Genomic DNA, 57,671 nt, shown 5'->3' on the forward strand with positions numbered 1-57,671 from the left:
TACTTCCGCTGTGATTTGACGCTCGGATCGCCGCAATCGAAAAGTCGAAACCTGCGGCAAGACAGGTTTCGTTAATTCCCGGTGACTCAGCGTTTTGACACGCTCTGGGCCATCTTCGGCCATTCGCTCGCACGCCGTGACGGACATTCGAACGTCGGTTCGACCGGGAGACCGGACCATCGCTGCGCCTAGTCCGCTTTTGCCCCACTCGGGGGCGCTGAGGCGCGCTCCGTACTTGGGTTAGGGCGGATTGCCGCCACCGTCCTGCGGATACCCACGGCCGCCGCACGGCTCAGCATGAGCCGACGGTGCGGAGAGGATCGCATAGGTGCCGACGGTGCCGCCAACCACTGTCAGCAGGGCAACGGCAAGCAGGAAACCCTTCATCACGTGTTTCATGGTTTCTCCCCGGGGAGGCAGGCATACTCGCCCTAAGTCTAGTTCGCTTTATGGCCAGGACAAGTACGAGAATGTATAGCAGATGTCCAAGTGGCGAAATGCTGCTGAGCGGCACGGGTCCGGCTGCGAAAAGTCAGCCTACACACGGGTGCAGCGCAACGAGCGTGCTGGCACGACTGTCGCCATCACGGGAGAGGCAATCGGCATTCCTCCGCCGCCATTTGTTGACGGTTTTGTTTGGATTTCTCGGAAAGTCGACGTCGACGCAGTCATCGTCGTCGAACATTGACCAATGCGCATGCGCGGCGGGTGTCTATGGTCGCCCGACGAGTCCGGTGGATAGGTGTTGCCGTGAAGCAATCCTGATGCGCGAGACGAGCCACGCCGCCAGCACGAACCACACCGCGGCGACGACGAACGCGGTAACGTAGGCGGGTCCGGCACCGGCAAACGCTTTGACCCATGACAGCATCCACCCGGTCGCGGCAGGGCCTAGGATCTGCGGCAGCACCATCGACACTTGCCAGATGCCCATGTCCTTGCCGCTGGACGCATCGTCTGGCAACACTTGCAGCGCGAGTGCCCAGTCGACGGCTTGATAGGTGCCGTAAGCGGCGCAGAAAACCAGCCCGACCGTGATCACCAGCAACTGGTTCGGATGCAACGCCAGGAGGACAAAGCCGGTTGCAGCCCCGGCCATGATCCAGCTTGTCAGGCGGACGACGGGAACGACGCCGTAATGGTCGGCGAGCCGTGCGCCCAGCAGGCTGGCCGGGATCGCCAGCACCACGCCGACACCAAGCAGCCCGTTCAGGAGACTGGTCGGATGACGAATGCCGATCACGTCCTGCAGGTAGTACAACATGAAGCTGAAGATTGACCAGATTCCCATGTTGGCGAACAGGCGGGTTACGAGCACCCAGTAGAAATTTCGGTGCAGGCGTGGATCGAGATAGAACGAGCGGACGAACGCGAAGAGCTCGAACCGGTCGCGGGATCGGGCAGGCCTCGGCTCGCGCGAGCCGCGAATCGTCAGCCAAAGGCAGAGCAACATGATTGCAATGAACGTGGCAACCGCGGGATACACGTGACGCGGAGAATAGAACGCAACGAGCACCACGTTACCGGTGATGGTGCCGAGCACGCTCATCACGTTGAGCCACGCGCTCGCGCGGTTGGCTTCCTGTTTCGGCACAACATCGGGCACCAGCCCGGCGTACGGACCCGCCGCCCAGTTCCACCAGAATTGGAGATGCACGAACGCGAGTGCATACAGCCATACGCTCCCCGCGCCGTTGAATGACGCAAGCCATACCAGTGCGACCGAGGTGCCGAACACGCCGACGACGAGAAACGGTCGCCGACGTCCATGTTTTGCAGAGCAGCGATCTGAAAGCGCTCCGGCCAGTGGCGCCACGACCATCGCAATGAATGCACCGGCCGCAATGACCGAGCCGGCCACGCCTTCCTTTAACGCGGCGTCGCGTCCGAGCATTTCGGCAACCTGTGCCGGCACGAGCACCGGAACGACCGTCATCCATTGGCTAAAGAGCGCAAACCACAGCGACGCGATCTGTATGTGGCTGAGCGTCGACAGGCGAGGGACCGGCGGTCTGGTCAACAGATTCCGGGCTGGACTGGATAGGGTCATGTCAGAAGTCCACGAGCGTCGCCATAGCACGAGTAAAAGCCGCGCTCTGAGGTCGAACTGAGCCGGTCACCACAGAGTACTCTGGAACGGATCGAGCGACTTCAGGGTAGGCTGCGCCGACGGAAATGACGATAGGATCACTTTATGACTCGATACGTGGCTTTCCTACGGGCCGTAAATGTTGGCGGCACCGGTAAGCTCCCTATGTCCGAGCTGCGAGCGATGTGCGAGTCCATTGGTTTTACCAACGTGCGCACCTATATCGCAAGTGGCAACGTCGTCTTCGAAAGCAAGCTCACGGAAGCCTCAGTGAAGGCTCGGCTGGAACGTTGCCTGGAGATATACGCGGGCAAGCCAGTAGGTGTTCTAGTCCGGACTGGCGCAGAGCTGGTCGCGGTTGTTGACGGGAATCCATTCGGGGCCGCCGCACCGAATCGGACCGTCGCAATATTCCTCGATGCACCACCTCCTGCCGACGCCCTGTCTCATGTGAGCGGCCAGCAGGATGAAGAAATCGCGCTCGGAACGCGTGAGGTGTACGTGCACTACAGCAACGGAATCGCACACTCAAAATTGAAAATTCCCGCTGTGAGGACCGGCACCGCCCGCAACATGAACACTGTGGCAAAACTCGCTGAGTGGGCGACAGACTAGTCCGAGGGTCCTCCGGCGTCTTGGATCGGGCCAGTTGCGGACGCTGGCTCGACGAGCCTTCGAGGGAACGCTGAAGGCGATTGATGCCAGCGCCGGAGTGAAGGACGCCTATGGGTCGACTACGGCCGACTGCCTGGTTCAGTAGTCGGCCATCTACGGCCGTTCAGGGGCTACTGTTGCTGGACGCTCAAACGTCCCTTCTGTCTCCGGGAACCGCCCTTTACCCGATAAAAAACGACGCAGCAAGGACGAGTCGAGCGCGGTCCTATACATGGAATTCACTCAGGCCTATGGAACCGGGAGGTCCCGAGCTGTGCGCCGGTCGCGATGGCGAGTTTCCGGAACCCGGCACGCCAATCGTCATCTTGTACCAGGGACTTTGTCATGGCCTGGCGGGCGGCTCTTCACATGATCGATGAAAACGCGCAGTTTCGGCATGATCTGCCGGCGGCTTGGATAGTAGAGAAACACGCCCGGTATCACCGGTGCGAACGGCTCCAGCACGTGCACCAGTTTTCCCGCTCTCAACCCTTCAACGGTCATCGGCTCAGGTAGCTGGGCAAGGCCTATGCCTTCGATTGCCGCGCCAAGCATGGTGGAAAAATCGCTCGCGATGAAGGGACCGGATACGGCGATCTCGATCACTTGGCCATTGTCGTTGAATGACCACAGCGCGAGCGCGCCGCTGGATCGCCGCCATCGCAAGCATGCGTGTTGGCGCAGATCGTCCGTGTTCCCAGGCAGGCTGCGTTCTGCGAAGTAGGCAGGGCTGCCGACGACGATGAGGCGAAACGGTGGCGTCAACGGTATCGCGACCATGTCGGCGTCGACGAACTGACCCAGCCGGATGCCGGCGTCGAACCCTTCCGCTGCAAGATCGATCAGCTCCTTGCTTGCGGCGATCTCCAGTTCGACCTCAGGATAAGCCTGGCAGAAGGATGCAATCAGTGGTTCCAGGAGGATTGGCACCACCGCGTGCGGCACTGAAAGACGCAACAATCCGGCGGGCCGCTGGCCAAGTCCGCGCGCAACCTCACTAGCGGCGACAAGCTCCTCGAAGGCAGGTTTTGCGTGCGAAAGAAACCGTTCGCCAGCTTCGGTCAGGCCGACACTACGCGTGGTGCGTATGAAGAGCGCGGCGCCAATGCGCGCTTCAAGTAAACGCACCGTCTGGCTGACGGCCGAAGGTGTCACCCCGAGATCCGCGGCTGCCCGGCGAAAACTACGATGCTGGGCGACGCTCAGGAACACCTCCACGCCATCGAGCGCGCCTTGCCTGACTGTGAAGTTCTGCTTCATAGCCCGTCAACATTGTGATGAATAGTCGCTCGCGAGGGGCCATGGTACACCTACGCTTGCGGATGAGGGGGCACGCCGATGTCGACTCGCAAGCCCTGAACAATCCGCTAAGACCGTGGAGGAACTCCGCAATGACTGATGCACTTGATGACGTGCGAGATCACTATCGCGCGACCGGCCTGACCGAGCGGCTGAAGATCGCGCTCACGGTCTTTGGGCCGGAGGATCAGCGGCTCACACCGCAGCAGCTGGGCGCCCTCGACCAGTTTCACACCCGTGGGCTTGCTGCCACCACGGAGCTTTCCAAATTGGCCGGGATCACCGCCGATATGTCGGTGCTGGACGTCGGTTCGGGCGTTGGCGGGCCGGCCCGTTTTCTGTCTGCAACCTATGGTTGCCGGGTGACGGGTATCGACCTCAGCGAACCATTCGTGGATGCCGCACGCTATCTCACCCGGCGCACAGGGCAGAGCGAACAGGTTTCGTTCCATACCGCCAGCGCGCTGGAACTTCCCTTCGACGGCAGCCGTTTCGACGCCGTATTGCTGCAGCACGTGGCGATGAATATCTCCGACCGCGCACGTCTTTACCGCGAGATCGAACGCGTGCTGAAGCCATGCGGCAGGTTTGCGACGTTCGACGTCGTCGCAAACGGCAGCGAACCGTACTACCCCGTTCCCTGGGCGCGAACGCCGACAACAAGCTTTCTCCTGACGGCCGATGCAACGCGCGAGGCGATCGAACAAGCAGGTTTCCGCACGCTGGCATGGCAAAACGACACCGAAGCCGCTAAGGCCTGGAGCACCCAACTGCGTGCGTCAGGCCCGCTGCCCTCGCCAAATCTCGGCGTGGTGATGGGGCCTGACTTCGCACAGCTCGCCGCAAACCTGGCGCGAAATCTCCTGGAAGGCCGACTCGGCATTCTCACCGCGGTGTTCGAGGCCGCATCCACAAAGTGCTGACCCCTGCTTTCGTGATGCCAGGCTCGATCCTGCTGCATGCGCTGTCGCTGCGCCAGTTGATCCGACGACACCCCGGCTGATCTCCTTCCTATTCTTCAATGCGCCAGACAACACCTGACAGGAGGCAACATGTCACCGGAGCTTCTCTTCCAATCGCATCTCGTTCTAGGCTATGTCGCCTGGCTGCTTTGCTTCCGCGTATACGTCTGGCCCAGGCTCAAGTCGATGGACCCATTCGAAGCGCAACGCGCCATGGCCACCTTGCACAGCTTCCGTTTTTTCGGGCTGGTCTTCATTCTGCCGGGCATCGTCAGTCCCGATCTGCCTGCCAGCTTCGCCGTGTTCGCCGCATACGGTGACTTCGCAACGGGAGTTCTGGCGATGCTGGCGCTACTCACAGCACGGATACGCCCACTCTTTTGGTCGTTCGTCGTAGCCTTTAATCTTGTGGGAGCGACCGACCTCATTCTCGACTACTACCACGCGATCCAGTCCGATCTTCCTGCGCGTGCGGGAGAGTTCGGCGCTACGTACGCGATTCCGATCATCTACGTGCCTGTGCTGATGATTACGCATGTTGCCGCCTTCTATCTCCTGCTGCGCCCTCAGTCCAAGGCGGCTCGGAGCTATTTATCGTTCCGTAAGTCATGACATTGCCAAAGCGTAGCCTGCTTCCAGCAGGAGGCAATGCGGCGGAAGGACTAGCACCCGCTAGATAATATTAATCAAAGAACCCCAGGTATTCGACGGTATCTTGTGGCTCCCGGTAAGCCGGGCCCGCTGCGCACCGATGGACGTCAGGGTGTTGCGGGTCGAGCTCCGGTTCGACACGAACGTCCACTGAGTGAGGGGACCGTCACCGATCCGATCGGACTTCGACTGTAGAAGCACATCGAGGAGTTGGTCGAGTCGTGGCCTATGAATCATGAATCCCTCGTTGGCCATTGCCGCGGTATTGATCTGCAAGGACGAGCAGAGGGCGGCCTTGCGTTGTGCGTCGGCAGCGGTTTCCTGACGCGATCGCACCATGAGCGCTCGGAGCTCCTCGCTTACCCATTGACCGGCGATAACCGCGAGACCGCCGACTAGTTCGATGACGATGGTCGCCCACGCCATGAAGTGCGGTGCCGGCACACCGAGCGCGTGCAAAATTCCGGCAAATGCATCTGGATGCTTCACAATTTTTGCGTAGCCGTGCGCCATGAACCCGTAACCGACGACCAGCCGCAATGGCAGAGGTGTCCATCGCGCGAGGCCCCAGCGGTCCGTCAGCCAGGCGGGATCGCCCGAAGCATGTGGAACGCCTGTTCGACGCCTTCTACACGACCAAGGCCAGCGGGATGGGCATGGGTCTACCGATCTCCCGTTCGATCATCGTCTACTCAGCATCCAAGACGGCTCTGAACGCTTTACCAGCGCAACAGCCGGGGGCCGAGCAGCGCCCCGATAACCGTCGGCACCAGCATCCCAAGCAGATACCACGCGCCCCAGAACGGGATGCCCATTTCGGGGCAATGCAGGCAATACGCGAGCGTCGCGGTCGAACCGGCCAGCAAGCCGCCCGCCGCACCGGACGCCGCGAGCCGGGTCGGCGCCAGTCCTTTGAGCGCCCAGAAGACGGCTATAAGGCCGGGAACCGACAGCATCGCGATATTGAACGGACAGACGCGCCAGGTTTTGCCGAGCACGAGTGCGAGCCGTGCGTCGTCCGGTGCAGCCATCAATACATACGCTCCGGCCAGACAAACCGCCGCGACCGGCGCAGCAATCAACCAGCCGCTACCACCCGCGCGTACGCCAGGCCGTGCGAGCCGCGTCGACATCCACAGCGAGCCGATCATCAGACACAAAGGCAACGCGATCTTGGCCCAAAAGATCGGCGTGGCTGCCACTTCGGCGAGGTCGCGCCGGATGCCGAGCACCATCGCCATGATCAGCGTCGCACCGGCCGCGCCCACCAGCACCGCAATGCTAAAGCGTTTCGTGAGCGCGTGACGGTCCACCGGTGAGACGCTGGTGGCAAGCAGGGAAATGAAGTCATCCGTTTTCATCGCGTTCCTCGAATCTTTGCAGCCAACGCCTTGAGTCCACGATGCACGCCAATCTTGACCGCGGACTCCGACAAGCCGGTCAATTTCGCGGTCTCCGTCACGGACAGCCCTTCGAGCTTCACGTGCATGATCGGCAGACGCTGGCGATCAGGTAACTGTTCGAGCAGTTTCCCGAGGTCGCGCTTTGCTTGCGCCGACTCGAGATCGGGCGCGGCGAGCAACTCGAACGCGTCGTCAAGCGGATCGTTCAGCGCGTCGTGTCGAGCGCGTGACCGAAAGTAATCCGTCAGCTTGTAGCGCGCGATAGCGTGAATCCATGCCGTCAGCGGTTCCTCGGCGCGATACGTATGCCGTCCGTTGTGAACTGCCAGCAGAATTTCCTGCACGAGATCCTCGACGTCGGACGCGCCATCATGAAACCGCCTTCGCAGGAAGCCTCGCAGGTGCGCGCCCAGTTCCGCCAGGAATTGGCGATACGCGGCGCTGTCGCCGTCCAGGCCCCTCAGGAACAGGGTTCGCAGATGCGCTTCTTTCGCCTGCGCTGCGGTGATATCGGTAGTTCGATTCATCTGAGGCGTCGGTTACAGGAAACAGGAGTTTATTCCATCGCCCCGCGTTGAAGTTCCCGACCGCGCTGCACGTCCCTCATTTGTCTGTTTCAGAAAAAAATTTCGCGCCCGCTGTAACCGCGTCGGGACACGGGGCGAACTACCTCACGGATGCGCGAGTACTACGCATCGGTAATTGCCGGAAAGCAGGTTCACCCGATACACACATGGGCCGTGCACGCCTCATCGGCCGCACCGACCCGATCAACAACATCCAAGGAGTTGCCATGAAAAGCATTGCAATCGCAGTATTCGCCGCAGCGTTGCTCGTCAGCGGTAGTTCAGCGTTCGCCCAGGCGAGCGGCGCCATGTCCGGTGATTCGATGTCGAAAGACGCGACAAGCAAAGACTCGACGGCCAAGAGTTCGATGTCCAAAGATTCAATGAGCAAGGACGGAATGGCCAAAGATTCGATGAGCAAGGACGGCAGCAAGATGAAACCGGACGCAATGAAGAAAGATGACACGATGAGCAAATAGGTACCCGAGTGGTTCCCGGCATGCCGGGAACGCACCGCCGAATCCCGAAAACCAGGCGACCGCTGAAATGCTGCAAGTCAGCGAACTCCCACCGTGTGCCCACTGAAGCAAACGAAGATTCGTCCCGCGCCGATGCCAAACCCGGAGATTCAACATGAATGCGATCCCTAAACCCAGCGCGTCGCACGACGCGGCGCGCACGATTCAATCCGCGTGGGTACGCGTCGCGCACTGGCTCAACGCGCTGGCAGCGGTGCTGATGATGCTGTCAGGCTGGCGAATCTACGACGCGTCACCGGTGTTTCAAGGGTTCAGGATTCCGCCCGGCGTCACGCTCGGCGGCTGGCTCGGTGGTGCATTGCAATGGCACTTCGCGGCGATGTGGCTGCTGTTCTTCAATGCGCTCTTCTATCTGGCGATGAACCTCGTCACCGGACGGTTCAGATCGAAGTTCTTCCCGCTGTCGCCCCGCGCGATCTTGCACGACCTCGGCGAAGCACTGAAAGGTCATTTGTCGCACGCGGACCCGAGCCGCTACAACGCGGTGCAGAAGTTCGCGTACTTGTTCGTGATGCTCGACATCGCCGTCTTGATCGTATCGGGGCTCGCGATCTGGAAGTCGGTGCAGTTTCCTTTGCTGCGCGATTTGATGGGCGGATATGACCGTGCGCGCGTCGTTCACTTCGGCGCGATGTCGCTGCTGGCCGGTTTTATCGTCGTCCATCTGACGATGGTCGCTCTTGTGCCGCGATCGTTGCTCACGATGATTCGTGGCCGCTAACCGAGGAGTACGATTGTGAAGCTATTCAAACCTTCCTCCTCGACCGTCGATCGCGAGTCGCTCAGTATCGACGTGCATCGTGAACTCGATATCCCGTCACGCCGCCTGTTCGGCAAGCGCATTATCACGCTCGGCGGCCTTGCGATGCTGACCGGATGCAGCCTGACGGACGAAAAATCGGTCGAGACGTTTTTATCGCGGGTGTCGAGAATGAACGACAGCGTGCAGGGCTGGCTATTCGACCCGAACCGTCTCGCGCCGACCTACACCGAAGCGCAGATCACACGCCCATTCCCATTCAATGCGTTCTATGGCATCGACGATGTACCGCACGTCGATGGAAGCGATTTCCGCCTGAAAGTGAGCGGTCTCGTGCAGGACAGGAAGGACTGGACTCTTGCCGACCTTTACGCGTTGCCGAAGGCCGAACAGATTACGCGGCATATCTGCGTCGAAGGCTGGAGCGCAATCGGCCGATGGGGCGGCACGCCATTCTCGGAATTTCTGAAGCGCGTCGGCGCGGACACATCGGCGAAATACGTCGGCTTCAAATGCGCTGACGATTACTACGAAAGCATCGATATGCCAACGGCGCTTCATTCGCAGACGCTGTTGACCTTTACGTATGACGGTCAGCAATTGCCTGCGAAGTACGGTTATCCGATGAAACTCAGAATTCCCACGAAACTCGGTTACAAAAATCCCAAGCACATCATGGAGATCTTCGTGACCAACACGTTTCCGGGCGGCTATTGGGTCGATCAGGGCTATAACTGGTTTGGTGGATCGTGAGTTGTAGACTAAAGACCAGCGCGTGCGGGATCAGCAAGATATCAGGAACGCTCGTGGTCGCACGACAATTAGCGATGCAAAAAGCCGCGTGACCGTCATATTTGGCTTGTTCTTGGCTAGAGCGCGGTGTCCGCAGTAACGACGGACTGATGCTCGTACAAAAGATGCACGGCCGCACCAGCGGCGTCCGCTTATCCAATTCCCGGTGATCGTCGTCGGACAGGGTTTGGCAATAGCGGAACTAAATCGACCTTTGTCTACGTGACCTACATCCGCACGACGCCGGAGAAGCTGTGGCCCGCTCTGACCGACGCGGAGTTCATGAAGCAGTACTGGTTCGGCATGCACTGCAAAAGCCAGGGGACGGCGGGATCCTCGTGGTGGAAGCTGGTGTCCACCTGGATCGTGCGGAAACCGGTGCGCGAATGCGTTCGGAATCGGAAGCGCGGTGTCTTGTTCCCCGCGCTACACGCTGTTGCGCTCCGCATGCAGTGGCTCGACATCTTATGCGGCGCTCCTTAGCGAAGTGCAGCCGCCACCGCCTCGTCAATCTGCAGCGCAAAGCGCGCTTCAACATCGGGCACCGTGTAGCCAATTGACAGTTCCAGATACGCGTCGCCTAGCACCAACTGAACAAATGTCGCTGCCCGCAATGCAGCAGTCGATTCGTCAAATCGCTTTCGCAGAATTTTGGCGGCGAAGGCACGCACGACCTTTGCCCCATTTTTGTAAAACACCTGGCCGAGTTCCGGAAGACGCTCGGCCTCAGCAACGATGGCCCGGTAAAGCCGCAGGTTATCCGGCGCGATAAGGATTTGTGCCAACACCCATCCCAACTCGCGCAACTCGACTTCGGGTGATCTATCGGATTGCTGGCCCTGAGCGCTGGCAAGAAGTCCACCCACCTGAGCGCACATCGAGCTCACCAGACCAACGAAGAGCGCCTCCTTCGACTTGAAGTGGCGGTAGACGGTCTGTTTGCCGACGCCAGCGACCGCGGCGACATCGTCCATCGTTGCCAGGCCGAAACCCTGGCTTAAAAAAACGGTTTTCGCGCCGTCGAGGATGGCGGACCGCTTACGGCGTTGAAGCGGGCTCAGGTCGGGGAGAGAGGACGTGTTCATGCCAGATAAATAACAGATCGTCGAGTAGTTGACAAGACTGATCAGTCTCGTTTAGATTCGTCGAAACGAGACCGATAAGTCTCGTTCATGGGACTTATCAACTTCGCAGGCAATCATCGAGGAGAACGCTATGGAACTATTTATTACAGGTGGTACGGGCTACATCGGGCAAGCGGTCGCGCGCAAGGCAATCAGCCTCGGCCATGAGGTGACGGCGCTGGTGCGCGAAAACAGGTCGGCGGCCGCGAGCGCGCTGGCACGTCTCGGCGTGAAACTGCATGGCGGCGACTTGCGTGAGCCACAGTCTTTCGCTGCGACTGCCGGTGCCGCTGATGGCGTGGTGCACATGGCGTCGACCAACGATGCTTCCGCCGCTGCTGTCGACGAGGCCGCGGCTGAGGCGATGCTTTCGCATTTGCATCCGGGCGCGGCGTTTGTCTATACGTCGGGCACTTGGGTCTACGGCAATACGGAGGGCGAGCCCGCGACTGAAGCATCGGCGCTGAACCCGACATCACTCGTCGCCTGGCGGCCCGCAGTGGAGCAGCACGTGCAGGCGCTGGCAGCACGCCGCTCGATTGCCGCGGTAATCCTCAGGCCGGCGATGGTGCACGGCTACGGCGGTGGCATCTTCGGCATGCTTGCCGGCATGGTCCGTCAGACCGGCAGTGTGAGAGTCGTCGGTGATGGTCGCAACCACTGGCCTGCCGTGCACGTCGATGATCTCGCCACGGCATATCTGAGCGCGGTGGAGCGGGTGGCAAGCGGGGACGGTCGAGTCACGGGACAGATCTTCAACGTGGTCGCGGAAGATGCCGTTGCCGTTGCCGAAATGGGCGAAGCGATTCGGGCCTCGGTCGGCGCCGACCGCGTCGAATTTTGGCCGCTCGACGATGCTCGCAAATCGCTTGGGCCATTTGCTGACGCACTGGCGCTCGACCAGACGGTAAGCGGCCAGCATGCCCGGCGAGTTCTTGCGTGGGAACCCCACGGCCCCGGCCTGATTGCGGACCTCTCTGTACAGAAGCACTTTCAGCAAAGCAACGGAGCATGACGATGGCGTTAAACACTGCATCTTTCGAATCGATTCTCGCGACGATCGTAGCGGTTCTGTTCGCGGTTGCTGGGGTGGTCAATCTCACAGGACGCGGCGCGGTGAAGCGCGACTTCGCACGCTGGGGTTACCCGGCATGGTTTCAGTTGCTCTGTGGCGCTCTCGAGCTACTCAGTGCAGCACTTCTTCTTGGACAACAAACCAGAGTTTTAGGCCTAACGCTGGCCGGTGGGATCATGATTGGCGCGCTCTTCACGTTGCTACGAAATCGGGAGCCGTTCCGGCATCTCGCCCCGGCGCTGATCTTCTCGGCTCTCATTGTTGTTACTGTGGCGGTCCGCGGTTGAGGCTTCCTCGCCACCAGGCGAGTGAGCCCGGGACGCTAACAGGCCGCGCGGGCAATCCGTGCTGCAGGTACTTGAAATGCGCACACGGATAGCGGTATTGGAGCAACTCCAGTTTGAGCACGTGCGTCATGCGTCCGCTTTTTGTAGCGATGGCTGGGCGCTCCAGGTCGCCTGCCGCAGATCACCGCTTTACGTGCCACGGGAAACAGTTCCTCATGCAGGGGGCAGCAGGCGGACAGGAGGAGTCATTCACCGATGCGGCTCTGCTTTCCGGAGACCCAAGTAAGCTTTGCTGAAGGATCGCGGGCCCCCGCCGCGGCGTTGATTGACTCCTTTTTCGAGCCTCAAACGTCTTAGCTACACCTGGACACCGGAGCAGAACTGATGAGCCTCAAAGATAAGAATGTAGTCGTCACTGGCGGAAGCCGTGGTCTTGGCCTGGGACTGGTCGAGGCTCTGGTCGCGCACGGCGCCAGGGTGACGGTCGTCGCCCGCGGCGCCGATGCGCTCGAGTCCGTCCGCGCCCGGCTGGGCGTCGCCACGATCTCCGCCGACGTGACGGACGAGACCGCCGCCCACCGCATCCTTGCCGAGGTCCGCCCGGACATCCTGGTGCTGAACGCCGGCGCGAAGCCGCGGATGGGTCGGTTGGACCAACTGAGCTGGGCGGATTTCACCGCGCCCTGGGAGCACGACGTCAAGGCCGGGCTCTATTGGCTGCAGGCGGCGCTCAACCTGCCGCTCGAGCCGGGAAGCCGCGTCCTGGTGGTATCGAGCGGCGCGGCCGTGAGCGGATCGCCGATGTCGGGCGGATATGGCGGCGCCAAGCGCATGCTCTGGTTCATGGCCAGGTACGCCAACGGCGTCTCGGAGCAGAAGGACCTCGGGATCCGCTTCCAGGCGATCGTGCCGCAGCAGATGGTCCGCGGCACCGGGGTCGGCGACGAGGGCGCCAACGCCTACGCGCGCGCCATGGGCATCAAGCCCGAAGAGTTCGTGGCCCGCTTCGGCGCGCCGATGCCGCCCCGGGAGTTCGGCGAGAAAGTTGTTTCCGTGCTGGACGACCCGAAATATGCCGAGGACTTCGCCTTCGGGCTCAAGGGCGACACGGGAGTCACCGTGCTCGAGGGAGAGACGCGTTGAGCGCAGGACCGCCCTCGCCGAAGGCGCGGCTCCTCGCCCTGGCCGACGAGCTGCGGCCCGAGCTGTACCGCTATTGCGCGCGTCTCATGGGATCGGTCATCGACGGCGAGGACGTCGTGCAGGACACGCTCGTCCGGGCTCTCATGGCGTTACAGGACCTGGAGGAGACGACGCCGCTTCGACCCTGGCTGTTCCGGATCGCCCACAACCGCGCCCTCGACCTGCTGCGCAGCCGAGCGGTGCGCATGGCCGAACCGATCGACGCGGCCTCGGACGTCGCCGACCCGGCCAGCCCTGACCCCGTGGAGATGTTGATGCGCCAGGAAGCGGTCAAGACCGCGGTGTCGCGCTTTGTGGAGCTCCCCATCCTCCAGCGGAGCGTCGTCATCCTGAAGGACGTGCTCGACGAGTCGCTGATAGAGATCGCCGCCCTCCTCGACCTCACGGTCGACGCCGTGAAGGGCCATCTGGCGCGGGGTCGCGCGCGTCTTCGGGAGATCAACGCGCAAGCCGGCCCGCTTCCGGACGCGCGGCCGGCGTCCGCTGCGGTGACGCGCTATGTCGCGCTCTTCAACCAGCGGGACTGGGACGGCCTGCGGGCGCTCCTGGCCGACGACGTGAAACTCAATCAGTCCACATACCCGCTTCGCGTCGGCCGTGCGGACGTCGGTTTGTTCTTCACCCTCTACGCCAGGATCGATGGCGTGTGGCTCGCCCCAGCCTGGCTCGAGGGCCGGGAGGTGATCGCAGTCTTCGAAGACCGCGCCGATCCGAAGCCCAGCTACATGATGTGGCTCGAGTGGCGCGACGGCCGGATCAGTTTCATCCGCGACTACCGCTATGTCCGCTATGTCGCCGCCGAGGCAGAGCTAGCGCTGGCGCCAGACGCCAGGCCCGCGGCCGACGGCGCCACGCACTGACAGCGCCCGCCGTGGCGCTCCGAGCAAGCCTGACCGCAACGGGAGGGCATCTTTACTTCGAGGAGATTGTTGCTGACGTTCAGCCCGGCGGGACGAGCGGCAGCTTCCGACTGCATTGCGGCCACCCGAGGTCGGGCTTTGAATGACGACTCAGGGTCGATCAATGGACCGTTCGACCGTGCACTAATAGGCGCTCACGCCGCTGCCTGCACTGCACAGGAAAGCGATTCGGCAGTGTAATCGCTCGGTGGGCAAGAATTGGTGCGCATCGAGACGTGAGGAGCTAGAGCATGTCACACTTTCCCTACCTCCGACGGTTGCGGCCGGCGGGTGTGCGATCGGTCCGGCTGACTACCGGACTGGTGGTGTTCACCTATGTAGGCACGCATCTCCTGAATCACGCGCTGGGGAATATCTCGCTCGCATGGCTGGAGCGTGATCTGCTTGTGCAGAAGTACGTCTGGCAGGGATGGCTTGGAACGGTCGTGCTGTACAGCGCGCTCGTGACGCATTTCTTCCTGGGTCTGTGGGCTCTGTACGAACGGCGCTCGTTGCACTGGACTCCGGGTGAGGTTGCGCAACTCGTTCTGGGCTTGTGCATACCGCCGCTGCTAGCCAACCATCTTGCGAATACGCGCGTCGCCTTTGCCGAGTTCGGCCTGAACAAGGGCTACGCGCAGGAACTGTACTCGTTCTGGATCGATTCACCGCTCTCTGGCATCGTGCAGTTGATGCTGTTGGTGGTCGCGTGGCTGCATGGGTGTTACGGCATCTGGTTTTGGTTGCGATTGAAACCATGGTTCGGAGCGTGGCGGAGCTTGCTGCTGAGCGCTGCCGTCCTGCTCCCGGTGCTCGCGCTGCTAGGCTTCTTACAGGGCGGACGGGAAGTGATCGCGCTCGCGCGAGATCCTATCTGGCGCGCCGCGGCGACCCGGCCGATGATCACCGGAACGGGAGTCCAAAAACTTTGGCTCGCCGAGCTGCGCAACGACTTTTTGCTCTTCGATGGCGGTGCGCTGCTGCTGGTGCTTGCCGCGCGGCTGGTGCGCACGGTGCGGGAACGTCAGGTCGGGCGGCTCTGCGTTTTGTATCCAGACGGGCGAAAAATATTCGTGCCGCGCGGATTTTCGGTGCTCGAGGCTAGCCGCATGGCCGGCGTTCCGCATGCCAGTATCTGCGGTGGGCGCGCCCGATGCACGTTGTGCCGGGTACGCGTGCACAGCGATGTTCCGCTGCCCGCGCCTGCCGAAGCGGAGCGTCGCGTTCTGGAGCGACTGGGGGCTGATTCGCAGACAGTGCGCCTCGCCTGCCAATTGCGACCGACCCATGATCTCTCCGTGTGGCCACTGGTGCCTCCGGGAGCATCAACTGCCTTCTTGCAACGGCGCCAGCGGGACGTTGTGCCGCAAGAGCAATTCGCGGCGTTCATGTTTGTGGATATGCGGGATTCCACAAGGCTTGCGGCGGCACAATTACCGTTCGACACCATATTCTTGGCCAGCCGCTTCCTGAGTGCGGTCAGCTCTGCGGTAGTCCAGGCGGGCGGTCTGCCGAATCAGTTCATGGGGGACGGAGTGCTCGCGATATTTGGCTTAAGCAGCGAGCCGTCGACCGCCTGTCGTCAGGCTCTCAGCGCGGTGCCGCTGGTGGCAGCCAATATTGACGAGCTCAACGCTGTGCTCGAGCAGCAGCTGCAAACGAAAATTCGGTTTGGAATTGGATTGCATTGCGGCCGGGCGGTAATGGGTGAGATTGGTTTTCGCGAGCACCTCACATTTACTGCAATTGGTGACCCATTGAACGTGGCCTCGAGACTTGAGCAGTTGACAAAGGAGATCGCTTGCGAGGCGATCGTCTCAGAACAGGTCTTCCAGCATGCCGGCGTTCCCGCAGCAGGCCTGCCGCAGCTTGCCGTACGCCTGAGAGGCCGCGATGATCCGGTGTCCGTCCGTGTGCTGTCCAAGGCGGCGCAGATGCCTCGGGCCTAACTACGCCCGCGGCGCCACGCTCACAGACCGCGTAGTGTCGCTTGACACGTCCGAGCCAAAGGTCCCGTATTGGCGCGAAAGCGGCCCTTTGCAGCAATCCCCTGGCCGACGGCAACGGGTCGCCTACGGAAGTTCGCCGTGGCACCGCGTCGGTTTCCGCGTCGTCGGCCGAAACAGTGAAATCAACTGTAGGCAGTCATTTGTCGAATGCATGCGCGAACGGCGGCAACAGCCGAAAGATCCCTTGACCCGGCCCAACGCGACCGTCCGACTTATCGCGACGATGTTCTGATGGGTTTGCTGCGTCTGCGGGAAAAGGAGTGACGCCTTTCGCCGCGGGGCGCGTCCTGGGACTATTGACTGTTGACTGTTGATCCAAAAAAGACGAGCTTTACATCTGGCACTAGGTTCGCTCTTGTCTCGATCAAACTGTTTGTCCGAGGTAATGATGTGGATCTATCGCGTCGATGAGCCGCGTCTCGGAGTCATTCGCATTCGCGAATGGCGACGCCGCGCGCGCTATACAGTCGGCCTTCTTGTTCTGCTGCTGGGCGGCTCCGCCACCGGGCTGGTCCTGCTTGATCAGTCCGATACCTCTTTCTCCAACAAGGTGTTCACGGCGCTTTGGGACGGGGTCAATCTCGTCACGACACTCGGTGACTTTGCCGAATTCAATCAGCGTCAGAAGATGTTCATGCTGCTGGCAATGTTCACCACGCTGCTGATCGGCGGATTCGCGGTTTCGAGGCTTACGGGCATGCTTTCGGGCGACGATGTGATGGCTTATCGGGAGAACAGGATCATGGAACTCAAGCTCGAACATCTCGCCAATCATGTCGTAGTGGTTGGATTTCATACGCTCGGTGAACTCGTTGCAAACCGCTTGAGCGACGCGGGGCAGACGGTGCTCGTCCTCGTCGGCGATCAGGCTCAGGCGGAGCGCGCGGCGGATCGCGGCCATATGGTCGTGCTCGGTTCGCCGGGCGTGTTCGACGACGTGCTCAGGCGTGCGCGGCTTGACAGCGCCAAGGCGCTGGTCGTGACGACGCCCGACAGTAATAACAATCTGGCCATCACCTTGCTGGCGCGTACGCTGAATGCCTCGCTCGCGATTGTCGTGCCCGGCGAAAACCCGTTGAGAAAGCGGCTGTTCGAGAGCGCGGGGGCATCCGACGTTGTCATTGCCGATGAGATCGTTGCGGATGCGCTGATCGGCAAGCTCACAACCCAGATGGAGCCAACGCCATGAAACCCCCGGTTTCGACGCATTCTCATCTGCATCGCATGCCCTTCCTGCAGGGGCTTCTGCCCGTCAATCCCGCGCAACTGCCGCACGACATCATCGCCGGGATCACGCTGGCGGCCCTTGGCATCCCCGAGGTAATGGGGTACACGAAGATTTCCGGCACGCCCACCGTCACCGGCCTCTATACGATCTTGCTGCCGCTGATCGCGTTTGCGGTCTTTGGTGCGTCGCGTCAACTGGTGGTCGCAGCAGACTCCGCGACGGCTGCCATCCTCGCTGGCACGCTGACGGCCGTCGCCGCATTGGGCAGCAAGGAGTATGTCGGCCTCACGAGTACAGTGGCGCTGACAGTCGCCGTGATGCTCGTGATTGCACGGATCTTTCGCCTCGGCTTTCTCGCCGACTTTCTCTCTCGCAGCGCATTGATCGGCTTTCTGACAGGCGTGGGCGTGCAGGTCGCGGCGGGCGAACTCGCCGGGCTTGTCGGTCTCGCGAAGCAGGGGCATGGGCCAATCACGCAACTGGTATCGGTGCTGCAACGCGTCACCGATGCGAACACGTCGACGACCGCGCTTTCGATTGCCGTGCTCGTGGTGATCGTCGGTTGCAAGCGACTGGTGCCGCGTGCGCCGGGCGCGCTGATTGCGGTGGTCGGCTCCATTGTGGCGAGCGCAGTTTTCAACTTCGCTGCGCATGGCATTGCGGTAACAGGTGAAGTGCCCGGCGGGCTTCCGTCGCTGTATCTCCCCCCGTTGCATATGAACGAGATCAACCAGGTGCTGGCAACGGCCGCCTCGTGCTTCATCGTCATCATCGCGCAGAGCGCAGCGACAGCGCGCGCGTACGCCAACCGCTATAACGAGAAGGGCGACGACAATGCCGACATCATCGGCCTCGCGGCCGCGAATGCAGCGGCCGCGTTGACGGGCACCTTCGTCGTAAACGGCAGTCCGACCAAGACCGAGATGGTCGATGATGCGGGTGGCCGTACCCAGGTTGCCCATCTGACCACGGCCGTCATCGTGCTGCTGGTGCTGCTGTTCCTCACAAGGCCGCTCAGTCTTCTGCCTGCCCCCGTCCTGTCGGCCATCGTATTCATGATCGGCGTGAAGCTGATCGATGTGAAGGGCATGAAGGAACTCTATCGCATACAGAAGGACGAATTCGTCGTCGCGTTGCTCGCGGCGTGCGTAGTCGTGTTTGTCGACGTGATGCACGGCATTCTCGCTGCCGTCGTGCTGTCGCTGATTGCGCATGCGCGGCACAGTTACCACCTGCGCACGCGCGTGTTGACGCGCAGCCCCGCCGGCCGTTGGGTCGCGCAGCCTGTCGCGCCGAATGTGCTCGCGGCGCCTGGTATCGTCGTCTACCGGTTCGAAGCGGACTTGTTCTATGCGAACGCTGGCCGCTTTACGGACGAAATACTCAAACTCGTCAACGAGGCAAGTTCGCCGTTGCGCTGGGTGGTGATCGACGCATCCGAGATCAACAATATCGACTACACGGCGGGCAAGACATTGATCCAGTTGGGTGGCGAGCTCGACAAGCGTGGCGTGGGCGTAGCAGCGGTCGCGCTTCCGACGGGTGTGTGGCATGAGATCGAACGGTACAAGGTACTTCGTGTGAGCGGCGTCCATCGTGAGATCTTTGCGACCGTGGATGCCGCGATTGACGTACTGCGCGATCTTTCGCCGTCAGCATCCGCGCCTTCACCTGATGCAAAACCGGAATGAAGCACACGGACTGAAGCAAAGCCCCTGGGACTTCGAATCCAGAAAGGGAGTGACACGTGTCTGAACCCGCTGCCACAAGGCGCAACGAACCTGCTGCGCAACGCTCTGATCCGAAAACACCGGTGGCGCAAGGAGACCCGTCCACGCTGTTTGCGGGGCGTGGCTCGTCGGCGGCGCGCAGCGAGCAGGGCAGGGCGGCGCGCGCAAAGGCACCGCGCGCGAAGCTGGCGGACTGCAAGATCGGGGATCGGGATCCCATCGCGCTGCTCGACGCGTCCAACGTGGGCAGGGTGACGGAACTGATACCCATTCGCTACGGGCGCATGGTCGCGAGTCCGTTCGCGTTCTATCGCGGTGCCGCGCCACTGATGGCATACGACCTGTCGAAACTGCCGCATTCGGACGTGATCGTGCAACTGGGCGGAGACGCACATCTGGCAAATTTCGGACTGTTCGCGAGCCCGGAGCGGCGCGTTCTTTTCGGACCCAACGACTTCGACGAAACGCTGCCCGGCCCATTTGACTGGGATGTGCGCAGGCTGGCTGCATCGTTCGTGATTGCGGCGCGCGAACGTGGATTTGCGACGCGTGACCAGCGCAGCGTGGTGCGCCGGCTGTGTGAGACGTTCCGCCAACGGGTCGCTGACTTCAGCCGGATGGACACACTCGACGTCTGGTACTACCAGTTCAAGGCGGCGGGCATGCTGGCCATTGCCGATTCGATGGAGGAAAGAAGGAAAGAACGGGCCGTGATCGAGAAGGCGAGACAGCAGTCGTCGCGTTCCCTGATGACTCACAAAACCGAACTGGTCAACGGCAAGCTGCGCATCAAGGACGTGCCGCCGCTTGTGTATCACGTGCCGTTGGAGAGCCCCCACGATCGCAAACAGTACGACGCGCTGGTTCGTCGCTTCTTCGCCGACTACCGATTGACGCTTCCTGATGACCGGCGCGCACTGTTCGATCGTTATGAGCTGGTGGATGTTGCGATTCGCGTCGTGGGCATCGGGTCGGTGGGGACACGCTGCTACGAGGCGCTTTTCATGTCCGATGGACAGTGCCCACTGTTCTTGCAACTCAAGGAGGCCCGGGCTTCCGTACTGGAGGGTTATCTGCCGCCCAGCCGTTTTCCCAATCATGGCCAGCGCGTGGTGAACGGGCAGCGTCTGCTGCAATCGGCCAGCGACATCTTTCTGGGATGGTCAAGGATGCACCATACAGGCAATGATTTCTATGTTCGACAGTTGCGCGACATGAAGGGTGCATTCGACTTCACCACTTTCGACGTTGAAGATCTCGGCGAATATGCGGTTTCCTGCGCTCACGCGCTGGCCCATTCGATGGCGAAAGCGGGTGATCCGGCGCTGATCAGCGGATATGTTGGTAAATCAAGTGCGTTCGACGAGCCCATCGAACAATTCGCACTGGCTTATGCGGAACAAAATGAGGCGGACTGGACGGTTTTGAAAGCGGCAGCCAAAGCGGGACGCATCCAGGCCATTCGTCAATGAGTTTGGAGAAAGCCCTCTCCACGTAGCATCGGTCTAGTGGGTCTTGTGAGACATTCAGACGACTTATATTTGGGCGAGTCTATGGAGTAATTTTCATGTTGTGCGTTTTGAGGTTCGGGTGCGAAAACCACAGTTTTCGATACTGGGTAACTCATGGACGCTTACATTCGAGGCGCGCGCCCGACCGCAGCGTTGTCGACGACGCGAGCGTCTTCGCGGGCCCGATTTTTGCCAGTCACCTCTTTATGGCGTCACGGAAGCAATGTGTTGCGACTTCATCGGCGACGTTGTCGGAGCGCAGCTAATGCCGATGATTTGTCTCCCGGTGGCAGCACGGAACGGCCGTTCCACTCTAATAGCTCCCCTTGGAGCTACAACGGCCTGAGCGGCCGCAACTGCCGACGCATGGGACTGGCCGGCCAACCAGTCTCAGACCTTCGACGTGTCGACCGAAATGGACGACAATGTTCCCAAGAAATGATTGCGAGTCGTGCTTCGTCGTTGGAGACGTCGCTGACTCTGAAAGGCAACATGAAACGACTATTTCTCGCTGCGCTCGCAGCGACCTCATTCGCGACTTACGTTCATGCGCAAAGCAACGCGTCCGGCCCGCTCGTCACGCCCTCAGGCAAACTGCAATTCGTGCGCGGCGACCACGATTTCGAGGCGATGCTCGATAAGGAAATCTTCGATCGCTTCGACGCGAACACGCTCACGCATTTCGATGACGTCGGCAACGCAAATGACACCGTCACGCGTACACTCGTACAGACCGATTCCGGCCCGGTGCTGTACGACTTTCGTTTCCATCCGCCACTTGTGCTTCGCTCGGGCAAGCGCATGACGGTCAAGCGCGTGTTTTGGCAAGGCGATGAAGTCGTGATGCAAGGCTCACAAGGCTGGTTCCGATTCAACCGCGGCGTGCTGACGAAGCTGCAGTCTTCGACGACGACGTACCACTGATTGTGGGAGCACCCTGCACTTTGTCGCAGGGTGTGAAAAAGTGCGGAGGTGTCGCCATGACCGAGTCTTCCGATTTCCGCAGCAAAAGGATAGTGCTTAATCACGGAGGCGGCCGTATGCCCGCGCTCGGATTTGGCACGCTGATTCCCGACGCAGCTGCGACTACCCGTGCTACCAGAGGCGCGCTGGAAGTCGGCTATCGACACGTCGATTGTGCCGAGCGATATCGGAACGAGCGTGAGGTGGGCGAGGCTCTGCAAATAGGGCTTGCTGCCGGAGGGATCGCGCGCGAAGACATCTTCGTGACAACAAAATTGTGGAACTCCAATCATCGGCCCGAGCGTGTAGAACCAGCTTTCAAGGCAAGTCTTGAAAGGCTCGGGCTCGACTATCTTGATCTCTATCTAATACACACGCCGTTTGCATTTCAACCGGGAGATGAGCAGGACCCGCACGATGAAAACGGTGCTGTCATTTACGACAAAGGCGTAACTTTGCTAGACACGTGGAGGGCAATGGAAGATCTCGTCGACCATGGAAGATGCCGGGCCATCGGACTGTCTGACATCGGCTTGAATGAATTGCAGCCTCTCTATGAATCGGCGCGAATCAAGCCGGCGGTGGTGCAGGTCGAAGCACATCCGTATCTTCCAGAAACGGAACTTCTGGAATTCTGCGAGGAGAGGGAGATAGTGTTTTTGGCCTTTGCGCCATTGGGTCACGGAATCAGGCCGGGGCCGCTCGAGGATCCAATCATCTCGCAGATTGCCGCGCGAATTGGAAAGACGCCGGCACAGGTGCTGCTCGCTTGGGCGATCCAGCGTGGCGGGGCTTTGCTAACCACCCCCCAAACTGCGGCCCGCGCGCGCGAGAATTTCGACATCTCCGCGCTTCCAGCAGACGCGTTCGAAGAGATCAACCGGATTGAGACGAGGCAGAGGTTCAACGAAGTCGTCAAGACCGGCAGCCCTGGGTTTATTCCGCGAAGTACGCAATAGAACTTCCCTAAAAGGGAAATCCGCGCTTCCCCAAACGCCCCTATCGCCACGCAACTGATCGACGCAATATTGGTACTGCGTGATGCCGCAGTCTGCGAGTCAGGTCAGGTGAGGAGGACGTGTTTCATGCGTGACTTTAAACGTTTTTCCGTCATTGCGATGATCGTCGCGAGCCTGATGTCCATTGCTACCGCTTTCGCGGTCTATCGTTTCCCGAACGGCCCTGCGCCGCTGACGATTGGTGACGGAATACAGGGTCCCAAGGACATGGTGTGGATTCCCGCCGGCGAGTTCACGATGGGCAGCAACCATCGCCATGCGATGCCTAATGAGGGGCCGGCGCACAAGGTCCGCCTGAGCGGTTACTGGGTTGATCGGTACGACGTGACCAATGCTGAGTTCGCGCGCTTTGTCGCGGCGACGGGCTATGTGACGACCGCCGAGCGCAAGCCCACATGGGACGAACTGAAGATTCAGGCGCCTCCAGGCACACCCAAACCGGACGAAAGCCTGCTGGTCCCTGGCGCACTTGTGTTCACCGGCACCGATCGGCCCGTTCCGCTCGACGACTACGCCCGCTGGTGGCAATACGTGCCCGGTGCCAACTGGCGTCACCCATCCGGGCCGGGGAGTGACATCGCAGGAAAGGAGCGGCATCCCGTCGTACAGGTCTCGTACGAGGACGCGCAAGCTTACGCCAGGTGGGCTCACAAGCGACTCCTTACCGAGGCTGAATGGGAATACGCGGCGCGCGGCGGGCTGGAGCAGGCCGATTTCGCCTGGGGCGCGGAAGTCGCGCCGGGCGGGAAAAAAATGGCCAACACCTGGGAAGACGCTGCCCGTCCTTTTCCGGTAACGGGCGGCGCAGGAGCAAGCGAGAAAGTGCAGGTCGGCACATCCGCTGTAGGTCAATACACCCCCAACGGATACGGACTCTATGACATGGCCGGCAACGTATGGCAGTGGGTGGCGGATTGGTACCGCGCGGACGCGTTCCACATCGAGGCAGTGTCTGCGCAAGAACCGGTCAACCCGGCCGGTCCGCGTGACAGCTATGACCCTGAACTAGGCGCGATCGCGAACGCACCTCAACGCGTGACGCGGGGCGGCTCATTCCTGTGCAGTGAAACGTATTGCATGAGTTATCAAACCAGCGCGCGTCGCGGTACTGATCCGATGAACAGTATGTCTCATCTCGGGTTTCGCCTGGCCATGGACGAATCGGTATGGCAGGCGCATCGGAATGACGCCAGGTCGACGATCGCGTCCACACAAAGAGGTCGGTCCCGAGGAATCTTCGCATGTGCTCACCTACGGATATCCGGATAAGTGCCGGGCGCTTCGACACGCTACCAGGAGACGACATTGAAGTCACTCCCATCAGGCGGGATCGTGCTGGTGGAGGACGATCGGGATGTGCGCGATGCACTCGTCACCCTGCTCGAAAAACTCGGATACGAGGCGCTGGCGTTTGGTTCCGCAGAGTTCGCGCTGCGCCATGCAGTATTCGACGACGCTAGCTGCATGGTCGTGGATATTCATCTTCCAGGCATGACGGGCACCGAGATGGTGAGGCAGTTACGGGCGAGCAGATGCCTTTGTCCCGTCGTTTTCATCACTGCGCATGACGACGAGCACTACAGGACCGAAAGCGCGGAGCTGAATGCAGAGCTGCTGCGCAAGCCGTTTGCGGCTTCGGTCCTGAAAAACGCGTTGCATCGTGCACTAGCCGCGAGAAAGGACGAGCCATAACGAGCGTCTGCCGTAGTGGCCCCACGCTGAGTCACCGCAGTCACGCGAGAGGATAAAGTCATGATGGACGATTCTTCACCCGGCAAGGCCGCTCCAAAGGCCGCTGCAAGTATCGGGTGTGTGCCCTTGGTGCGCTGGCGAGGTCGAACGTTGAAGACTTCGATCGCGGGAAAGCTCGCGCTCGGCTTCGCACTCACGTTAAGCCTCGCGCTACCCGGCTGGGCGCAGTCAGGCAATGGCACCTTGCAGTACAAGATGGGCGAAGTGCTGCCGATCGAGCCACCGAAGCAAGCGCTCATCACCGAGATGGACTGGCGCAAGGTGCCCGCGCCCAAACTCTTTACCGTGAAGCCGCCAAAAGGTGCACCCAACATCATCATCATCCTGATGGATCAGACGGGCTATGGCGAGCCGTCGACGATGGGTGGCCCAATCCATACGCCCACCATGGACCGACTGGCCGCGAATGGATTGCTGTACACAAACTTCCACGTCAATCCACTCTGCTCGCCGAGCCGCGTCGCCTTGCTGACAGGACGCAACAGCCATCAGAACAGCATGGCAGGCGTGACGGGAACGAATACCACCTATCCCGGCGACACAGGCATTCGCCCGCTGAGCATTTCAACGATTGGCACCATGCTGCAAAGCTGGGGCTATCTCACCGGCTATTTCGGCAAGAACAACGAAGTGCCGGACAACGAGGTCAACATCAGCGGTCCGTTCGACCGCTGGCCGACGCGAAGCGGATTCGACAAGTTCTACGGCTATCTTGCAGGAGAGCAGTCTTCGATCCATCCCAGCCTGATCGACGGCACAACGTACATTCCGGTGCCTCGAGATCCGAACTACCACTTTAATCGCGACCTGACCGACAAGGCGTTGCAATGGATTCGTGCGACGCACTCGCTCACGCCCGATCGTCCGTTCTTCCTGTATTACTCGCAGAGTGCAAGTCATCCGCCGCACACCCCACCAAAGGACTGGCTCGAGCGCGATCCGTACAAGGGTAAGTTCGACCAGGGTTGGGACAAGGTGCGCGAAGAAACGCTGCAGCGGCAGATCCAGCTTAGTATCGTGCCTCCAGGAGCGAAGATCGCTCCGAATCCGTCGACGGTGCAGAAGTGGGACACGCTCGATCCGGATTCAAAGAAGGTCTTCGCGCGCGAGATGGAAGTGTATGCCACGCTCACGGAGAGCTCGGACTTTGAGGTGGGGCGGCTGGTCGACGGACTCACGGATCTCGGTCAACTCGACAATACGCTGATCTTCTATATCTTCGGCGACAACGGGCCCTCTGTCGTCGGCGATCTGAACGGTACGTTCGTCGAGTGGTCGAGCCTGAACGGTGCGCCTGAAGACGTGCCCTATCTGCTCTCACGCCTGAAGGTCTATGGAACCGAGAATTCATATCCGAATTACGCGGTCGGCTGGGCAATGGCCGGCAGCACGCCGGCGAGCCTCGGAATTACGTTTTCGAGCGGTGGCGGCATCATGTCGGGCATGGTCGTGCAATGGCCCAACGGTATCAAGGCCAAAGGGCAGATGCGTCGCCAGTACACTCATCTTGTCGACGTCGTGCCGACCATCCTCGACGCCGTCGGTGTTCCAGCACCCAAGATCGTGAACGGTGTTGCGCAGCTACCGATGGCGGGTGTAAGCATGCGTTATTCGTTCGACAACGCCAACGCGCCGGAGCAGCACCGCGTGCAGTACACCGAAACCGTGGGAAATCGAAGCATCTATCAGGACGGCTGGCTCGCTGCGACGGTGCATAGTGCGCTATGGGAGCCCGAACTACGCACCAGCGATTTTTCGAAAGACAAGTGGGAGCTATTTAACCTCAGGGAAGATCCCGGCCAGGCGACCGATCTCTCGGCACAGTATCCCGACAAGCTCGAGAAGATGAAAGCGCTGTTTATCTCCGAGGCGAGGAAGAACAATGTGTTCCCGCTGGACGATCGCCGTGCCGAGCGACTGAATCCGGAAGTCGCTGGGCGAGCGGACATCATGCAGGGGCGCAAGGAGTTGACGATATACCCGGGGATGCCGGGTTTGACCGAGAACAGCTTCATCAACACGAAGTCGGTCTCCCATACGATTACCGCCGAACTTGAAATTCCGAAAGAAGGCGCTAACGGTGTGGTCATGTCGCAGGCGGGTATGTTCGGAGGCTGGAGCCTGTACGTCAAGAACGGACACCCCAAGTACGTGTACAACTGGCTCGCACGCGAGAAGTACGTGATCGAATCAAGCGAGGCGCTTCCGACTGGGCACGTGACACTCGTGTACGACTTCAACTACGAGGGCGGGGAACAAAAGGGCAAAGGTGGCACAGGCACTCTGTACGTGAATGGCAAGAAAGTGGCCGAAGGAAAAGTCGGGAAAACAATGGGTGCGCTGTATTCGCTTGCCGCCGAAACGGCCAACCTCGGAGAGGATGCATACTCGCCTGTCACCGACGATTACGACCCGTGGAATAACGCCTTCACCGGAACGATAGACAAGGTAACGGTAAAGCAGAAGTAGGCGATATAGAGATGTCTTAATCGAGGGCCGAGCCTAAGGGTAGCGGCCTTCGCGTTTCGCTCCTTGCGCTGTTACGGCCGCTTCGCGGAAGCGGATGTCGCACCAGAGGCATCTGGCCGGCCGCGAGCGTCTGACGGCTCGGTGCCTTCATCCAGAGGCCGGTCGGACCTGTGGTCGGCTTCTCGCAGCAGCTCAACAAGTCGTGAGATCGAATGGATGTCGAGCTTCTTCATGATTCGCGCGCGGTAATTTTTGATCATGCGCTCGGAGAGGTTGAGATCCGCAGCCACTTCCTTGTTGAGTTTCCCCGACGCCAGTCCGGCAGCGACAGTCCGTTCACGGTCCGTCAATGTCTCGCACAGTTCGCCGGCTTCGCTTGCACGAACACCGGCCAGCCATCGGAGGCGATCACACTCCAGTGCGCGGGAGACAGCGCCGAGTAACGCTTCCTTTCTGATCGGTTTCGTCAGGAAGTCAAGCGCACCAGCTTTAAGCGCTTGAGCGCACATCGGGACGTCCGCCTGGCCGGACAGAAACACGATCGGGATGAGCGAGTGCCTCTCGACGAGCGCGCTTTGCAGATCGAGACCGCTGGGCCCAGGCATGCGAACATCCAGTAATACGCATCCCTGCAGCTGGGCGATGCTCGAAAGCAGGAAGTGCCCCGCGTCCGCATACGTGCGAACATTGTGCCCTGCTGCGCGAAGTAGGGCAGCCAAGGCACCGCGCATATCGTCGTCGTCATCGACGATATGAACAACTGGAATATACGGCGAGCTCATTTTTCGCTATCTCCTTTGAACGAACGTCCCGTCGCATCCTGCGATGCGCAACGTGGCGCGGATCGTTACTCCGCTGTCTTCGTTGTTGAATGCGGACAGACGGCCGCCGTGCGCCTCGACGATCGAGCGCACGATCGTGAGTCCAAGGCCCATGCCGGCCGGTTTGGTCGTGAAGAAAGAGTCGAACAGATGCCTCTGTGCCTCGTCCGTCAAGCCGTGTCCGGAGTCGGACACTGACAGAGCGATCTCGTCCGGTGCTGCCAGCGAGGTCGAAATGATCAGGCGGCGACTGGGACGCGGTACGCCTTTCATCGCGTCAATGGCGTTGAAGATCACGTTGATCAGGATCTGTTGCAATGCGGATTTGTCACCGGCAACACGTGGCAAGTCGTTTGCGAGTCGTAGCTCAGAGGTGACGCCTGCGTTCGTGGTATTGCTCATCATGAGTTCGGTCGCTTCGCGCACCACGTCATTGAGATGAAGGGGTCTCAACTCGAGTGGCTTGCCGCGCGCGAGCGACCGGACTTTCTGGACCACGTCGCTTGCGCGCGCGCTCGCCCGTTGAATGCTCACTATTACGGCAGCGGCCTCTGATGTTTGCGGTGGCTGTTGTTCCAGCATCATTTGTGCTGCGTCGGCGTTGCTCATGATCGCCCCGAGCGGCTGGTTGATCTCGTGTGCGATGCCTGCTGTCAGTTCGCCGAGCACTGCAAGGCGTGACGCCTGATCGAGTGCACTGCGCTGTTCTGCTGCCGCCTTTTCTGCGCGCCTCGCCCGGCGGCGTTGAAGAAAAAGGGCTGCAATCAACACCGTTTGTGCAATCACGAGGAGCATCACTATGCTGATTTCCAGTCGATAGCGGGCGAGGAGCGGTTCTGGCCTGAACAACACTCTAGTCCCGGCTGGCAATGTCTCCGCATCAATGTCCCAGCGCTTCAGTTGCCGCCAGTCAACGGTCAGCAAAGCGGGTGGAGATGGGATGATGACCTGCGCGCGTTCAGTTGGGGTTTGCAGCTTGTGGAGCGCCAGTTCACCCGCGAGCGTGCCTTGTTCTTCCCACCTGGAAATTGAACCTCCGATGATACCCATTCCCAGATAGGTATCGAAGAAGCTGTAGATTGGTGAACGTGCACGATCGGCGAACAAATGGATAACATCGCGCGGGACGAACGTTGTCCCGCTTGAATCGCGAAACACCGACGAGTAGAGGATGACCGTATTCGGTGGAAGCGCTGCTACCCGCTTCAGCATTCCGTCCAGTGGTGCGTCGGAGATCCAGGTGACGGGCATTGGGCGGGCGCGGCTGCTCAGGGCGCCTTCCACCCTCCGTTTCCAAGCCCGGTCATACGCTGAAGTTCCCGAAATGATCGCTATGCGGTCGGCCCGAGGATTCAATCGCTGCGCAAGATCGATCGTTCCGGATATGTCGAAGGACATCATGACGCCCGAGGTTCGCGAGGAAAGAGTGCGGCCGAATAGCGCGTCGTCGGGAACGCCGCAGAACACGACGGGTATGTCTGACCAGAAGCTGCCCGCCGTGCGCTCCAGAAAATCCAGAGCCGGCTGCCGCAGCGCAATCACGATATCGGGCCTGCGGTCCTTGAATTTCTCGCCAAGGTATTGCGTGACGAGCCTGTCTGACGGATGGGTGCCGGACTCAAGCGTATGCATTGGCTCGGTCACGAATTCGACGGCGTGCCTGGGTTCGCGTGCGAAGACCTCGCGAATGCCGTGATCCTGCGCGACGGCGGAGGGCAGATAAGGATCGCCGCCCTGCATGATCAAAATACGCCACTGAGTCGAGTCAGAAGGGGCGCCAACAGCATACGAGTCGAAACACGTGACCGTACCGACTGCTATAGGCAATACAATTATTAGTGCCCTCGCGCTGCGTATGACTCTCGTGCGCCGCTGCCTGGGGGGCGAACGACACACCCGCGGATTGCCCGACGAGGGAATATTCACCGCACGCCAGAAATCGCGAGGCGTAGTGAGACGGAGTCCGTGAGCATTCGGTGAAGGCAACATGTGAAACTCAGGAAAGGTTGAATTTTCCCCAACAGAAAATTTCAACTGCCTTTCTATCATTCTAGTGTCCTCATAGAATGGGGAAAGCTATTTCTCAGTCTTTTCGCTTTTGTTTCACGGCTTCATGCATGGCGAGGCAATGGCGCACCAGGTTTGGCCTTGACAGCACGTACTGCTTCAGCGGCGTATCGATCCGATAGAAGTAGATATTCGCGACGAACCCGTAGATGCTGGCATCGAGGCTCGCCGACTGCGCGCCAAACACAAAGCCGCGTTCGCCCAGCAGGTCTGCGATGACTTCGAGGTCGCTGATACCCCGCATATAGATCTGCTCGGGCTCGTAGCGGCCGATGCCCTGATAGTAGTACCGCTGGCGGTTGTACTCCCTCGCGGCATCCAGTTCGGCTGGCGCGATTCGCGGATGGGTGGTCAGAAGCGCGTTTCGGAAGGCCGGCCAGAAGCGGTCGTCGCGCCAGCGGGAATAGCTCATCGGCCAGTACAAGTCGTCCAACGTCCGGCGAACCAGCAGGTCGAGGTTCAATTGGCCGGGCGAGAGCCCGTTGTCGATCGACGGCCGGTACTTGCGTTTGATGTGCGCCACGATCGCATCACTATCGCCGATCATGTCGGCACTATCGACGAGGTAGGGTAACTGGCCGCGCGGCGCTTGTGCGGTATCGAGAATGTGCCGGTGCTTGAACGACAGGCGGCACAGTCGAAGAAATGCGAAGACTTTCAATCCGAATGGATTGTTGTCCGCTACACCAAACAGATCCGGATACGAGTAGAGCGTCAGCATGTACTGCCTCCCGATGCGTTCGTGCGACCGAAAACCCGCCAACTGGCTGTATCGCCACGCCGGGCAGGATCTCACGAATTTATGAAGGCACATTGTAATGTCTTCGATGAGGAAAACGAAAGATATATGACAGGTTGACTGCCTCCAATGGTCGACGCAAAAGTTTGTACTGTGATCTCGTCACTGGCGTGGAACTGTTACCTCGCTCAAGTCAACATATCTGCTACGATTTTGAGAGTTTGACTATTGAGGGCGCGCAGGCGACGAGCGCCTTTTTTTGTTGTTCTCGTTATATAGGATAATATATAACGAAGATTGTTTATGCATTGGACTGTGGATTTTGAAAGTGAAAATAATCAAACCGTTTTTCCCGGCGGCTGCTTTAATTCTCTGGGCGGGAGCCAGTTATGCACAAAGCAGCGTGACGCTTTACGGCATCATCGATACTGCGATGATTTACGGGAACAACGAGGGTACGGGGCAACCCGGCGTGGGTCGCCCCGGAATTGAGATGAACAGCGGCGGCATCAGTGGGTCGCGATTTGGCTTTCGCGGAACGGAGGATCTTGGCGGTGGACTCGCCGCTATTTTCGATCTCGAGGACGGTTTTTCCAGCGCCAATGGCAAGTTGAGTAATACAAACGACATCTTCGGGCGGCAGGCGTATGTCGGCTTGCGTTCGACACAATATGGGACTGTCACCCTCGGACGGCGCTACGCTTACATGTCCGAATGGTTGTCGCCGCTGAGCGCCGAGGGGATTGGATGGGGAGGTAATCTTGCCGATCATCCATTCGATAACGACGATATGATTCGGCATCAGAGCGTCAACAATTCGATAAGATTCGATAGCGTTAATTATAATGGTTTGCAAGCGGGAGGCATGTACGGCTTTTCGAACGAAGCGGGCCAATTCTCCAACAATCGAGTCATTAGCCTGGGTACTCGGTACTCGAATGGCCCGGTGTCGTTGGCGGCTGCCTTCGAGCAAGTCGATCGGTCTGCCAGCCCTGCCGATCTGAACACGAGTGGCGCCGAGAGCAGCGACGATTCTGTTATCAATGGCGGTCGGGAACAAATCTGGGGGGCCGGAGGAAAATACAGTTTTGGGGCATCGTCCGTGGGCTTCGTATGGACGCATTCGTCCTTTAATAATGTCACCAGCGCATACGGCGAGGGTGGTACTTTTCCCATTGGCGCTGACAACAATCTTCGGTTCGACAACTTCGAAATCAATGGCCGGTACTTTGTAACTCATGCCTTGAGTCTTGCAGCGTCGTACACGCTGACCGATGGGCATTTCGATTCAGGGACCACGAATCTCAGCCCAAAATGGCACGAGGCCGTCGCTCAGGCCGACTATTCCTTTAGCAAACGCACCGATTTCTATCTGGAAAGCCTCTACCAAGTAGTGACTGGGGGTGGTGGCATGGCGCTATTTAACGCTTCGATGTTCAACGTCCCGCCCTCTGCAAACAATCGGCAGTTGTTGTTGGTCATGGGGATGCGGCATCGATTCTGACGTGCCGCCTGGCGACGGCATTGAGTTTGGCCTGCGAGTAGCTGAATAGCGTGTCAATTCGAGGCGGAATGACACACCGCCTCCACACGATTGCCAGCTGGATCGAAGAGGAACGCCGCATAGTAGTCGCTATGGTAGTGAGGCCGAAGGCCTGGTTCGCCATCCGAACGTCCCCCGGCGGCGAGGCCAGCCGCAAAAAATGCGTCCACTCGTTCGCAGGACACCGCCTTGAAGCACCAATGCCGCTTGTTCACGTCGATGCTGCTGGGGTCCAGATAGACCGCTAGGCACGTCGATTCCGTATTACCCGATGTGCAACGCTCTCCGTAACCGAGCGCATTGGGGCGGTCATAGACCTTCGTAGCCCCCAGCGCCTTCATGATCGAGTCGTAGAACGGCCGCACTGCGTCAAGATTGGGAACGCCAATCGAAACATGATCGAGAAGCTGCATTGATTTTTGCTCCAGTCAGAATTTGGGTGGTGTGATCGTACCTCCCGGCAAGGCGGAGCGCCGCGCAGCGGCGCCCGAGCGTGCTTAGTGGCCTGCGCTCTGGCCGCCGTCGACGTGAAGGATCGCGCCTGTCACGAATGGCGCTGAGTCAAGGTACAGCACGGCGTCCACGATATCGCTCATCTCTCCCATGTGACCGACCGGATGAAGCGCGCCGAGCGCCTCGTGAGTTTCCACTGGGTGCATCGGCGACTTGATGATACCGGGCGCGACAGCGTTCGCGCGAATGCCGCGCTTCGCGTATTCGATCGCAAGGGATTTCGTGGCTGCGTTCAGGCCGCCCTTGGTCAACGAGGCCAGGACCGAAGGCACTCCATCGATCGCGTGGTCGGCCATACTGGTCGTGATGTTGACAACGTGGCCGCTCGAATGCTTCTCCATTTCAGCAATTGCAAGCTGCGTGATATGGAAGAAACCGGTGAGATTCACGCCCGTGATCGCTGCATAGTCTTCATCGGTGTAGTCGGTAAAAGGCTTGGCGATGAAGATGCCGGCGTTGTTGATCAGCGTGTCGATGCGGCCGAAGCGTGCCACACCTTCGGATATCACGCGCCGGGCAGTGGATGGGTCGGCGATATCGCCTGCCACCGTGATGATGTCGTCGTCGTCCGACGGCTTGATGGTCCGTGCCGTTGCGACAACGCGGTAGTCGCGTTTGCGAAGGACCTTGACCAGCTCCGCACCAATGCCTTGCGATGCCCCCGTGACGATGATGACCTTTTGCGATGTGCTCACAATAACCCTCGAACGATTTGACTCGGCTTTCTGCCGATCGGGCAGGTTGCGCCGATGAGGGTCAATGTAGGCGCGTTGTTGCAGAGTTCGAATACCCACCATGGACCAACAGTAATGCGTGGCGGGAACAAATCAGACGCGTGTTCGGTGCGATAGCGAGTGAGCGTGCGCAAGCGCCTCGGCTCTTTCGCGCGATAGACTTCGGAAGCAATCCTGCTGCTAGCGGTCAATGGGTTCTCGCTCCAGTCTTTCCATAAGGAAGTCGACAAAGCTGCGGACGCGCGACGACAGATGACGCGCATGCGGATAGAGCAGCACGAATGGTCGGGAACGACCGCCATAAGGGATGAGCAGTTCCTGAAGCGTTCCTTGCGTGAGGTCTTTCTCGACGATGAATCGATAGGTCTGAAACAAGCCTGCCCCATGGCGCGCCAAGGTCACTCCGGCAAGCACGTCGCCCGATGCCCCGTAACCTCCGCGCGTCACGGCTTCAACCGACTCTCCATCACGCTTGAAGAGCCACGGGAGGTGGCGGCCGCTGCTCGGCAACTCGTACTGGATGCACTCGTGATTGACGAGGTCATCAGGCGTTTCCAGTTTCCCGCCTTTACGCAGATAGGCGGGCGACGCCACGACGACCAACTCCGCATCCTCGAGCTTTCGCGCAATTAGACCGGAGTCTTGCGGTGCGCGCCCCCGAATCGCGAGGTCGAAGCCTTCATCCGCAAAGTCGATGTTGCGATTGCTCAGATGCGCTTCAACGGTGACAGCGGGATAACGCTCGCGAAAGTCTGCAAGCAGCGGTAAAACGCGGTGGTGACCATATGGCGTTGGCATGCTGATGCGCAGCACGCCAGCCGGTGAAGCCTGCTGCCCGGTCGCTTCTCGCTCTGCATCGGCAAGCTGATTCAGCGCTTGTCGGCAGTGTTCGAAGTACCGCCTGCCTTCATCCGTCAGCCTGATCTGCCTCGTTGTCCGCACGAACAGCCTCACACCCAGGCGCTTCTCGAGACGCGCGACTGAACGGCTGACGGCGGCTGGCGTGACGCTTGCGGCAGTCGCAGCGACAGTGAAGCTTCCCGATTCGACCGCAAGGCAAAATAGCTCGATGCTGCCTAAAAGGAGATCGTCAAATTGACGCTGCATGATCCCTCGATGACCTGTCGAATCTTGTAGTTTCGTGGTCCTCGTTGAAGAGCGGGATCCGACTCAGCTCAAAGATGTCGAGCGTGACAGGTTGCGGGAACTCATCTCGCAGCGTGCGCAGAATCGCTGTGCAATACGAGTGACGACGAAGGCTTCCCGGAATACCGATGAGCCGAAGAGAAGCGTGCTTGTCTTTCATTGAGATTCTCTGGCATGAATTGAAGTTTAGGCAAAAAATCCCCTCCCTTGGCCCCACGATATGGAGTGTGGTGATTCCTCACAGGCGATATCTCCGATAAGCAGATAAATTGATGTGGCCCCAATGTATGCGCCAATGAATCGATAGGTGTACTCAATCCGTCTATTTGGCTGTCGCCGCGCGCCGATGCGGCTGGCGTGCGAGACGATCCCATGCGCCTCAGGGACTGACTCCGCCGGGCTCACGCCGGCCCGGTCCCGCCAAACCGCCCGCCGAAACTTTAAAAGTGTAAGGAGTTTCATCTTTGCGTCGGTCCAGTTTTATATGGCTGATGTTAGAAAAGAGAGCTCGGTCGGACATGGGGCGAGACGCAATGCGCGGCGTTCCCCGACCCACTATTCAGCGGAGAATTCGATTCATGGACGAAGAGTCCCGGAAACCAGGCACGAGCCCAAATAGTGCTGAGACGGTGTTCCAACGCGTGACACGTCGATCGTTCTTGGGCCGCGTGGGTGCCGCCGGCATCACGATTGGCGCCGGACAGCTTTCCTCTGTAGCACACGCAGCTTCAGGCGGTGCTGACCAGGGTGAAACACCCGCCGCCGAGCAGAGCGCAGATAGTGCCAACGTACATGTCCGATTGAACGTCAACGGCACCCACCACGAGCTGGATATCGATCCCCGCACGACGCTGCTCGATTGCGTGCGCGATCACCTGCGGCTTACGGGCACAAAGAAGGGCTGCGACCACGGCCAGTGCGGCGCCTGCACGGTCCATGTCGACGGCAGGCGTGTGAATTCCTGCCTGAGCCTTGCCGCCACCCACGAGGGCGAGGCCATCACGACCATCGAAGGCGTTGGACAGCCGGGCCATCTGCATCCGATGCAGGCCGCCTTCGTCGAACACGACGGTTTCCAGTGCGGGTACTGCACGTCCGGCCAGATCATGTCGGCTGTCGCGCTGCTCAACGAGCCCTACGGTCATAGTGACGAGGAGGTCAAGGAAGCCATGAGCGGAAATATCTGCAGGTGTGGCGCCTATTCGAACATCGTCTCCGCGATCCAGCAAGTTCGCCGGAAAGACTAAGCAGAGCATACGAATGGAACTCTTTCAACTCAAGCGCGCGTCCAGCGTCGCGCAGGCACTCGATATCGCGGAGACTGACGCCGGCAGCCAGCAAAGTGGCGCGTCGATGCGCTTTCTGGCCGGCGGCACAACACTGCTCGACTTGATGAAGCTCGACGTCGAGCGACCGACGCAGATCATCGACATCCATCGCCTGCCGCTCGCTCAGGTCGAAGCAATCGACGGTGGCGGCGTCACGATCGGCGCGACGGTACGCAATTCCGATCTCGCGAATCATCCGCTGATCAAGACGCACTATCCTGTCCTGTCCGAGGCCTTGCTTTCCGGTGCGTCGGCCCAGTTGCGCAACATGGCGACGACCGGCGGCAACCTGTTGCAGCGCACACGCTGCGTCTACTTTCGCGATGCCGCCACGCCGTGCAATAAGCGTGAGCCTGGCACGGGTTGCTCTGCAATCGATGGGTTCAATCGAAACCTCGCCATTCTGGGGACCAGCGATCACTGTATCGCGACGAACCCTTCGGACATGAGTGTCGCGATGACCGCGCTCGAGGCCACGATCCATGTCGAAAGCAAGCAGGGCAAGCGAAGCATTGCGATCGACGACTTCTTCCTGTTGCCCGGGGCCACGCCGCACCGTGAAACCACCCTCAAACCCGGTGAGCTGATCACCCAGGTGACGCTCCCTGCGCCGGCACCTGGCAGTCGCGGCGTCTATCTGAAACTGCGCGATCGCGCATCGTATGAATTTGCGTTGGCGTCGGCAGCGGTCGTCATGACCGTATCGTCGGGCAAGATTGCCCACATCCGGATCGCACTAGGCGGTGTCGGCGTCAAGCCCTGGCGCTCGCGCGAGGCCGAAGCCGCGTTGCTCGACCGCGCGCCTGAGCCCACGGCGTTCCAGGCGGCGGCCGAGGCCGCGCTCCAGTCAGCCCGCCCCCAAAGCCAGAACGGCTTCAAGGTCGAACTTGCTAAACGCTGCATCCAGCAAGCACTCAAGCTGGCCACACAGACTGCCTGACCCAATGGTCGTGACGCGGAGAGAACGTGCAATTAGTTAGCAATAAAACGCAGCCGGTCATTGGCGGCGACTTTACCCGAATTGATGGACCGCTCAAGGTCAGCGGTGCGGCGACGTACACATCGGATTTCAACTTTCCAGGGATGCTTTACGCCGTACCGGTTTGCGCGACGATCGCCAAAGGGCGCATCGATCAACTGGAAACGGCCGCTGCCTCGAAGATGCCAGGGGTCCGGGCTGTCTTCACACGCGAGAACATCGGAAAGTTCTTTCGCATCGGCTTCGGACCCAGAATCGACGAAAGACGCCCGCCGCTCGACGACGACATCATTTCGTACTATGGCCAGTACATTGCAGTCGTCGTGGCCGATACGTTTGAGCAGGCAACTGCCGCGTCCAGTGCGGTGAAGGCGCGGTATGCGCAGAGTCAACCTGATGTAAGGACCCAGATGTCGGCAGACGGGACGCCGTCCGTCGACACGCAGCGCGGCGACGCGCAGGCCGCATTCGCGGCCGCCTCTGATGCATTGAAGCTGGACCAGGTCTACACGACGCCGATCGAAACGCACAATCCCATCGAACTGCATGCCACGGTGGCGGTATTCGATGGCACGAGTTACACGCTCTACGAAACGACGCAGTCGATTGTCTACCAGCGGCAGATGATGGCGCAGATGCTCGGCGTGCCGGAAGACCAGGTGCGCGTCATCATGAAGTATCTAGGCTCGGGATTCGGCGGCAAGCTGTTTCCGTGGTCCCACTCGCTACTCACTGCCGCCGCGGCACGCAATCTTCGGCGGCCCGTCAAGCTGGTGCTGACGCGCGAGATGATGTTCCAGAACGTGGGCCACCGTCCGAACACGGAGCAGCGCATACGCTTGTCGGCAACACCCGATGGACGTTTGACATCGCTGCAGCAGCACTACGTCCATCAAACAGCCCGCCTGGATACACGCAAAGAGAATTGTGGCGAGGCGACCGGCTATCTCTACAGCTCACCGAACCTGCAAGTGACTGCCGCCTATGCGCGCCGGGACATCGCGCCCAGCACGTCCATGCGCGGCCCGGGCGCCGTCCCTGGCTTGTTCGCAGTCGAATCGGCCGTCGACGAACTCGCCATCAAGCTCAATATCGATCCCGTCCAGCTACGCCTGGTCAATGAGCCGGCGATCGACGAAAGCCTGAATGTGCCGTTTTCCTCCCGGCACCTCAAGGAGTGTCTGACGCGCGGCGCGGCCCAATTCGGCTGGGCGGCACGCAAGACGCCGGTCGGGTCGATGCGTCGTGACGGCATGGTGATCGGCTGGGGAGTCGCAGCGGGGTCGTGGCAAGCGCAGCGATCCGCGGCGGAAGTCATCGTTGAACTGCATGCCGACGCAACGGCGCGCGTGTTGACAGCGACTCAGGACATTGGGACGGGGACGTACACCGTACTCGCTCAGATGGTGGCCAATGTGACCGGGATCGCGCTCGACAAAATCTCGGTGGTAATCGGTGACACACGCTTGCCTCCCGGCCCGATGTCCGGGGGCTCGAGGGCTACGGCGTCGCTGGTTCCGGCCGTGATGCAGGCGGCGCAGGCGGCGGTCCAGCACCTTTTGCTCACTGCAGCCGAAGCAGGTAGCTCACCCTTCAACGGGCAGAAGGCCGATGCGCTGGGTTTTGAGCAAGGGATGGTCTATCGGAAAGGAACCTCGCCGGGAGCTGGGGTGCCCTTCGAGCGGATTCTGGCGCCGGCAGGGGTCAACACCGTTGTGGGACGGGGGCGGTCCGGCCCGAACCAGGACGATCCTGACGCGAAGCACGTGTCGGTGCACTCGTACTGCGCGCATTTTGTCGAGGTGACATGGCAGCCTGAAACAGCGCGGTTGCGAGTCAGCCGCGTGGTCAGCGTGATCGATGGGGGCAAGATCATCAATGCCCGTACGGCTCGCAACCAGATTGAAGGTGCCGTCGTGATGGGTGTCGGCATGGCGCTGTTCGAAGAGACGAACTACGACAGCCGTAGCGGCGCCCCGATCAACCGCAGCCTCGCCGACTATGTCATGACCACGCATGCCGATGCACCGAAGATCGATGTCACGTTCCTCGACTATCCGGATCTTGCGTTGAACCCCCTCGGCGCGCGCGGGGTCGGGGAGATTGGAATCGCGGGCATCGCGCCAGCGATTGCGAATGCTGTTTATCATGCGACGGGCGTGCGCGTGCGCAATCTTCCGGTTCGACTCGAGGACCTGTTGACGGCTCAAGTGTCCTTGTAGGCGTCGCAGGCCCCTTCATTTTCGAACGGGCCCGGATGGCGGCTCAGGCCCGCGGACAGCGGACGCTCGGGGTCCCGAGCGGAACCGCTACGCGGGCCGTAGCCGTTGAGGGGAAACAGTTACGCCGGGCACTCCGATGTTCTTCATGAAACTGATCGCGTAGAACGCCCAATTGCCGGCGTTGGTCAATGCATTCGTAGGAATTTCATGGTGGATAATAGTTGTATCCGAATGGTCGATGTCGAACCGGAGTGTGGCGTGTAACGCCCAACGCAAACACCGCGAACCGGGTCGGGAACGAATTATGCTGTGCGGAAGGCTAATTTTCCCTAAGAACTGGGGCAATTTTGACGTCATCCTCACAGGGGCACCGCGCTTGCACGCTGCGCCACGTGGTGCTTCGATTCCGGAGCGCAGGCCTCGTCGCCAGTCTCATGGCGGCCATTGCACCCGCGGCGCGCGGCCAGACGCCATCGCCGCTGGCTGAATGGCAGTACTCGGCGGGGATTCCACTCGAAAGGCTCTATCGAGGTAGTGAATCGGATTGGCAAGTACGCGTCGGGGCAGGGGCCACATTCCAACCGCGCTACACCGGCTCCGACCGGTACCATACTCTCGTGGGTCCAAGCTTCGACATTCGGTACAAGGAATTGGCTTTCCTTTCAACGGGCGAGGGTCTCGGCGTTAACGTGTTGCAGGGTAGCAACTGGCGCGTGAGCATTTCGGCGGTCTACGATCTTGGCCGTCGCGGAAAAGACGATCCGTCGCGTCTCAACGGACTGGGGAACATCAACCCAGCGCCCGAAATGAAACTCGCAGCCGAGTATGTGATTTCGAAGGACTACCCGATCGTCTTCCGCGTGGCCGCGATTCGCAGCTTCGGCGGTTCGAATGGCTGGATCCTCGACATTGGCACCTATATGCCCATGCCGGCGAGTTCTGAACGCTTCTTCTGGTTTGCGGGTCCATCGGTGAGCTTCGCGGACTCGAACTATATGAACAGCTGGTTCGGCGTCAATGGCCAGCAGGCGGCGGCGTCGCAGTACCGACCCTTCGATGCCCACGCGGGCCTGGCGTCGGCAGGTTTCGGCATCACCATGATCTGGTTCATCAACAAGCATTGGTTCGTCACCGCAGACGGTGCCCTGAAGCGCTTGCTGGGGAGCGGCGCGGACAGCCCGATTCCGGGATCGAAGACGAATGGCGTGACCGATGTGTCAATCAACTACCAGTTCTGAGCGCGCAGATTCGCCAACCGATGATCGAGATGGACATCGCTGGCATTCATGAACAATATCGACATTCGCTAATCTCTCTGGCGGCACGCGGCGTTAGAACCGGTACCGCGAGCCGGGGCAATGAAGGAGAACGATCGTGCATGACGATATGTCAGACGCGCGTGAAGAGATGATCGAGCGCCAACTGATCGCACGCGGCATCGTGGAGCCACGCATCATCGACGCCATGCGGCGCGTGCCGCGCGAGGCATTCCTGCGTTGGGGTTTGCGCGAATTCGCCTATGCGGATGAGTCGCTTCCGATCGAGGCCGAGCAGACCATCTCCCAGCCGTTCATCGTCGCGCTGATGCTGGCCATCGCCCAGCTCGGGCCCAATGACCACGTGCTGGAAATCGGCACCGGTTCGGGCTATGCGGCCGCCGTGCTTGCGGAGGTGGTTGCAGTGGTCGATACGATCGAGCGTCTGCCACAACTGGCTGCCAGCGCCTACAACCGGCTGACTTCACTTGGCTATGACAACGTGAGCGTCCATGTGGGGGATGGCACCCTCGGGCTGCCAGCACGTGGGCCATTCGACGCAATCCTGGTGACCGCGTCCGGCCCGGTCGTGCCGCCCGCATTGTGTGCGCAGCTCAAGGTGGGGGGCCGGCTCGTGATGCCGGTGGGCCCGAATACGGAGCGCCAGCGGCTGTGCCGGCTGGTTCGCTACGGCGACAGGACTTACTACCAGGAAATGCTCAACTTCGTACGTTTCGTGCCGCTCATTGGCGCGCAGGGCTGGGGTGGTATTACCGAAGAATAGTGCTGGCAAGGCTATTGGACTTAGGTCCAATAGCCTGACAACGAATTGACAACTAGACTTGACTCGCCTTAATCCATGCTTCTTCGTTGGAGACAATGGGAATCCAGCATGCGTGGCGCTTTTGCGGTGCATTCCAAAGGAGACATCAATGAGGAACAGAGACTTTCTGATCATCGCCGCACTGGTGGCCATATCAAATACAGCATGGGCACAGCCGAAAACCAGCGTGGAAGTCACGAAGGCGCCTGGTCAGGCCACCATCACGGGAACCACCACGGTAACCGCCACGGTACAGGAAATCGATGCCGCGACGAGGACCGTCCTGCTCAAAGGCACTGACGGGAAGGTCGTTGAAGTGGTCGTCGGCGACGAGGCGCGCAATTTTGATCAGCTCAAGGTCGGCGACGTCGTCAAAACCGTTTACCGGGAAGCACTCAGTCTTAGCCTCAAGAAAGACGGAAACGGTATTCGATCTGCCGAAGACACTCCGACGATGGAGCGCGCGCCAGCTGGCGGCAAGCCCGGCGGCACCGTGGGCAGGCAAGTGAAAATCATGACCGACGTCATCGCAGTCAATTCAAAAAGCAAGACCGTCACCCTGAAAGGTCCCAAGGGCAACACGGTAGACCTGAAGGTGGAGGATCCCGCTCAGTTGGCAAACATCAAGAAGGGTGATCAGGTCGAGGCTGTGTACAGCGAAGCCCTCGCCATTTCCGTGGAGCCGGCAGTGACGAAGTAAGTGCCTCGCTAGCCGCCTCCACCGGAGGTGGCCGCCCTATGGGCCAACTTGCATCGGTTTGGCGACTCCGAATTTCGCTTGCGGCAGCGTAAGGAGTCCGAAGACGCTATTCTTGCAAAGAGTCCGATAGTGTCCACGAACCAGAACTACAAGGCTCGCACTGCTTCGGTCTCGGCGCTTATCAACGGCGCTTCCCTCGTCTTGTCTCCGCCCGCAAGCGCACAGGAATTCTCGCTGATGGCCGGCCCGCTCATAAGTGGCAGCGCAAACACCTATTCGTGGGCCGCCAGCTATCGCGAGGGCCTCGGGCGCTACGCCGCATGGAGCTTTTCCTGGGTCAACGAAGGTCACATTCCGGAGCATCATCGCGACGGCCAAACTGTCCAGGCCTGGGGGCGCCTGCCATTGTGGAACGATCGGCTGGAGTTATCGGCGGGTACGGGGCCGTATCGATACTTCGATACAACGGTAGCGCAATCCGGGGGCAGCTATTCGAATACGCACGGCTGGGGTCTGTTGTGGAGCCTGCGCGTCGCATACTATTTCGATAGCCGCTGGATTGCCCAGGCCCAGCTGAATCACGTCCAGGCGTTTGGTGGTCCCGACTCGACCGCACTGCTGTTCGGCATCGCTTATCAACTCGAAGACAAAGGCGAGCCCGGTCCACGGGAGCGCCCGATACCACGGACATCAAAGGTGACGAACAACGAAATCACCGTGATGCTCGGCAAGACGATCCTGAATAGCGACAACTCCGAGTCCGCCAATGCCGGAAGTCTCGAATACCGGCGCGGCTTGTGGCGCTACGTTGACGCGACCGCCTCATACATTCATGAAGGGGGGCACACCCAGTCGCGCCGCGACGGTTTGGCGGCGCAGCTTTGGGCCACCCGCGCTTTCTTCGACGACAAGCTCACGCTGTCGGTCGGCGCCGGGCCTTACGTTGCCATTACCCAAAACGATGACCTTCCGCTGGACCGTACCGGTGACGGCCGCCTCTCGGCGCTTGTTGCCGTATCAGCAAGTTATCGGCTCGGTCAGCACTGGCTCACGCGCATCACATGGAATCGCGTAGTCACGCGCTACAACCGCGACACGGATCTGATCGAAGCGGGGGTCGGGTGGCGCTTTTGATGCAGATCAGTAACGCGGATAGGGCGCGTACATGATCACTGGCGGCGGTGCGACGTACCGCGGCGGCGGCGCGACATAGACCGGCTGCGGCGCGTAGCCCGCCATCGGCGGCTGCGAAATCGTGTTGCCTTTTGAGGTCATGCACTGCGCGTAGGCGGCGTCATATCGGGCCTGCATGCCCATGGCCGAAGCCTGCGCGCCATTCGCACCGGCGGAGCTGCCAACGAGCAGTCCGCCGCCCGCACCGATCGCGGCGCCTGCAGCGGGGTTGCCGGTGGCCGCACCGATGAGCGCGCCGACCGCGGCGCCTCCGATCGTGCCCAAGGCCGCACTATTCACACCGTTCGCGGTAGCGCTTTGCGCGGCGCCGGATGCGTCGGTGGAGTGGAATGCGTAGTCACGGCAAGTGTAGTCGTCTTGCTGGAACTGATTGAGCGGCTCGCCGCTGCGCGGTAACGCAACCACACTTGGACCGCTCGGCGGCACGACGGCACAGCCGCCTAATGCGAGCGCGACGACGATGCTGACCGGAATTGCTACGCGGATCGGTTTCATTCTGGAAATCATAGTGGTTCAGGGGGAGTGACGTTCGAACCAATACGTTAGGCCAATCGATGCACTATGTGGTTACTGGATGGTTACCGGAAATTTTCTGTTTACATTCTTTGCGGCGACGCGGGTGCTCAGAGCGGCATGAACGCGTAACCTTCTTGCTGCAGGGTTGTCAGGGTGGTCAGTGCGGACAGCGAAAGCGTGACTCTGGGGTCGATCCAGTCATACTCGAAATGGTGTTCTGCCATGGCCTGGCCACACACCGCGATCGTGATGCCGTCCTTCTTGAGTTCCGCAATCAAGGGCAGATTGGGGTTGGGCACCCCGAACTGTGCGCGATAGTGCGCGTCGTCGAGCGCGAGCGACGTGGCCGAGCCAGAGGCGACCGCGACGAATTTGAGCTTGCTCAATGGCACGCCCGATGCCACGTAGAGATTCACCGCGCGCGCAACGTGATCCAGCGCCGGACTCACCTCATCGGGTTTTTTGCCCCCCTGCGTCAATGAGAAGACCACCTTGTAGGTGTGACCCGGCTTCGGCTTGAAGGCGCCATTCGGAAGAAAGTGAATCTTGCCGTAATCGTGAACCGTCGGTGTGGTCCAGAAGTCGGGTGAATCCATCGTGCCTGCGTGGGCGGCCAAGGAAACGGCGGCGAGCGCGGCGGTAGCTAGGAGGGTCTTGGCTTTGTACATGGTTGATTGCGTTCTCACTAAAGTCGCGCAAGGGTTGGAGATGCACGCAATCTACTGCAGCAACATCACACGGGAGGCGGATCGTGATGCAATTACGGAATCCGCTCTGACCATACCAAGGGGTAGGTAACCCAAAAGTGACGAGTTCATTACATAATTGCAATGAAGTTCCGCAACCCGACGCGGTTATGCTGGTCGTCGTTGGCGTCGTCAATCGCTCGCAGCACCGGTACAAAGCACCAACCCGCATAAAGAGGCAATAAGTATGAGTGTCACGATCTATCACAATCCCAATTGCGGTACGTCGCGCAATACGCTGGCGATGATCCGCAATGCCGGTATCGAGCCGGTCATCATCGAATATCTGAAAACCCCGCCGAGCCGCAAGGAGCTGAAAGAACTGATCGCTCGCGCTGGCCTGACGGTGCGTGCCGTGCTGCGCGAAAAGGGCACGCCATACGCCGAACTTGGCCTTGGTGATGCGTCATTGACCGATGAACAATTGCTCGACGCCATGCAGGAACATCCGATCCTTATCAATCGCCCGCTCGTCGTGACGTCACTTGGCGTTCGACTGTGCCGGCCCTCTGAGCTTGTTCTCGACATTCTGCCCACAGCGCAAAAGGGTGCGTTTGCAAAAGAGGACGGAGAGCCTGTCATCGATAGCGAAGGACGGAGGGTTCGCAAGTGACGGTATACGTTCAAGCTGCTGGTGCGTGACCGCTTGGATTGTGTGACCGATCGCTCCAGCGAGCGCAAGCAAGCGCAATCGGGCAGCACCACTTGTAGTACGGCACATCTGAGCCCGCGGCAGTTCAGCCGGGTTTTCACCCTCGAGACGGGACAATCGCCCGCCAAGGCGATCGAAGGGCTTCGGCTCGAAGCCGCGCGACTGATGATCGAGAAGAGCCGGCACTCGCTGGAAGCAATCGCAAAGGAGACGGGGTTTCGCGATCGCCGGCACATGCGCGAAGCGTTCATGCGCGGGTTTGGCTTACCGCCGCAGGAGGTGCGGCATGAGGCTCGCACCGGCAATCAGATCGGTGTTTAGGTGAGTCGACCGTCCAAAATGGATTACGGACTCAACCGGTGGATGAAACAGACTGGTGAAATTGTTTAGTGTTGAAATTGTCTAGCAGTGACGTTCATCTCTGACTTCCACGTACCTCTGCTCTTCGTCTGCGCTAACGGATCCCCATAGGACAACCATCGATTTATCGATAGATCAAGATCGGAGTGTGAATTAAGTTCCAAATAGTGGCTTATTTTTCCCGCTTCGTTGACACAGACGTGCTGCCCCCCGATAGTCCCACTCCGACATCGAGCGTTGCGGGTTGAATCGCGTAATCACTGGCTGAGCCGCAGTTTGCTTCCGGTAAATAGTGACTGCTCAATGGCCAGGCCAAGCCGTGAATAATAACTATCTGACACATAGATAAGAAATGTAAGGAACAGACATGCGTGACGGCGGAACGGGGGGGAGACAGCGAAGGGGCCTTTATCGACGCGAATATCCATTGCATTGCTGATACTCGTCGCGCTGTCCTATGTCACCAACGCGATGGACCGTACGCTATACCCGCAACTGGTCCCCTATATCAACCAGCACTATCGATTTTCTCTGGGACAGGGTGGTTTCCTGGCGACGATCTTCGCGCTGGGAATGGGTATGGGTGGCCTTCCAGCCGGTTATCTGATTGATCGCATGTCCCGAAAATCAGTCACCATCCTTGGGATATTCATCTATTCACTGTTCACACTCCTGAACGCCTATGCACACAGCTTTTGGGATCTCAGTGCATACAGAGTGCTGACAGGCGTGGGCGAAGCATTGCAGCAGACGGCGCTTTTCACCATGGTGGGGACCTTCTTCTATCGGTTTCGAACGGCAGCAATCGGTTCGCTGAACGCAGCCTACGGGGTGGGCGCCTTCCTCGGTCCGGTGGTGGGCATGCAGCTGTTTCTGGCGACCGGTGAGCGCTGGCAGATACCGCTGATCGTGTTTGGCGCGATTGGCCTCGCATTTTGCGTGATCTTCTGGCGTCTCGTTCCGAGCTTGTTCTCCGAGGCGAAGGGTTTGGCAGGGGCGATCGGCCACCGCCAAGTAGAAGCCCATCTGCCGATGCGTCTCGCGACGAAAAATCTGGTCCTGGTATCGACCGCCAATGTGATGATCGGTCTCTCTACATTTGGCTATCTGGGTCTCTATCCAACCTTCCTTAAGACGTCCCTGCATTTCAGTACGTCCGCGACAGCGTTTTGCGCGAGCATGTACGGAGTCGGCGCGTTCATGGGACTACCTGCGGGCTTTGTCGGTGACAAACTGAATCAGAAGCGGGTGATTCTCATCGCGGCGCTCTGTTCCATGCTGGTCTATCTGCTGATGTTCAACTTCGTACGATCGACGAGCGGGCAGGCACTGCTCAGCTTGCTGCAAGGTATCTGCGCCAGCGGCGTTCTGTTCGTCAATATCTATTCGCTGACGCAGCGAAGCGTACGCCATGAATTTCTTGGGCGTTCATCGGGTGTCGCCTCCTCAGCACACTATCTGCCTGCCGCCTTCTCGGGCGTGCTCCTCGGATGGATGGTCGGACGTCTGGATTGGGGCATGGCGGCGATCATTCAGTTGGGGATTTTTCCGGCGATTGCGATCGTCGCGATGCTTCTCTTCGACAACGCGATGACAACCCGGTTCATACCTCACGAGGCGGCAAACGATGATGTGTCATCGCCGACCTAGATGGAATTGTGTCACCCTCTCGAACGATTGACTGGAGTTGCCTCATGAATTTGTCGTCCGTTTCACATCCCGCGAGCCGGGCTGATCAGGCCCTTGCGCTAAACATGCGATTGATCGCCCATCATGAACTGGATGGCTTTGGCGGGCTCGGAGAGGGCATCTCCATGCAACTGACGAGGGACGGGCGTCGCATACTGTGGCTGGCGCACGAAGGCGCGCCGAAGAACTTCTCGGGTGTCGACGTTACCGATCCGCGCAAGCCGCGGCTCATCGTGCAGACGGATTTGCCGCACATGAAGCTGCGCTCCAATTCACTCGACGTGGTCGACGACATCATGGCGGTTGCCTATCAGGCAAGCGCGGCCGGTATCACACCCGCTGGATTTGAACTGTTCGACGTCAGCATACCGGAGAAGCCGCGCCTGATTTCGCATTTCGATTGTTCCGGACCGACGTCGCGCGGCGTGCATGCCTTGTGGTTCGTCGACGGAAAGTACGTTCATATGGCCGCTGGGGCCGCGGACTCAAAACCACGCAATCCGCTCGACGATCAGTTTTATCGGATCGTCGACGTATCCAACCCGTCCAAGCCCGTTGAAGCCGGACGCTGGTGGATGCCGGGCACGCAGGAAGGCGATACCGCCGAGCCGCCGGCACGGCTGCCCGCGAAGTTCGACACAGGCTTTCGCGCACACAACACGAATGTGTATCCCGGGCGTCCCGATCGGGCCTTCGTCGGCTACATCGACGGCGGCGCGGTGGTTCTCGATATCGCGGACAAGAGCAACATCAAGGTCGTGTCGCAATGGAATCACTCGCCGCCTTTCAACGGCTTTACGCACACGGTGTTGCCGCTCTTCGATCGTAATCTATGGATCGTCAGCGACGAATGCGTCCAGGACGACGGCGCCGACTGGCCGAAGCTCGTGTGGGTGGTCGACGCCCGCAGCGAAGCCAATCCCCTTCCGATCGGCACGTTTCCGGCGCCGCCGGTCGACGCATTCGTGAAGCGGGGTGGGCGCTTTGGCGCGCATAACCTGCACGAGAACATGCCCGCGCCGTGTTCGTTCCAGTCCGACACGATCATTGTCGGCACGTTCTTCAATGCAGGGGTGAGGGTCTACGACACGCGCAACCCTTATCGGGTGGAAGAGATTGCCTACTATGTTCCAAGCGCACCGGCACTCTCGCCGGTGGGTTCGGCGCAACTGAACGATGTGTACGTCGACGAGCGCAGGATCGTCTATGCGATCGACAGGTTTACCGGCGGCTTGTACATACTCGAGATGACCATCTGAACAAGCCCGAGTTTCCCATCATGTCATTTCGTCGCGACGCCTTGGCGAGCAAGCTGCCCGTCTCACTCATCACCGGCTTTTTGGGCAGCGGAAAAACAACGCTCATCAGCAAGCTGGTCCGTCACCCGGATATGAATCGAGTGGCCGTCATCATCAACGAGATAGGCGAGATCGGAATCGACCACGATCTCGTCAGCATGTCCTCGGAAAGCGTTTCCCTGTTGAGCAACGGCTGTCTGTGCTGTGCGCTGCGCACCGACCTGCAGGAGACTTTGCGCCTGCTGTTCGCGCAGCGGCGCGTAGGCGAGATTCCCGACTTCGACCGCGTCGTGGTCGAAACGACCGGCCTTGCCGACCCCGCGCCGATCTTGCAGACCCTGGTCAGTGACGCGTTGCTCGCCACGCAGTACCGGCCGGATGGCACTGTCACGCTGGTCGATGCCGTCAATGGCGCCGCTCAGATCGAACAGCATGCCGAAGCGACAAGGCAGATTGCGCTCGCCGACCGGATTCTGATCAGCAAGACCGATCTTGCTTCACCGGACGCGGTAGCGTCCCTCGAAAGGCGGATTGCCGGCATCAATCGACAGGCCAGCATCGTGCACATCGTGAATGGTCAAATCGACCCCGCGTCGATATGTGGGCTCGGTCTGGCGAGTTCGCTCGCGGGTCCCGCAACGCTGCGCTTCCTGGGCGAGCGGGACGAGGATTCAGGTACTGGCGATGGGCCTTACCTAGGCAAGCAGTTGACGCCGCTGCACGATCCGGAAATCAGCACGCTCTCTTTGCGTTTCGACAAGCCGTTCACATGGTCGGTGTTTACCTCGGCCATGTCGCTATTGACCTCGATGCGAGGTCCCGATCTGTTGCGCGTCAAAGGAATTGTCAACGTAGACGGCGCGCCGGTGCTGGTGCAAGCGGTGCAGCACATCTTTCATGAACCCGTCAGCCTGGATCGCTGGCCCAGCGAAGACACCGGCAGCCGGATCGTGTTTATTACTCGCAACATCGACGCCGACGCGATTCGCAGCTTGTTCACCGCGGTCACTGCGCTGGGGGAGGGCGGTGTCAAACCGTGAGCATGGCGCGATGAGGCGCCATTGATCTCACTGACGCAAGAGCTGCGTCAACATTTCGGAGGCTTTCTTCAGCATCGGAATGAGGGTGGGAATACGCGCGTTGGACATTCGTTCGTGAATGCTTGCGACGGTGATGGCCGCGATCGGTAAGCCGGCGGCATTGATAACGGGCAGGCCCACTGCGGTGATGCCTGGCACCGCGTGCTCACCGATCAAGGCATAGCCGAGCGTGCGTGCACGTTCCCAGTAGTCATGCAATCGGTCGACTTCGAGGTTGCTGTACGCGTCCAGACGCGGCTCGATCGCTTCGATGATCTTCATGACCTCCTGCTCGGGCAGCGCAGTCAGCAGCGCGAGCCCGCCGGCGTTGACGCCCAGCGGCTGACGGGCACCGACCGGGACCACCGGCGTCTGAATGGGATGTGAGCCTTCTTGCCGGGCGAGGCACACGACGTCGTTGCCGCTTCGAACAAACAGAAACGATGAGTCACCCGTTTCGTCCGCAAGCTTCTGCAGCACCGGCTGACAGACCTCGTGCAGATTGTACTGATGCGCGGCCGCAAGCCCCAGTTCGAAAAGCAACGCACCCAGGCTATACCGGCGCGAGCCAGGATGCTGAACCAGCATGCGCTCCTCAGTCAGGGCCTTGAGCAAGCGGTGCGCCGTCGGGCGTTCCAGGCCCATTTTCTCGGCGACATCGACGAGGCGAAGACCGCGTTCGGGTTGTGCCGCCACCAGCTTAAGCGCACGAATCGCGCGATGAATGGTCTGCGCGCCGGATACAGAAGCAGGCTTCTTGGTCGTAAGCATATCGAAATGAACTCCACATACTGGACTATTTTTTGCTGTGATTGACCGTGCGAATATCAGGGCCATAAGATCGCTTCAACTTTATATTAAATTAAATTTCATCACATGAATACGCCTTCGAGGTGGGTCCCGCGCCCTGGTCTGCTGAGATGAATGTCGCACACCCAAACGACCCGTCGGGCGTCTTCGTCCCGGATGGCATGTTCAACGTGCGTGGCGCTTCGGTGGGCCCGCTCGAGCGCTTGCGCGTCGGTGTCAAAGACGTGTTCGACATAGCCGGGCGTATTACGGGCGCGGGTAATCCGGATTGGCGCGCGACGCATGCCCCCGCGGCCCGTCACGCGCGAGTGGTTGACATGCTGCTTGCGAACGGTGCCGACGTCGTGGGCAAGACGCTGACCGATGAACTGGCATACAGCCTGAATGGTGAGAACCACCACTACGGCACGCCGGTCAACCCGGTTAGCCCGGTGCGGATCCCGGGTGGGTCTTCAGCCGGATCGGCCGTCGCGGTTGGCAGCGGTCAGTGTGATATCGGCCTGGGTACAGATACCGCGGGCTCGATACGGTTGCCTGCCACGTTTTGCGGAGTGTGGGGCTTTCGCCCGACGCACGGCGCGGTGAGTTCGGATGGCGTAGTGCCGCTCGCGCCGAGCTATGACGTGGTCGGCTGGATGACGCCCACCGTTGAGCTGCTCGCACGTGTGGGAGAGGTGCTGTTGCCGCCTGCGAAGGACGAAGTTGGCCTTCTTCCGCGACGGCTGTTGCTGCCGGAGGACGCATGGTCGATGGCCGACTCGATGGTAGGCGATGCCTTGTCGGACGGCGTGGCGCGACTTGGCGGTCACTTCGCGCGAACCGCTCACGGACCGCTGAGCGCCAACGCGCTCGAACTCTGGCAGCAGGTCTTCAGGGTCACTCAGGGCAGGGAGGCCTGGAAAACCCATGGCGCGTGGATCAGGACGAACGCCCCGGCCTTCGGTCCCGGCATTCGCGAGCGTTTCCAGTGGGCATCGACCATCGACGCCGAAACCGCCGCAAAGGCGAGTGCGCATCGCGCAGAGATCACCGAAACGCTCGACGAGATACTGACCGGTGCGCTGATATGCATTCCCACTGTCGCTTATGTGGCTCCTATGAAGGGCACGGCCGCCAGCGAAGAGAACCGCACCCGCGCCTTGTGCCTGTTGTCCATCGCCAGCCTTGCGGGGCTGCCGCAAATCACCGTGCCGATCGTGCACGCAAATGGATACGCGGTCGGCCTATCGCTCATTGGTCCGCGCAACGCGGATCGGTCGTTGCTGGCCTTGGCCGAAAACATTCCCGATTGGGTTTGACGGCAGTTTCCGCGAACTAAAGCGGGGTTTGATGCCACGGACGAACTCCCCCAACGGTAGTTCGAAGGGCAGTTTTTATTAATAAAAATTAAAAGGTAGAAAGCATGAAACGGGGATCACTGCTCACTTTGCCATTGATGGGGATTGCATGCGCAGCACATGCGCAATCGTCGGTCACACTGTACGGAGTGCTCGATGACGCGCTTCAGTATGTGAATGCACAGCCGAAGAAGGCGGGAAGCCTAACGAATCTGATACAGGGAGGAGAGCGGCCGTCGCGCTTTGGCGTGACCGGGACGGAGAATCTGGGTGACGGAGTCCAGGCGATATTCCGCCTCGAAGCCGGCATCGATCCGAATTCCGGCACGTCCACTCAGGGCGTCTTATGGGGACGCTATGCCTACGTTGGTCTTGCCAGTCGATACGGCACACTGATGCTCGGCCGCAACGCGACCCCGCTGTACGATTTCGCGCGCCTCTACGATCCGGAGCACGTATATAACTACGGGATCGTCAAGCAGGACGCCGCGTTCAACGATCGTGCAGATAATGCCGTCAAGTACACCGGACAATTCGGTCCGTTCTACACGGCCCTGCTTTACAGCACGAGTTACAGCGGTGCCGGCGAAGTCGCTGGACAACCGAAGGTGGGTCGCGCAGCGTCGGCACAAATCGATTACGCAAGCGGTCCCTTCGAGATGGGCGCCGTGGCCGAACAAATCTTTGGCTCGACCGTGCAGACGCAGAATGACCGTTACCGTTACCTCTCCATTGCCGCAAACTACAAGCTGGGCCAGGCGCAAGCGTTCCTCGGGTTCAAGAATGCGAACGCGAATGTATCGGGCCGCCCAACAGTGAACACGCTGTGGTGGACGGGCGTCAACTACAGCCTGTCCCCGGTATGGAAGATCAACGATGCCGTCTACTACACCGACTATTCGGGAACGTCCTCGAACTCACTGACCTTTGCGGCCACGGTCGACTACTACCTGTCGAAGGCCACCAACCTGTATGTCAGCGCGTCGTACGCGCGTAACAATGGCTTGGCGAATATCGGGGTCAACGGTCTCGGCACGACGGATCCGGGCACGAATCAGACGGGCGTCATGGTCGGCATCAGCCACTTGTTCTGATACTCCGATCAGCGCAGCAATACGCGTCTGCATTCCCACTGCGTTCGGCTCTCTCATGAAGTCGGACGAGGTCATGGCGCTGTCGGAACTTGCCGCCTGATTTTGCCGCCTGAGCGGCCCACTCAAGAAAGGAACTGCATCATGTCGAAGATTCCCCGTGAAAGAATCGATCATTCAGCGATCGTCGATCGACCGCCGATCAAGTTGCCAGGCGACGCCCGAGTCATCGTGTGGAGTATCGTCAACCTCGAGGCGTGGGACATCTCTCGGCCGATGGCGCGCCAGGTCCTGCCCGCGCCGACAGGCGCGGTGATGCTGCCCGACGTGCCGAACTGGTCGTGGCACGAATACGGAATGCGGGTGGGGTTCTGGCGGTTCAAGAAACTCTATGACCTGTTGGGCATCCGCCCGACCTTGTCGATCAATGCGCGTGTGTGCGTCGACTATCCCCGCGTGGCGGCCGCTTGTCGTGATGCCGGCTGGGAGTTCATGGCGCACGCGTATGAACAGATGCCGATCCACAAGGTGGAAGACCAGAAATCGATGATCGAACGCAGCATGGACATCATCGAGAAGTTCGCCGGCAAGCGCTCGGTCGGCTGGTTGGGACCGGGGCTGACGCAAACGCTGGAAACCCCCGAACTGCTTGCCCAGGCTGGCGTCAAGTACATCGGCGACTGGGTGTACGACGATGAACCGACGACGATCGCCACGGACAATGGCCCGTTGGTCACGCTGCCGTACACGATGGAAAACAACGATATCACCATGATGATGGTCCAGCATCATGAAGCCGCCTACTGGACGCAGAAGTGCATCGACACGTTCGATCGCTACTATCAGGAAGGGGTCGAGCGGCCGAAGATCATGGCGATCGCGATCCATCCGTATATCAGCGGGCAGCCGTTCCGCATCGGATACCTCGAAAAGGTCTACGAGCACATCAACCGGCATGCGGGCGTGCTGCACTGGAACGGCGAACAGATCCTCGACTGGTATCGCGGCGAGGAGAGCCGGCTAAGCGGGGCAAGTTGAAGTCGGCGAGGTCCAGCCCGCTCGCCGGCCTCGAGGCGATCGTCCTCTTCACGTCACTTTCGTTTGCTCTCCATCAGGCTGGGTCGACTCAGGCGGATGGAGAGCCATGATCGGCAGTTTCACATGAAAACCCACATGACCCTCTCGAAACGCCTGCTCCTCACCTTGTTTGTCGCCCTGTTTGCCTTGATTTTCGTCGGGGGTATCGGCCTCTGGCGGCTCAACCAGGCACAAGAGCGCTTCGAGTATATCCAGGCGAATACCATCCCCAGCATCAAGGAGCTTGAAGACACCAAAGCCGATATGCGCGGCTACGCCAGGCTGAGCTACCAGTACATCCTGAGTACCGATGACGCTGGCAAGGTCGCCGTCGATCGAGCGGTCGAGGCCCTCAACAAAAGGATCGATCAACATCTCGCCACGTACGAGCGGGATGATGTCTCGGACGACAATGACCGGAAATTACTCGAAGCCGATAAGGCGAATTTCGCCGCCTACAAGCTCGCCCTGCACGACTTCTACGCGAAGGCCCGCGGCGGCGATCTGGATGGTGCCGAGGCCATGCTGTTGGATCGCGGGGCTGTGCACACTGCGTCGGTAACATTGACAACCGAGCTGGATCATCACAACGACTACAACAACAAGGTCGGCCGCGAGCTACGCGAAGCGAACAACGCCGATTACACGCAGGCCTTCTGGCTACTGCTGAGCTCCATTGCCGTGGGGTTGGTGGTGAGCGGTGCTCTTGCCGTGCGTCTGTACCGCTCGATCAATTCGGGCTTGAGCAATATCCAGCAGACGTTGCAGCAAGTGAGCCAGTCGCTGGACCTGACCCACACGGCGAAGGTTGAACGCATGGACGAGATCGGCCACACCGCAACGGCCTTCAATGCCTTGCTGGCGCGCCTGGCGGAAGTTGTCGGTGAAGTCAGGCGCGCGGCCGGTTCAGTCAGCGTCGCCTCCAAGCAGATCGCCAGCGGCAACACCGATCTGTCCCAGCGCACCGAAGAACAGGCTGCCTCACTGGAGGAAACGGCCTCGAGCATGGAAGAGCTGACGGCCACGGTGCGTCACAACGCAGAAAACGCAAGGCAGGCCACCACGCTGGCGAATACCGCGTCGGATATTGCGCGGCGCGGTGGGGATGTCGTCCAACGCGTCGTCGAAACAATGCACGGAATCTCCGATAGTTCATCGAAGGTGGCCGAAATCATCACGGTGATCGAAGGCATCGCCTTCCAGACCAATATCCTTGCGCTCAACGCCGCGGTCGAGGCCGCGCGCGCCGGCGAACAGGGTCGTGGGTTTGCCGTCGTGGCAGGCGAGGTCCGCACGCTCGCCCAACGCAGTGCGACCGCCGCCAGGGAAATCAAGGACTTGATCAGCGAGTCGGTGAATCGGGTGGAGGTCGGCTCGAAGCTTGTCGAGGAAGCGGGCGGCACCATCCATGAAATCGTTCGCTCAGTGACGCAGGTGACCGCCATCGTGGGCGAAATCGCGTCGGCGTCGGAAGAACAGAGCACCGGCATCGATCAAGTCAACCAGGCGGTTAGCCAGATGGACCAGGTGACCCAGCAAAACGCGGCGCTGGTCGAAGAAGCGTCTGCCGCGGCGCAGTCGATGGCCGAACAGGCGCAGAAGTTGGGTGACGCGGTCGCGGTGTTCAAGGTCGACAGGACGATCGGCAACCCCGGCTCGACGGGTGCGCCGCCACTTATGACCCCGCGTGTCGCGATGCCGCGTCGCGCGCTGGGCAGGACACCCACCCAGGCTCTCGCAAGGAGCCCCGCCCAAGCGCAGCTGGCCGGGCCGAGCGATGACTGGGCGACGTTCTAACCCCGCCATGCATTGGCGAGCGGTATTGACGACAAAAAATACGCTGATCCGTGCGCAATCGCACCTTGCTCCGGGATGGCGGTTGCTAAGCTAGCGCCAACGCGTTGGCCTGCTTTGCCTACGCTGTGGTGGGGCAACACGACGATGAGAGCGTGACCCACTCGGCGGCGTCGGGGATTCGCATACAAACATCCCTGAACGAGGAGAAGGTCATGTTGAATAGACCTGGGCCGTCCCGAACCAGCGCGTGGATTCTGCTGATCTTCATTTACTACATTGCCGCAGCATCATCGTTTGGCGGATTCTTTACCAAATGGCATTTCCGCGACGACTCACCGATGTCGCTGCGGCTTGCACTGGACGGGACGCAGAAGAGGCCATTTGTCTATCGGCAACTTCTGCCGTCGACGGCCAATCTGATAGACAGCGTGATCCCCGAGAAAGTGAAAGTGCCGCTGCTGCACAAGCTGGCTGGCGATACACCAGACGCCAATCCGATCCAGCGTTTCTTCCCTGGCGCGACGGACGCCGTCGTTCCGGAGTACGCGGTGCGCTATCTGATCGTGTATGTGATGACCTTCCTGTCGATGTTTGCGGCACTGTTTGTGATACGGGCCGTCTGTATCGAGTTGATCGGCGACAGGGTGGCGGCGACGCTCGCGCCGATCGTGATCTCGGCGGTGTTTCCTTTGATCCTGACCGAGGGTGGCTACTTCTATGACATGCCTGAGGTGCTGTTCATGGCGCTGGGCATCTGGCTGACGCTCAGACGGCGTCTCGTCTCGCTGGTCGTCGTGGTGTTTCTTGCTACGCTCAACAAGGAGTCTTATCTGTTGTTCGTCCTGACGCTGTATCCGATAGCCGCGATGCGTTATTCGCGCCCGCAATCAGGGCTGCTGATCGGCGTGCTGCTGGCCGTGGCCGCGGCAGTCAACATGGCGGTGAAACATCGGTATATGGGCAACGGTGGCGGCATGATGGAATATCAGTTGGCCGAACACGCACGGTTCCTGCTCAATCCGCTCAACTACCTGCGAACGGAGATCAACTACGGCGTGTCCACAACGAAGGGCTTCCACATCCTTCATCTGTTGCTCATTGGTATTCTGGCGAAGATCGGGTGGCGCAGCTTGCCGCCGGCTGTCCGCACGCAGACATGGTTAGCCGCCTTGATTAGCGTGCCGCTTTTTATCGCGTTCTGTTTCAAGGACGAGTTGCGAAATCTGAGTTTGCTGACAATGCCGTTTGCGTTTCTGGTGTGTGCGACGATTTCGGTGGTGCTCGCGCAGACTGAAAAGCAAGGCGCGCACCAACCGGTCATGCCGCGGGAGCGGGAGCCGCTTCTTGCGCAGGGCGAGCGTGCGAGTGCCGGGTTGACTACCCGGAACTCCACGTGAGCGAAGGAATATTCCTACGCTTGCTCTCTTTCATGCCAGTCATCGATGTCAGTTCGCGCCCGATGCTCAAGCGCACTGAGTGCCATCAGCGGGTCGATCTTGGCCCTTGGAACGACTATTTCGATCGCCGGTGGGCCGTCCTTGTTGATATTTCCGTCAGTTCGTTCAATCTCAGCGTGACATACCCACTGAACGCCAAGCTCATCCGCCACGGCATCGGCGGTCACTCGAAAACCACGATATTCAAAAGCCATCATCCCTCCAGACGCTCAAGGACATGCAGGTCCCTCGACCACCTCTACAGTGAGGGCTGCAAGAAAAGACTAACATGTGAGCATAGTGTTCTGCAGTGCAGCATCGATTTCGATTGCAGATGGATGACCCCCGCGCCAAGTGAGCGCTTGGCTGAAAAAGGGGGACACAGCACCACAGAATGTCCGGCGAGTTTGTCCAGAAGACATGCAAGGAGAGTGGCTGCTTAACTATGGTCGAGCGCGGTCCCCTCGGTTCGACCTTCGCCGCTCGTCGGCTCCACCGCAACAGGTCTGGCTCATGCCTTCGTGCTCGCGGGTTGATCCCTGAACGCCGCCTCTCCGGCGTCCGATACCTCGACCCACTTCTTGTCGGGCGCTGCGTCCGGGACGTAGTTGTCGTGCCAGTTCCACCACTTGTAGGTCGGGGTCTGAGGATAGCCCTCGGGGGAGTCTTCCCAGACCTCCTGCCGGCCCAGCGGCGTGATGTCGAGGTAGTTCCAGGTGCTCCCCATCTGCTCG

Annotated in this window: 55 protein-coding genes and 2 pseudogenes (1 of these 57 running past the window's edge); 38 read left to right on the forward strand and 19 right to left on the reverse strand. The window is 60.0% G+C overall.

What is annotated here, in order from left to right; genetic code table 11:
* Positions 1-240 precede the first annotated feature (240 nt).
* On the reverse strand, positions 241-399 hold the full coding sequence (locus HV670_RS21015) for a hypothetical protein (RefSeq protein WP_175106809.1): 159 nt from the start codon (positions 397-399) through the stop codon (positions 241-243).
* Positions 400-712: 313 nt separating this feature from the next.
* Positions 713-2,050 carry an MFS transporter gene (locus HV670_RS21020; RefSeq protein ID WP_175106810.1) on the reverse strand — a complete coding sequence of 446 codons (1,338 nt, stop codon included), beginning with the start codon at positions 2,048-2,050 and terminating at the stop codon, positions 713-715.
* Between the two features lie 144 nt (positions 2,051-2,194).
* Here HV670_RS21020 and HV670_RS21025 point away from each other — a divergent pair, with 144 nt between their 5' ends.
* Positions 2,195-2,704 carry a DUF1697 domain-containing protein gene (locus HV670_RS21025; RefSeq protein ID WP_175106811.1) on the forward strand — a complete coding sequence of 170 codons (510 nt, stop codon included), beginning with the start codon at positions 2,195-2,197 and terminating at the stop codon, positions 2,702-2,704.
* 360 nt (positions 2,705-3,064) lie between these two features.
* On the opposite strand, the gene HV670_RS21030 is transcribed toward HV670_RS21025, so the two are convergent.
* A complete protein-coding gene (locus HV670_RS21030) occupies positions 3,065-4,003 on the reverse strand; it encodes a LysR family transcriptional regulator (RefSeq protein ID WP_175106812.1) in 939 nt (312 codons plus the stop codon).
* Between the two features lie 131 nt (positions 4,004-4,134).
* Here HV670_RS21030 and HV670_RS21035 point away from each other — a divergent pair, with 131 nt between their 5' ends.
* The gene (locus tag HV670_RS21035) at positions 4,135-4,965 is read left to right on the forward strand and encodes a class I SAM-dependent methyltransferase (RefSeq protein WP_175106813.1); all 831 of its coding nucleotides are present in this window, start codon (positions 4,135-4,137) and stop codon (positions 4,963-4,965) included.
* A gap of 129 nt (positions 4,966-5,094) precedes the next feature.
* Positions 5,095-5,616, forward strand: coding sequence for a hypothetical protein (locus tag HV670_RS21040; protein WP_175106814.1), 522 nt, complete (start codon positions 5,095-5,097; stop codon positions 5,614-5,616).
* Between the two features lie 60 nt (positions 5,617-5,676).
* Here HV670_RS21040 and HV670_RS21045 read toward each other — a convergent pair whose 3' ends face one another.
* The 3 genes from HV670_RS21045 to HV670_RS21055 form a co-directional block, all read right to left on the reverse strand.
* Entirely contained in the window at positions 5,677-6,237 is a 561-nt protein-coding gene (locus tag HV670_RS21045; RefSeq protein ID WP_343054483.1) for a DoxX family protein, read from the reverse strand.
* 137 nt (positions 6,238-6,374) lie between these two features.
* Positions 6,375-7,016 carry a DUF1109 domain-containing protein gene (locus HV670_RS21050; protein WP_175106815.1) on the reverse strand — a complete coding sequence of 214 codons (642 nt, stop codon included), beginning with the start codon at positions 7,014-7,016 and terminating at the stop codon, positions 6,375-6,377.
* Positions 7,013-7,585, reverse strand: coding sequence for a sigma-70 family RNA polymerase sigma factor (locus tag HV670_RS21055; RefSeq protein WP_175106816.1), 573 nt, complete (start codon positions 7,583-7,585; stop codon positions 7,013-7,015). The genes HV670_RS21050 and HV670_RS21055 overlap by 4 nt, the downstream gene beginning before the upstream one ends.
* Before the next feature lie 266 nt (positions 7,586-7,851).
* On the opposite strand from HV670_RS21055, the gene HV670_RS21060 reads away from it, so the two are divergent.
* The 4 genes and pseudogenes from HV670_RS21060 to HV670_RS31155 form a co-directional block, all read left to right on the forward strand.
* Positions 7,852-8,103: a pentapeptide MXKDX repeat protein gene (locus HV670_RS21060; protein ID WP_175106864.1), complete on the forward strand. Its 252-nt coding sequence runs from the start codon at positions 7,852-7,854 to the stop codon at positions 8,101-8,103.
* Between the two features lie 154 nt (positions 8,104-8,257).
* Positions 8,258-8,884: a cytochrome b/b6 domain-containing protein gene (locus HV670_RS21065; RefSeq protein ID WP_175106817.1), complete on the forward strand. Its 627-nt coding sequence runs from the start codon at positions 8,258-8,260 to the stop codon at positions 8,882-8,884.
* A gap of 15 nt (positions 8,885-8,899) precedes the next feature.
* Positions 8,900-9,676 carry a molybdopterin-dependent oxidoreductase gene (locus tag HV670_RS21070; RefSeq protein ID WP_175106818.1) on the forward strand — a complete coding sequence of 259 codons (777 nt, stop codon included), beginning with the start codon at positions 8,900-8,902 and terminating at the stop codon, positions 9,674-9,676.
* 198 nt (positions 9,677-9,874) lie between these two features.
* Positions 9,875-10,072: pseudogene (locus HV670_RS31155) on the forward strand (SRPBCC domain-containing protein); the annotation flags it as partial.
* 122 nt (positions 10,073-10,194) lie between these two features.
* Here the strand turns inward: HV670_RS31155 and HV670_RS21075 are convergent.
* A complete protein-coding gene (locus HV670_RS21075; protein ID WP_175106819.1) occupies positions 10,195-10,800 on the reverse strand; it encodes a TetR/AcrR family transcriptional regulator in 606 nt (201 codons plus the stop codon).
* A 130-nt stretch (positions 10,801-10,930) separates the two neighbouring features.
* Here HV670_RS21075 and HV670_RS21080 point away from each other — a divergent pair, with 130 nt between their 5' ends.
* The 13 genes from HV670_RS21080 to HV670_RS21140 all read left to right on the forward strand — a co-directional run bounded on the left by HV670_RS21080 (position 10,931) and on the right by HV670_RS21140 (position 26,984).
* Positions 10,931-11,854 carry an NAD-dependent epimerase/dehydratase family protein gene (locus HV670_RS21080; protein ID WP_175106820.1) on the forward strand — a complete coding sequence of 308 codons (924 nt, stop codon included), beginning with the start codon at positions 10,931-10,933 and terminating at the stop codon, positions 11,852-11,854.
* Positions 11,855-11,856: 2 nt separating this feature from the next.
* The gene (locus tag HV670_RS21085) at positions 11,857-12,201 is read left to right on the forward strand and encodes a DoxX family protein (RefSeq protein WP_175106821.1); all 345 of its coding nucleotides are present in this window, start codon (positions 11,857-11,859) and stop codon (positions 12,199-12,201) included.
* A 384-nt stretch (positions 12,202-12,585) separates the two neighbouring features.
* Entirely contained in the window at positions 12,586-13,344 is a 759-nt protein-coding gene (locus HV670_RS21090) for an SDR family oxidoreductase (protein WP_175106822.1), read from the forward strand.
* Positions 13,341-14,264, forward strand: a complete 924-nt coding sequence (locus tag HV670_RS21095; RefSeq protein ID WP_175106823.1) for a sigma-70 family RNA polymerase sigma factor — start codon at positions 13,341-13,343, stop codon at positions 14,262-14,264. The genes HV670_RS21090 and HV670_RS21095 overlap by 4 nt, the downstream gene beginning before the upstream one ends.
* 365 nt (positions 14,265-14,629) lie before the next feature.
* Positions 14,630-16,252, forward strand: coding sequence for an adenylate/guanylate cyclase domain-containing protein (locus HV670_RS21100; protein ID WP_246257773.1), 1,623 nt, complete (start codon positions 14,630-14,632; stop codon positions 16,250-16,252).
* Between the two features lie 445 nt (positions 16,253-16,697).
* The gene (locus HV670_RS21105) at positions 16,698-17,501 is read left to right on the forward strand and encodes a potassium channel family protein (protein ID WP_246257774.1); all 804 of its coding nucleotides are present in this window, start codon (positions 16,698-16,700) and stop codon (positions 17,499-17,501) included.
* The gene (locus tag HV670_RS21110) at positions 17,498-19,231 is read left to right on the forward strand and encodes a SulP family inorganic anion transporter (protein WP_175106825.1); all 1,734 of its coding nucleotides are present in this window, start codon (positions 17,498-17,500) and stop codon (positions 19,229-19,231) included. The genes HV670_RS21105 and HV670_RS21110 overlap by 4 nt, the downstream gene beginning before the upstream one ends.
* 122 nt (positions 19,232-19,353) lie before the next feature.
* Positions 19,354-20,742: a DUF2252 domain-containing protein gene (locus HV670_RS21115; RefSeq protein ID WP_425511449.1), complete on the forward strand. Its 1,389-nt coding sequence runs from the start codon at positions 19,354-19,356 to the stop codon at positions 20,740-20,742.
* 531 nt (positions 20,743-21,273) lie between these two features.
* Positions 21,274-21,705: a hypothetical protein gene (locus HV670_RS21120; RefSeq protein WP_175106827.1), complete on the forward strand. Its 432-nt coding sequence runs from the start codon at positions 21,274-21,276 to the stop codon at positions 21,703-21,705.
* Between the two features lie 56 nt (positions 21,706-21,761).
* Positions 21,762-22,703 carry an aldo/keto reductase gene (locus HV670_RS21125; RefSeq protein WP_175106828.1) on the forward strand — a complete coding sequence of 314 codons (942 nt, stop codon included), beginning with the start codon at positions 21,762-21,764 and terminating at the stop codon, positions 22,701-22,703.
* Between the two features lie 126 nt (positions 22,704-22,829).
* Positions 22,830-24,032, forward strand: a complete 1,203-nt coding sequence (locus HV670_RS21130; protein ID WP_175106866.1) for a formylglycine-generating enzyme family protein — start codon at positions 22,830-22,832, stop codon at positions 24,030-24,032.
* Positions 24,033-24,095: 63 nt separating this feature from the next.
* The gene (locus HV670_RS21135) at positions 24,096-24,455 is read left to right on the forward strand and encodes a response regulator (RefSeq protein ID WP_175106829.1); all 360 of its coding nucleotides are present in this window, start codon (positions 24,096-24,098) and stop codon (positions 24,453-24,455) included.
* A 150-nt stretch (positions 24,456-24,605) separates the two neighbouring features.
* On the forward strand, positions 24,606-26,984 hold the full coding sequence (locus HV670_RS21140; RefSeq protein WP_217478482.1) for an arylsulfatase: 2,379 nt from the start codon (positions 24,606-24,608) through the stop codon (positions 26,982-26,984).
* 71 nt (positions 26,985-27,055) lie between these two features.
* Here the strand turns inward: HV670_RS21140 and HV670_RS21145 are convergent, their stop codons facing one another.
* The 3 genes from HV670_RS21145 to HV670_RS21155 form a co-directional block, all read right to left on the reverse strand.
* Entirely contained in the window at positions 27,056-27,766 is a 711-nt protein-coding gene (locus HV670_RS21145) for a response regulator transcription factor (protein ID WP_217478483.1), read from the reverse strand.
* Between the two features lie 6 nt (positions 27,767-27,772).
* Complete coding sequence (locus HV670_RS21150) at positions 27,773-29,545, reverse strand: sensor histidine kinase (protein ID WP_175106831.1); 1,773 nt, start codon at positions 29,543-29,545, stop codon at positions 27,773-27,775.
* A 343-nt stretch (positions 29,546-29,888) separates the two neighbouring features.
* Positions 29,889-30,593: a glutathione S-transferase C-terminal domain-containing protein gene (locus HV670_RS21155; protein ID WP_175106832.1), complete on the reverse strand. Its 705-nt coding sequence runs from the start codon at positions 30,591-30,593 to the stop codon at positions 29,889-29,891.
* 346 nt (positions 30,594-30,939) lie between these two features.
* Between HV670_RS21155 and HV670_RS21160 the strand changes: the two genes are divergently transcribed.
* Positions 30,940-32,115, forward strand: coding sequence for a porin (locus HV670_RS21160; protein WP_175106833.1), 1,176 nt, complete (start codon positions 30,940-30,942; stop codon positions 32,113-32,115).
* A gap of 53 nt (positions 32,116-32,168) precedes the next feature.
* On the opposite strand, the gene HV670_RS21165 is transcribed toward HV670_RS21160, so the two are convergent.
* From HV670_RS21165 to HV670_RS32285, 4 genes are all read right to left on the reverse strand, one after another.
* Entirely contained in the window at positions 32,169-32,567 is a 399-nt protein-coding gene (locus tag HV670_RS21165) for a VOC family protein (protein ID WP_175106834.1), read from the reverse strand.
* Positions 32,568-32,651: 84 nt separating this feature from the next.
* Complete coding sequence (locus HV670_RS21170) at positions 32,652-33,362, reverse strand: SDR family NAD(P)-dependent oxidoreductase (RefSeq protein WP_175106835.1); 711 nt, start codon at positions 33,360-33,362, stop codon at positions 32,652-32,654.
* Positions 33,363-33,581: 219 nt separating this feature from the next.
* Positions 33,582-34,508 (reverse strand): LysR family transcriptional regulator, encoded by a 927-nt coding sequence (locus HV670_RS21175; RefSeq protein WP_175106836.1) that lies wholly within the window; start codon positions 34,506-34,508, stop codon positions 33,582-33,584.
* Positions 34,492-34,707: an NADPH-dependent FMN reductase gene (locus HV670_RS32285; protein ID WP_425511448.1), complete on the reverse strand. Its 216-nt coding sequence runs from the start codon at positions 34,705-34,707 to the stop codon at positions 34,492-34,494. Before HV670_RS32285 ends, HV670_RS21175 begins: the two co-directional genes overlap by 17 nt.
* A 418-nt stretch (positions 34,708-35,125) precedes the next feature.
* Between HV670_RS32285 and HV670_RS21180 the strand changes: the two genes are divergently transcribed.
* From HV670_RS21180 to HV670_RS21210, 7 genes are all read left to right on the forward strand, one after another.
* Positions 35,126-35,794, forward strand: coding sequence for a (2Fe-2S)-binding protein (locus tag HV670_RS21180; RefSeq protein ID WP_175106837.1), 669 nt, complete (start codon positions 35,126-35,128; stop codon positions 35,792-35,794).
* Between the two features lie 13 nt (positions 35,795-35,807).
* Complete coding sequence (locus HV670_RS21185; RefSeq protein WP_175106838.1) at positions 35,808-36,815, forward strand: FAD binding domain-containing protein; 1,008 nt, start codon at positions 35,808-35,810, stop codon at positions 36,813-36,815.
* 26 nt (positions 36,816-36,841) lie between these two features.
* Positions 36,842-39,076, forward strand: a complete 2,235-nt coding sequence (locus HV670_RS21190; protein WP_175106839.1) for a xanthine dehydrogenase family protein molybdopterin-binding subunit — start codon at positions 36,842-36,844, stop codon at positions 39,074-39,076.
* A 434-nt stretch (positions 39,077-39,510) separates the two neighbouring features.
* Positions 39,511-40,314 carry a MipA/OmpV family protein gene (locus tag HV670_RS21195; protein WP_175106840.1) on the forward strand — a complete coding sequence of 268 codons (804 nt, stop codon included), beginning with the start codon at positions 39,511-39,513 and terminating at the stop codon, positions 40,312-40,314.
* A gap of 136 nt (positions 40,315-40,450) precedes the next feature.
* The gene (locus HV670_RS21200) at positions 40,451-41,116 is read left to right on the forward strand and encodes a protein-L-isoaspartate(D-aspartate) O-methyltransferase (protein ID WP_217478484.1); all 666 of its coding nucleotides are present in this window, start codon (positions 40,451-40,453) and stop codon (positions 41,114-41,116) included.
* 148 nt (positions 41,117-41,264) lie between these two features.
* Positions 41,265-41,855, forward strand: a complete 591-nt coding sequence (locus HV670_RS21205) for a hypothetical protein (RefSeq protein WP_175106841.1) — start codon at positions 41,265-41,267, stop codon at positions 41,853-41,855.
* A gap of 180 nt (positions 41,856-42,035) precedes the next feature.
* On the forward strand, positions 42,036-42,989 hold the full coding sequence (locus HV670_RS21210; protein WP_425511450.1) for a hypothetical protein: 954 nt from the start codon (positions 42,036-42,038) through the stop codon (positions 42,987-42,989).
* Positions 42,990-42,995: 6 nt separating this feature from the next.
* Here HV670_RS21210 and HV670_RS21215 read toward each other — a convergent pair whose 3' ends face one another.
* Together HV670_RS21215 and HV670_RS21220 are read right to left on the reverse strand one after the other, a co-directional pair.
* A complete protein-coding gene (locus HV670_RS21215) occupies positions 42,996-43,556 on the reverse strand; it encodes a YMGG-like glycine zipper-containing protein (protein ID WP_175106843.1) in 561 nt (186 codons plus the stop codon).
* Positions 43,557-43,672: 116 nt separating this feature from the next.
* A complete protein-coding gene (locus tag HV670_RS21220) occupies positions 43,673-44,233 on the reverse strand; it encodes a DsrE family protein (protein WP_175106844.1) in 561 nt (186 codons plus the stop codon).
* A 265-nt stretch (positions 44,234-44,498) separates the two neighbouring features.
* On the opposite strand from HV670_RS21220, the gene arsC reads away from it, so the two are divergent.
* From arsC to HV670_RS21245, 5 genes and pseudogenes are all read left to right on the forward strand, one after another.
* Complete coding sequence (gene arsC / locus HV670_RS21225) at positions 44,499-44,924, forward strand: arsenate reductase (glutaredoxin) (RefSeq protein ID WP_175106845.1); 426 nt, start codon at positions 44,499-44,501, stop codon at positions 44,922-44,924.
* A 102-nt stretch (positions 44,925-45,026) separates the two neighbouring features.
* Positions 45,027-45,284 (forward strand): annotated as a pseudogene (locus tag HV670_RS21230) (helix-turn-helix domain-containing protein); the annotation flags it as partial.
* A 471-nt stretch (positions 45,285-45,755) separates the two neighbouring features.
* Entirely contained in the window at positions 45,756-46,973 is a 1,218-nt protein-coding gene (locus HV670_RS21235) for an MFS transporter (RefSeq protein ID WP_175106846.1), read from the forward strand.
* A 44-nt stretch (positions 46,974-47,017) separates the two neighbouring features.
* Positions 47,018-48,271 (forward strand): LVIVD repeat-containing protein, encoded by a 1,254-nt coding sequence (locus tag HV670_RS21240; protein WP_217478485.1) that lies wholly within the window; start codon positions 47,018-47,020, stop codon positions 48,269-48,271.
* A 20-nt stretch (positions 48,272-48,291) separates the two neighbouring features.
* Positions 48,292-49,350: a CobW family GTP-binding protein gene (locus tag HV670_RS21245; protein ID WP_175106847.1), complete on the forward strand. Its 1,059-nt coding sequence runs from the start codon at positions 48,292-48,294 to the stop codon at positions 49,348-49,350.
* 27 nt (positions 49,351-49,377) lie between these two features.
* On the opposite strand, the gene HV670_RS21250 is transcribed toward HV670_RS21245, so the two are convergent.
* Complete coding sequence (locus tag HV670_RS21250) at positions 49,378-50,160, reverse strand: IclR family transcriptional regulator (RefSeq protein ID WP_175106848.1); 783 nt, start codon at positions 50,158-50,160, stop codon at positions 49,378-49,380.
* A 149-nt stretch (positions 50,161-50,309) separates the two neighbouring features.
* On the opposite strand from HV670_RS21250, the gene HV670_RS21255 reads away from it, so the two are divergent.
* From HV670_RS21255 to HV670_RS21275, 5 genes are all read left to right on the forward strand, one after another.
* Complete coding sequence (locus tag HV670_RS21255) at positions 50,310-51,497, forward strand: amidase (RefSeq protein ID WP_175106849.1); 1,188 nt, start codon at positions 50,310-50,312, stop codon at positions 51,495-51,497.
* A 104-nt stretch (positions 51,498-51,601) separates the two neighbouring features.
* The gene (locus HV670_RS21260; RefSeq protein ID WP_175106850.1) at positions 51,602-52,630 is read left to right on the forward strand and encodes a porin; all 1,029 of its coding nucleotides are present in this window, start codon (positions 51,602-51,604) and stop codon (positions 52,628-52,630) included.
* A 141-nt stretch (positions 52,631-52,771) separates the two neighbouring features.
* Complete coding sequence (locus HV670_RS21265) at positions 52,772-53,665, forward strand: polysaccharide deacetylase family protein (protein ID WP_175106851.1); 894 nt, start codon at positions 52,772-52,774, stop codon at positions 53,663-53,665.
* 135 nt (positions 53,666-53,800) lie between these two features.
* Entirely contained in the window at positions 53,801-55,501 is a 1,701-nt protein-coding gene (locus HV670_RS21270; RefSeq protein ID WP_175106852.1) for a methyl-accepting chemotaxis protein, read from the forward strand.
* A 212-nt stretch (positions 55,502-55,713) separates the two neighbouring features.
* Positions 55,714-56,898, forward strand: a complete 1,185-nt coding sequence (locus tag HV670_RS21275) for a hypothetical protein (RefSeq protein WP_175106853.1) — start codon at positions 55,714-55,716, stop codon at positions 56,896-56,898.
* Positions 56,899-56,912: 14 nt separating this feature from the next.
* Here HV670_RS21275 and HV670_RS21280 read toward each other — a convergent pair whose 3' ends face one another.
* Positions 56,913-57,155, reverse strand: coding sequence for a hypothetical protein (locus HV670_RS21280; RefSeq protein WP_175106854.1), 243 nt, complete (start codon positions 57,153-57,155; stop codon positions 56,913-56,915).
* A gap of 293 nt (positions 57,156-57,448) precedes the next feature.
* Positions 57,449-57,671 carry the final stretch of a DUF899 domain-containing protein gene (locus tag HV670_RS21285; protein ID WP_175106855.1) on the reverse strand. The gene runs 572 nt beyond the window's last position, so only the last 223 of its 795 coding nucleotides appear in the window; its start codon lies off the right edge, out of view — the gene reads right to left on this strand; it ends in the stop codon at positions 57,449-57,451.

This window comes from Pararobbsia alpina (assembly GCF_902859895.1).
Taxonomy (GTDB): Bacteria; Pseudomonadota; Gammaproteobacteria; order Burkholderiales; family Burkholderiaceae; genus Pararobbsia; species Pararobbsia alpina.

What these genes read in the sequence shown, in the direction of transcription:
- HV670_RS21125 (WP_175106828.1), top strand. Translation starts at nt 21,762, where the DNA reads ATGACCGAGTCTTCCGATTTCCGCAGCAAAAGGATAGTGCTTAATCAC.
- HV670_RS21145 (WP_217478483.1), bottom strand. Translation starts at nt 27,766, where the DNA reads ATGAGCTCGCCGTATATTCCAGTTGTTCATATCGTCGATGACGACGAC.
- HV670_RS21280 (WP_175106854.1), bottom strand. Translation starts at nt 57,155, where the DNA reads ATGATGGCTTTTGAATATCGTGGTTTTCGAGTGACCGCCGATGCCGTG.
- HV670_RS21265 (WP_175106851.1), top strand. Translation starts at nt 52,772, where the DNA reads ATGTCGAAGATTCCCCGTGAAAGAATCGATCATTCAGCGATCGTCGAT.
- HV670_RS21055 (WP_175106816.1), bottom strand. Translation starts at nt 7,585, where the DNA reads ATGAATCGAACTACCGATATCACCGCAGCGCAGGCGAAAGAAGCGCAT.
- HV670_RS21220 (WP_175106844.1), bottom strand. Translation starts at nt 44,233, where the DNA reads ATGTACAAAGCCAAGACCCTCCTAGCTACCGCCGCGCTCGCCGCCGTT.
- HV670_RS21175 (WP_175106836.1), bottom strand. Translation starts at nt 34,508, where the DNA reads ATGCAGCGTCAATTTGACGATCTCCTTTTAGGCAGCATCGAGCTATTT.
- HV670_RS32285 (WP_425511448.1), bottom strand. Translation starts at nt 34,707, where the DNA reads ATGAAAGACAAGCACGCTTCTCTTCGGCTCATCGGTATTCCGGGAAGC.
- HV670_RS21080 (WP_175106820.1), top strand. Translation starts at nt 10,931, where the DNA reads ATGGAACTATTTATTACAGGTGGTACGGGCTACATCGGGCAAGCGGTC.
- HV670_RS21035 (WP_175106813.1), top strand. Translation starts at nt 4,135, where the DNA reads ATGACTGATGCACTTGATGACGTGCGAGATCACTATCGCGCGACCGGC.
- HV670_RS21260 (WP_175106850.1), top strand. Translation starts at nt 51,602, where the DNA reads ATGAAACGGGGATCACTGCTCACTTTGCCATTGATGGGGATTGCATGC.
- HV670_RS21090 (WP_175106822.1), top strand. Translation starts at nt 12,586, where the DNA reads ATGAGCCTCAAAGATAAGAATGTAGTCGTCACTGGCGGAAGCCGTGGT.
- HV670_RS21105 (WP_246257774.1), top strand. Translation starts at nt 16,698, where the DNA reads ATGATGTGGATCTATCGCGTCGATGAGCCGCGTCTCGGAGTCATTCGC.
- HV670_RS21270 (WP_175106852.1), top strand. Translation starts at nt 53,801, where the DNA reads ATGACCCTCTCGAAACGCCTGCTCCTCACCTTGTTTGTCGCCCTGTTT.
- HV670_RS21060 (WP_175106864.1), top strand. Translation starts at nt 7,852, where the DNA reads ATGAAAAGCATTGCAATCGCAGTATTCGCCGCAGCGTTGCTCGTCAGC.
- HV670_RS21085 (WP_175106821.1), top strand. Translation starts at nt 11,857, where the DNA reads ATGGCGTTAAACACTGCATCTTTCGAATCGATTCTCGCGACGATCGTA.
- HV670_RS21275 (WP_175106853.1), top strand. Translation starts at nt 55,714, where the DNA reads ATGTTGAATAGACCTGGGCCGTCCCGAACCAGCGCGTGGATTCTGCTG.
- HV670_RS21155 (WP_175106832.1), bottom strand. Translation starts at nt 30,593, where the DNA reads ATGCTGACGCTCTACTCGTATCCGGATCTGTTTGGTGTAGCGGACAAC.
- HV670_RS21065 (WP_175106817.1), top strand. Translation starts at nt 8,258, where the DNA reads ATGAATGCGATCCCTAAACCCAGCGCGTCGCACGACGCGGCGCGCACG.
- HV670_RS21215 (WP_175106843.1), bottom strand. Translation starts at nt 43,556, where the DNA reads ATGATTTCCAGAATGAAACCGATCCGCGTAGCAATTCCGGTCAGCATC.
- HV670_RS21020 (WP_175106810.1), bottom strand. Translation starts at nt 2,050, where the DNA reads ATGACCCTATCCAGTCCAGCCCGGAATCTGTTGACCAGACCGCCGGTC.
- HV670_RS21165 (WP_175106834.1), bottom strand. Translation starts at nt 32,567, where the DNA reads ATGCAGCTTCTCGATCATGTTTCGATTGGCGTTCCCAATCTTGACGCA.
- HV670_RS21255 (WP_175106849.1), top strand. Translation starts at nt 50,310, where the DNA reads ATGAATGTCGCACACCCAAACGACCCGTCGGGCGTCTTCGTCCCGGAT.
- HV670_RS21120 (WP_175106827.1), top strand. Translation starts at nt 21,274, where the DNA reads ATGAAACGACTATTTCTCGCTGCGCTCGCAGCGACCTCATTCGCGACT.
- arsC (WP_175106845.1), top strand. Translation starts at nt 44,499, where the DNA reads ATGAGTGTCACGATCTATCACAATCCCAATTGCGGTACGTCGCGCAAT.
- HV670_RS21240 (WP_217478485.1), top strand. Translation starts at nt 47,018, where the DNA reads ATGAATTTGTCGTCCGTTTCACATCCCGCGAGCCGGGCTGATCAGGCC.
- HV670_RS21110 (WP_175106825.1), top strand. Translation starts at nt 17,498, where the DNA reads ATGAAACCCCCGGTTTCGACGCATTCTCATCTGCATCGCATGCCCTTC.
- HV670_RS21185 (WP_175106838.1), top strand. Translation starts at nt 35,808, where the DNA reads ATGGAACTCTTTCAACTCAAGCGCGCGTCCAGCGTCGCGCAGGCACTC.
- HV670_RS21050 (WP_175106815.1), bottom strand. Translation starts at nt 7,016, where the DNA reads ATGAAAACGGATGACTTCATTTCCCTGCTTGCCACCAGCGTCTCACCG.
- HV670_RS21195 (WP_175106840.1), top strand. Translation starts at nt 39,511, where the DNA reads ATGGCGGCCATTGCACCCGCGGCGCGCGGCCAGACGCCATCGCCGCTG.
- HV670_RS21030 (WP_175106812.1), bottom strand. Translation starts at nt 4,003, where the DNA reads ATGAAGCAGAACTTCACAGTCAGGCAAGGCGCGCTCGATGGCGTGGAG.
- HV670_RS21245 (WP_175106847.1), top strand. Translation starts at nt 48,292, where the DNA reads ATGTCATTTCGTCGCGACGCCTTGGCGAGCAAGCTGCCCGTCTCACTC.
- HV670_RS21015 (WP_175106809.1), bottom strand. Translation starts at nt 399, where the DNA reads ATGAAACACGTGATGAAGGGTTTCCTGCTTGCCGTTGCCCTGCTGACA.
- HV670_RS21180 (WP_175106837.1), top strand. Translation starts at nt 35,126, where the DNA reads ATGGACGAAGAGTCCCGGAAACCAGGCACGAGCCCAAATAGTGCTGAG.
- HV670_RS21150 (WP_175106831.1), bottom strand. Translation starts at nt 29,545, where the DNA reads ATGCAGGGCGGCGATCCTTATCTGCCCTCCGCCGTCGCGCAGGATCAC.
- HV670_RS21205 (WP_175106841.1), top strand. Translation starts at nt 41,265, where the DNA reads ATGAGGAACAGAGACTTTCTGATCATCGCCGCACTGGTGGCCATATCA.
- HV670_RS21025 (WP_175106811.1), top strand. Translation starts at nt 2,195, where the DNA reads ATGACTCGATACGTGGCTTTCCTACGGGCCGTAAATGTTGGCGGCACC.
- HV670_RS21250 (WP_175106848.1), bottom strand. Translation starts at nt 50,160, where the DNA reads ATGCTTACGACCAAGAAGCCTGCTTCTGTATCCGGCGCGCAGACCATT.
- HV670_RS21075 (WP_175106819.1), bottom strand. Translation starts at nt 10,800, where the DNA reads ATGAACACGTCCTCTCTCCCCGACCTGAGCCCGCTTCAACGCCGTAAG.
- HV670_RS21040 (WP_175106814.1), top strand. Translation starts at nt 5,095, where the DNA reads ATGTCACCGGAGCTTCTCTTCCAATCGCATCTCGTTCTAGGCTATGTC.
- HV670_RS21130 (WP_175106866.1), top strand. Translation starts at nt 22,830, where the DNA reads ATGCGTGACTTTAAACGTTTTTCCGTCATTGCGATGATCGTCGCGAGC.